The sequence below is a fragment of the Flagellimonas amoyensis genome, assembly GCF_003058265.1.
GTDB classification, from domain to species: domain Bacteria; phylum Bacteroidota; class Bacteroidia; order Flavobacteriales; family Flavobacteriaceae; genus Flagellimonas; species Flagellimonas amoyensis.
The window spans coordinates 518,675-576,345 of record NZ_QBUK01000001.1 but is presented as its reverse complement, the minus strand read 5'-3'; the positions used below and the strand labels follow the sequence as shown (position 1 = coordinate 576,345).

Here is a 57,671-nt window from a genome sequence, read left to right as displayed (position 1 = left end):
AAGACCGCAGAGGAGGAAAAACCCATTCTGAACAGTTGGATCTTGGACCATGCCGGTGATCCCATGTACCGATTTGGCCACCAACAAGTGGGCGACATCCACGATCCCAGTTCACAGACCGAGGACCTTGGCGACGACGCCATCAAGGCAAGTATGTATGGTATTGCCAACCTGAAGCGCATTGTACCCAACCTTATGGAATGGACCACCGAAGCTGGTGAGAACTATGATAACCTGGGCATTCTATACGGTCAGGTCGTTTCACAGTTCCAAAGGTACATGGGCCATGTGTCCAATAATATAGGTGGTGTTTACGAATACCACAAAACGGCCGATCAGGAAGGTGCTGTTTATACCCACGTGAGCAAGGCTCACCAGAAGAACAGCATGAAATTCATGCAGGAGCAGCTTTTTACCACGCCTGAATGGTTGATCGACCAGAACATTTTCAACAAGATCCAATATTCAGGATCGTTGGAGCGCATCCGTTCTGTGCAAGAAACCTATCTCAACACCATGTTACAAATGGGCAAATTGGCCAGGGTCATCGAAAACGAGACCATCAACGGAAAAGATGCCTATGGAATCCTTGAAATGATGCAGGACCTCCGCAATGGAATTTGGTCCGAGACCCGAAGCGGAAAAGCGATAGACACTTACAGAAGGAACCTTCAAAAAGCGCACATTGATCGCTTGGGCTACCTTATGACCGCCGAGAGCCAGGAAAAACAGGAAGATTTTGGTGGGTACCGTAAGTCTACGGCCATCAATGCGAGCCAATCGGACATCCGTTCCGTGGCCAGAGGAGAGCTGAACAATCTGAAAAGGGACATCCGAAATGGACTTTCCCGTACCTCGGATGCCATGAGCCGATACCATCTTCAAGATGCCTTGGAACGCATTGATCAAATCTTAGATCCAAAATAGATTTCCCTGTAGGAAATTATCCCATAAAGGTGTAGTTGGTTTAAAACCCGGCTACACCTTCTTTTTTTCCATTTTCACATATAAAATAAGTGGTTTCGCAACATAGCAGTCTGATTGTGAAATGGTTTTATTACCTTAGTATTCCCAAATCATCACATCATGACCTACAAAACTAAAAGCCTCATTTATTTTTCCTGTTTTGTGATTGCCTCCATCATCTACTACGAAGTGGAGCAGCAAGACCGATTCCAAGACGATTTCAATTCCAAAACCTACGTAGAGGCTGAGTTCCACGATGCTGAAGATTTGGAAAATCCACAAGACCTTAAGGAGGAAAGCAAATAGTTTTTCCCAACCACCATTGTTAAAAGTGTCCCAATTCATGCTTTTGTGATTAAACCGATGGACCATATCTCCGTCCAAGGAACAAATCATTAAAATGAAGCATATGAAACGATTAGCAGTAATGGTGTTGTTGCTCACCAGTCTTGGTGTGGTAGCCCAAAGAAATGATGGCCCTAAATCTCGAAAAAGTCCAAAAATGGACCTGACCGCAGAACAGATGGCCACGTTACAGACCAAAAAAATGACCTTGGCCCTGGACCTTACCAAGGCCCAACAGGAAAAAATAATGAAGCTCCAGTTGGACGAGGCCAAGTCGCGCAAGGAGAAATGGGAAGGAATGAAAGCGAAAAGGGAAAGTGGTGAATGGCAAAAACCCACTTCCGAAGAAAGGTTCCAAATGGAAAATGCCCGGTTGGACCACCAAATTGCCCTCCAGGGCAAAATGAAGGAAATATTGGATGCCGATCAGTACCAGACCTGGAGAAAGATGAAAAAACAAAAAGCCATGCATGGCAAAAAGAGAATGCAGCCGAGAGGGAGCAGAGGATAATGTTTTTTGTTGATTTTTGAGGAGCCGCGCCGAGCCATGGTCGCGGCTTCTTTTTTTTAGGTCTGTTTCAATCCAAGGTCGCCGATGTACGTTCGTCCCAGATTTCTTTCACATATATTTGATTATCTGCAAATAAACAGATATATTTGATTATCTGTAAATAAACAGATATTTTAAATTATCTGTATTTTGACGGATATTTTATAAGAATCCAATGATAGCAGTACTCACAGGTGACATCAAAAATTCCACGGAACACAAGACCTCCGAATGGCTGCCCGTCTTGAAGCAGGCCCTAGATCGCTATGGCAACGAACCTTCTGATTGGGAAATCTATAGAGGCGATAGTTTTCAATTGCAGACCGAGCCGGAAAAGGCACTGGAAGCCGCCCTGTATATAAAGGCCTGCCTGAAACAGGTACGTCAAATGGATGTCAGGATAGCCATAGGCCTGGGCGAAAAGACATACGACGCAGAAAAGATCACAGAATCCAATGGGGAAGCTTTTGTATATTCGGGCAAGTGCTTCGAAAACCTAAAAAAACAGAACCTGGCCCTAAAAACGTCCCATACCGACTTTGATGGGCACATCAATCTCCTTTTGGAACTGGCCTTGTTGACCATGGACAACTGGACGCCCGCTATCTCAAAAACGGTGAAAAGTGCCATCGAAAATCCGGACATGAACCAAAGGGAGCTGGCATCGTTGCTCGGCAAATCGCAGGGAAACATCAGCGAGGAACTGAAAAAGGCAGGTTTTGACGAAGTGCAAAAAATGATCGATTTTTACAAAACCCAACTCGTCCACTTATGACACTACTCGTCCTAAAACTCCTTTTGGCCCATTTTATAGGGGATTTTGTACTGCAACCTGCCCGTTGGGTAGCCGACAAACTTCAAAAGAAAGGAAGATCCAAATATCTATATTTTCACATCGGGGTTCATTTATTGGCGCTGTTGCTCATCCTCCAGTTCCGGTATTTGGGTGCCGTGGCCTGTATTGTGGTGACACACCTTCTCATCGATCTGGGAAAGATTTACCTCACCAACCCAAAAAACTATCGGTGGTTGTTCGTCGTGGACCAGGCATTGCACCTTTTGGTCATTGCGGCCATCGTGTACTGGATTGAACCATTCCCATTGGATCTTTCAGGTCTTTGGGGAGAGAAAAGCCTTTTGCTGGCCACATTTCTGGTGTTTGTCACCTTTGTGTCCGGCATCATCATGCGGATGCTGCTTGCACCCTATATTGATGAAATTGCGAAGGAAGATGAATCGGGTGAGGGCGGCTCGTTGAAAAATGCCGGCACCTATATCGGTATGCTGGAGCGACTCTTTGTCTTTGGATTCATCTTGATACAACAATGGGCGGCCATCGGGTTGCTCATCGCGGCCAAGTCCGTGTTCCGTTTTGGTGACCTGAACAAGGGCAAAAATCGAAAACTGACGGAATATGTCCTCATCGGTACCCTTTTGAGCTTTGGATTGGCCATACTATCCGGTATGTTGTTCATCCATCTCTCGGAAAGTATGTAAAAAAAAAGCCGCCCCAATATGGAACGGCCTTTCCGAATTAAATGAACCTACTTGGTCAAAACACTTTATTTTCCTGCAACACCTGCATACTTTCCAAGATATTGCTCACCGCCAAGGTCATGGATTTTGCGGAGATCGTTGCCCCGGAAATCCCATCAATGTCCTCGCCATAAGCCAAGCTTTCGCCTGATTTTCTGCCGATGAACTGTTTCAGCCATCGCTGACTGCCCACTTGGCGGCCATGATCTTCACGGTATATCAATATTTTTGATTTTTTGATGCTCAGATCCGGATTGAAAAGGACCACATAATCAAAAATGTTCTTCATGCTCGGGGCCTCGCCCAAATAGGCATAGCCTAGGATGGAACCATTGCCAATCACCTTGAAAAGATTGTCCCCTCCCAATTCCGATGGCGTTTTTTGGTTCAGTTTGGGGTCCACGGCCATCAATTCCAAAGTAAAGCCCTCTACCTCAAATGTGGTCAGCACCGCATTGTCCAACTTCTCCTTCAGCTTTGGGGAAATCTTTTCCGCCTTGAAGCCCAGAAAGAAAAAGACCGTACAAAGTGCCATCAAACCGGGAAGCCTCAACTTATTTACCTGCATTTTCCCCTTTTTTCTCCGAAACAAAGCTGTTGATCACATTTAAGATCTGCCCTTTGTCCGCATTTTTCTCTTCCAAGCTATAGAACTGCACAAACAACGGCTGCCCATCCACTTGCTTCAGAAGCGTTAGGTCACCTTCCCTTTCATAGACCTCGTCCCAAGCGGCACGTGCCTTGGCCCAAAAATCTTTGTGGGCTGCCCACCAGTCCGTAGCCACCTTACAATCTGCATCGGCTACCTTTTTGTAGATATTGAACCCTTTCTCTTGCGCCAACAATACATCTTCCGCACCTTCTTCGCGAATGATCTTATCGTTGTCCTGCTCGTGCAACCATCCATAGGAAGTGATTTCCTGTCGGTTGCCCCTAGCCATCACATTGTAATCGCTCCGCTTGGAATACTCCCTTCGGGGCAGTGGGGAATCGCTCGTGTTCTCCCAAAAATGCTTTCCATCATAGTGCACCCATGTGGAAGAACCGGAATACCTTGGGCTATCATCCACTTGGTATACCTTTTGGGTCCATTGCCCCTTCACGGCATCGGCAGGCAACTGGGTAAAGTTCCAGCTATTTCCACCATTGTAGTGGAATACCTTCTGGTTCTCGAACAACCAATCCTGTCTCCAGTGCTTGATCACCGTACTGTCATTGATCACCAACAAATGTTGCAGGGATATTTTGTTCTCCTCATCTATGATGGGCAAGGCAAGCTCCAAAGCCTTGGAAGTGTAGTCCAGCTTTTTCTCATAGTCGATTTCCGGGGCAAAAGTCTCGGTATATTTAAACGTGACCTCGTAACAACCGCACATGTCCATGATGGACTTTCGGTCGAGTTCCTTCTTTTCCTGTGAATGTGTCATTGAGGCCCCTCCTACCAAGAGCATCAAGAAAATAATCGATTTTTTCATACGGGTATCTGTTAGTTGTTTTCAGAATGTTAAAGTACAAAAATACTAAACTTATTTAGATTGAATTAAAATAAAATATATATTTGCCCCAACAATTATATAGAATGAGTCTAAATAAATATAAGGGTTTCCTTATTACTTCCCTCTTTATCTGCGCGATAGGTCACGCCCAAGAAAAAAACACCATGGAAAAAGACTCCATGTCCATGCAAAACCTTAATGAAGTGGTGGTCACCGGGGAAAGCCAGGTGATGTCGCTCAGCAAAAAACTTTTTGCCGTGGGTGTCCTGGATCAAAGGGATATTGCCAAAGTGGCCGGGAACAACCTTGCGGATATCCTTAACTACAACCTCAACATCACGGTCACCCCCGACCCATCCACAGGAAGGTCCACCATCAGCATGTTCGGTCTGGATGGACAATATGTAAAAGTGCTCATCGACGGCATTCCCATGGCCAGCGACAATGGCATGGGCAACAATATAGACATCACACAGATCAACCTGGAAGATGTGGAACGGATTGAGATCGTGGAAGGTTCCATGGGCGTGCTCTATGGGGACAATGCCGTGGCCGGGGTCATCAACATCGTTACCAAACGGGGACTGGACCATACCAAATGGCAACTTCAATTGTCCGTCCAAGAAGAAACGGTGGGCGATGAATATGAATGGTTCGATAAGGGCCGTCATATCCAAAATGCAAAGTTGAGCCATCAACTCAGCGAAAAGACCAGTATTTCCATAGGCGGTTCCAGAAATGATTTTGCGGGTTTCCATAATGGCTATCAAGGCAGAAATTATGTGAACATACAGGACAACACCGTGGTCAATGATGGACTTCGGGGCATGGAATGGAACCCCAAAGAACAGTTCACCGCCTTCGGAAACCTCAACACTGCTCTTGGCAAGCACAACATTTTCTACAAGTTCCAATACTATGATGAGGCCGTACCCGTGTATAACCGCAATGTCACCGGAAGGCTGAACAGCGACACCGGCATGGTGGAGCCCACAGCCCTTGATGAAACTTTCGACACCCAAAGGGTGATGAACAACCTCAACATTTCCGGATCGCTCAAAGGCCAGACCATCTATAACCTCTCCTTTTCGCAACAGACCCAAAAGCGATACTACCAGCAATACGTTTATAACATCCTGCAACGGGGCATTGAATCCTACACAGCGGACAACCTTAGCCAATCCTCGGAAATTTGGTACTCCAAGGGCTTTGTGGGCAACATGGTCCCCAAATCGGATTTTTTTAACCTGCAATTGGGGTACGAGTTCACCCATCAGACCGGTTTTGATGCCATAGCCACGGGTGAGTACTCCAACGATGTGGTGGAAAACACCTTGGAGAACTATGATTTTTTCGGGGTGGCCGATTTCAATTTCTCGGATAGGTTATCCCTCTTCCCGGGAGCACGATACACGAACAATTCCCAGTTCGGCAACAAACTCATCTGGTCCCTTTCCTCCACGTACGACATCACGGACACCTTCAAGGTAAAGGCCATATTGGGCTCAGCGTTCAGGGCCCCCAATTTTGAGGAGCTTTTCTTCTACTTTGTGGATTCCAACCACAATGTGCAGGGCAATCCCGATCTAAACCCCGAAGATGGCATTTCCATTTTCCTGAACCTGGAGGACAAGTTTCGGCTCGGCGAAAGCAGCATGCTGAAAACCGCTTTCAAGTCCTATTATTTTGACATCAAGGACAAAATAGCCTCGGTGATCACCACAGATGAGGAGGACAGGAACCTATTCACCTTCGCCAATGTGGACTATTCAAAGATCCTGGGCTTTTCGTTGGAAAATTCCCTGATCATGGACCGTTGGCAGCTTTCCCTGGGTGCCACCTATCTGGGGGAGTCCACGACCATTGACGCATCCCTGGCGAGCAACAGCAATTATTTGTGGAGTTTCAACCTGCAGTCCTCCGTGGGCTATACCATCCCTTCCATCAACACCACTTTGTCCGCCCAATTGAAATACAACGGAAGGACGCAAGTGGTCCTGAACGATACGGACGGTCCCGTGATCGGGCAGACCGATGATTTCACGTGGATGGATGCCTCGGTGAGGACCAACATCACCAAGAATTTCAACATTACCCTTGGGGCCAGGAACATCTTCGACATCGTCCGGGTGGATGCCTCGGACGTGCCTTCAGGTGCCCATGGCTCTTCCGTATCCTCCAGCCGTTTGTTCGGCAATGGGAGATCTTATTTTCTAAAACTTTTATACAATCTAAATTTTAATTAAAACCAATGAAAAAAACGATCCTTTTAAAAGCAATTGCATTGATGCTCATCCTCAGTTCTTGTAGTGATGATGACGGCGAAAACCTAATCGATTTCACGGCCACTTTTGCCAGCGCCACAGTGAGCACCACCGAAGAGGAAACTTCCAAGGAGATTGTCCTGAATTTTTCCCGAGCGGCTTCGGAAAATGGCACCATTACCGTTTCCTATTCCGGGGACAATGCCGAATACGGAACAGATTTTACCACATCGCCCGATGGAAGTTCCGGCACCATTTCAGTGCCCGTGGCATCAGGCAATACAAATGCCAGCTTCACCTTCAACAAGCTTACCAATGCCATAGAGGGGACCACCAAGTCCGTCACCTTTACCATAGATGGTTTTAGCGATGCGGATTGGTCCACAGGGTCTACCTCCTCTGCCTTGGTGAGCTATACCCCCATTGCGGCCACCAGTGGCATCATCGATACGGAAAACGGGGGGTCCAACCAGCCCAATCAGGTCTATTTTGATTTCAGCACTGGGATACAGACCGCTGTGCGACGTGACCTATGGGAAATTGGACTCTATAACGGCACAGAAAACCGTGTGTTCCTCAACAGTTCCCTATCCGTATCTGCCGTGGAACTTACGGGGGTGACCGATTTGCTTTCGGTCACTGAAGCCAGTGACTTGCCCGAACCTATGGAATTGAATGCCTTGGACGCCATGTTCCAACCCTCTACGGTCAATGTAAGCACGGTAGCCGAATTGTTGGTGGGATTGCCCGTGGGCTATAACCAATATGGAGACCTTGAAGCAGGCATCTCGTTCACCGATAGCCCCGAAGGCACCTTGGAAGGGACCGCCTTTGCCGAAATATCCACCACCGCGGAAGAAAACTATGTTTATTTGGTAAGCCTAGGAAAAGAAATCCCCACCCAACCAGCAGAAACTGGAAGCATCAATACCACGGGTGACCTTCGGGACATTATCAAAGTAAGGATATTGAGTGATGGCAACAGCTATACCATCCAATATGCCGATTTGAACGAGACCACCGCCTTTTCCGAGGTGAACGTTCCCAAAGATGCGGCCCATAACATTACTGCCTTTAGTTTGACCAATGGCGAAACCGTAAGCGTGGAACCTGCCACCGAAGAATGGGACATCAATCTCACGGGAGTATTCACTTATTATGGATCCCAAGGCCCTCTAGTGGCAGGGTTGACCTACTCCGATTATGTGGTGCACAACACCTTGGGCGGTGTAGGGCTGTACCAAGTGACCATTGAAGGAGATGTACCCACCTATGCCAATTTCACCATGGCCGATGTGGACGAATCCGCTTTGGTGTATGACAACAGGGCCGTTGTGGGTAGCGGTTGGAGAGATACTTTTGGAGGTGTCGTCAACACGGACCGATACTATGTGCTGAAGGATGCCGATGGCAATTACTATAAACTCAACTTTACGGCCTATACCAGCACCGAAGGGGAAAGGGGACATTTCCAGTTCACCTACGAACGTCTGTAAGCGTCTAACGTATTGTTCCGTCCATTATAACTAATGGATGGACTCATCGGACTGCTCAAAGTTACCGGATTGTTTGTTATCATTATCGCCTTTTTGACGTGTAGTTTGAGTTAGTTTGTGTGAATGGCGGGGCAAGAGATTGCCCCGCTTTCTGTTTTACGACATCAAATAAATGGATTGCGTCAACGAGTCCCCCTAAAAATCCCCAACTTGGCATAAACCATAATTCACAACATCATGGGGGTAATTGCGACAAACGACCGGGAAATCAAATTTTATTATAGCTCCGTCACCTCTATTGGCAAACAGGCTTTGGCCTATGTGCAGGCTTCGGACAAAAAGATCATGGAAGTGGATATTGCCAAGACCAAGGTCACGGGCACGCAATGGGCAGAACTGGCAGATCATCTCGACCTGCCCCTTCACCAATTGATCGATACCCAACACCCCGATTTCATAGCGGCCTATGGCAAGGATCCCGATATCGAGGACCCACACGATTGGCTCAAATTGTTGGCCAATTGCCCACAGGCCTTCCAACATCCTATTTTGGTGAACGGCCATACCGCGATCCAGATCATCTCCCCCTCCGATGTGGCCGCATTTCTGGACACGGAAAGCTAAACCACAGATCTATGTCGTAGATTAGACCATCAGTTCAACCAAAAAAACACATCATGCCCAAAAACAACAATACATCCAACCGAAGGAGGATCCTACTAGGGTCCATCGTGCTTTTGCTGGGCATATGGGGAACGGCGCAACTGCTTTTCACCAAAAAGGTAAAGCAGGCCCTAAAGACCGAGATTCCCCAAGAAATCACGTTGCACTACGACAAGTTGAGCACCAATGTGCTTTTGGGCAAGATCCAACTCCAAGGTGTCAGCGCCAAGGACAGCAGCAGTACTCTGGAACTGGCCGCAAAGGAAGTTACCCTCTCCGGCCTTGGATATTTGGCCCTGCTCACCAAAAACAAAGTGGCCATTTCGGAACTGCATCTGGAAGAACCTGTTTTCAACTATCAGAAAAAGGAGAAAAGCCCTGATTCCCAAAAAAAGAGGACTGATCCGTCCACTCCCTTGGAAATCGACAAATTCACCATCACCAAAGGTGAGCTGAAACAGTTCCGCAAAGGGTCGGACAGCATCCAACTGCACATCGAGGGCATCGACTTTTCCTTGGAAGACATTTTGATGGACGGAACCGCAACCCAAGAACTCCCCTTCACCCATGGTGCATATGAACTGAAGACAGAGCAGCTCTATTGCGACCTGGGGCCTTTCGAGTTTCTCCGCCTGCAACAGATTCAGCTCAATGCCGATGAGGGACAAATCCACCAATTGGAGCTGAAAAGCAAATACAGCCAAGCGGAACTGTCCAAAAAACTGCTGGTGGAGCACGACCACTACGACCTCACCATCGACACCCTTCGTTTGAAACAGTTCAGTTTTGGCCACAGCGACGGACTCCCCAAATTCCGGTTGGCCCAACTGCAACTGGAGCAACCCATTTTCCGGGTGTACCGGGACAAACTGGTGCCGGACGACACCACTCATAAAAAACTGTACAATCAGGCCCTTCGTGACCTCAATATGGACCTTCAGGTGGATTCCATCGGTATTTCGGACGGGACTATCACCTACGAGGAACGCTTGGAAGAAAAAGTGGACCCCGAAAGCCTGAGGTTCACCCAGATCCAGGCCACCATTTCCAACCTGCACAGTCGGGGCAGTGGCATGGTCACCGTGTCCACCACATCCCGGTTGATGGGTGATGGCTTCCTCACCCTCGACTGGTCCTTCGACCCGCAGAGCAAGAGCAACGATTTCTTGGCAACGGGCAATCTGGTGCAATTCAATTCACAAAAGATCAACCCCTTCCTCAAGACCAATCTGGGTGCCGAGGTGAAGGGCTCCATAGACGAAATGTACTTCACCTTCAGCGGCAACGAAGTGGAATCCAAGGGCGACATGAAAATGGCCTACGACCAATTTGAGTTCGTGGTGCTGAAAAAAGACCGCTTGGGCGTGAACAAACTGCTCACCACCATTGTGAACATCTTTGCCAAAAAGACCTCCAAGGAAGATGGTGACGGCTACCGACATGGGGAATTCAAAGTAAAGCGACGAACGGACAAATCCTTCTTCAACTACCTATGGCTGAACGTTAGGAACGGTTTGGTGGACACCATGACGGGCAAGGACAAAAAACAAAAGGAAAAGAAATGACAAAACAGCGCAAAAAAATATACAAACGGAAACGGTACCTATTGCCCGCGATCTTGATCGTGCTGCTCATTGCGTTCCGCATTGTGCTGCCCTATATCGTAAAGAATTACGTGAACAAGGTGCTGGCCGATATTCCGGGGTATTATGGCCAGGTGGAAGATATTGACCTGTCGTTGATCACCGGGGCCTATACCATCCATCACCTCTACCTCAACAAGGTGAATGCCGGTTCCCAAATCCCCTTTCTGGATTTTGAAAAAACGAACATTTCCATCGAGTGGAGTTCCTTGCTGAAGGGCAAGGTGGTGAGCGAGATCAACATGACCCGCCCCAAGGTGATCTATGTGTTCGAGGACCAACAAAAGGAAAACGAGGGCGATGCCGATATCGACGATTGGAGCAAGGCGTTGACGGATTTGGTGCCCATCGACATCAACAAACTGGAGATCCACGCCGGGAAAATGGCCTTTGTGCAGCTCACTGCCGACCCCAACATCGACCTCCATCTTGACCAAATAGAGCTCTACGCCACCAACCTTCGCAATGTGGTGCGCACCGAGGCCCGCCTGCCCAGCAACCTTTCTGCCGACGCCATCAGCATTGGTGGGGGCAACCTACATTTGGAGGGCCAGATGGACCTCGTAAAGCAGATCCCCGATATGGACCTCGCCCTTTCCCTCGAAAATGCGAACGCCACGGCCCTCAACGATTTTACGGACCACTACGCCGGCATCGATTTTGACAAGGGCACCTTTAACCTCTACAGCGAACTCGCCATTGCCGATGGCTACTTGAAAGGTTACCTCAAACCCATTTTGAAGGACACCAAGCTCATTGGTAAGGGCGACGCCTTTTTGGATGTGCTTTGGGAAGGATTCGTGGGCTTTTTCAAGTTTATTTTGAAGAACCACAAGCAGAACACCCTCGCCACCAAAGTGCCCATCGAGGGCGACCTGAACGATGTGAAAACGAAGACCTGGCCCACGGTGACCAATATCTTTAAAAATGCCTGGATCAAGGCGTTCAAAGGGATTGTGGACAACGACATCGAGTTTGAGAACGTGCAGGAAACGGCCAATCAAAAGAACAAGAAAGACAAAGACTAGCTTCTTGGATGTAAGATGATAGACCTAAGACGTAAGATGGGTGAGCCCTGCATACTGCCCCCTGGCTACTGATTTACTGCAAACTGCAACTGCCTACTGAACCCCGACTTCTGACTTCCGACTTCTGACTTCTGACTTCTGACTTCTAAAGTATTGTTCATTGCTAATTGATTATTGTACATTATGGAAAATCCCCAGTTTTTTTGTGGTTTTTCCATAATGTCAATTGACTGGGAATTAGTATTTTGGCATACTTTTCCCCCACCCTCAAGTCTTAGCGGAACATTTATTTAACTGATTGTATCGGTTATACACCAATTTGGGAGTAAATGAGCCTGGTTTATGCTTATGTAAACAAGTTGTGCTTAATTATGACCAAACAAAATGGCATTAATAGAAAAATCAAATAGATTAGAATTTCATTATTACTTCAAAGATGACAGTCATTCTATTGATTCTGTTATACGCAACGAATGTGAAAAGGAAATTCTTCATATCTACAAAGAAATTGCGCACACACTAGGTCTTCAATTGACATTAGAGACTCTTCCGGCGGAAGAAGGTGGATTTAAGGAAGTTTGGAAATTTATTGGAAAAAATTCAGTTCAAATAACTTTAATTGTCAGTGTGGCCGCTATGGTTATTTCTCGTTTTCCAGTTGAGAATAAAGAATTAACACAATTGCAGATTGAAAATCTAAAACTCGACAATGAAATTAAGCGAAAGGAACTGGAAAAACTGAATTTGGACTTTATTCAGGATGATTCTGAACTGGACCAACAAAAGGTTATTGATTCAGTTGAGCTAGTAAATAAGAATTATAAGATTTCGTGGCGAAAATCAAATCTCTATAAAAAATTAAATAACTATCAAAAAGTCGACTCTGTCGAAGTTAGGCGATATGAAGAACAAGAACCAGTTGGTAATCCAAGAATAATTACTCGAAGAGAATTTTCAAAATTTATATTGCGTTCAGATGAACTGCCTAAACTTGAACTAGAGAAAGCGACCATTGACGTCATATCACCAGCCATAAAACGAGGTAAATTTAGATGGAAAGGCTTTTATAATAACGAAATAATCAACTTCTTGATGGACGATTCTGAATTTAAGAGTTACGTTCTACGTGGTGACATTCACTTTTCAAATAGATTTTCTATTGAAGTTGAAATGATTCAAGACCGAAAAATAAATCAAGATGGAAATGTTGTAGTTACAAACTCTACTGTTAAAAAAGTAATGGCATCAATTGACCAAGGTGAAAGAATAGAATACTAAAACAACTGCACAATAATGGACTTAAATAATTGCTTGCTTTCACATACCTCTGAAGATCCTCGTGCATTTTCAGTTTGGTGTGTACTTGCAAAGTTAGGCGCTAAACCATGCAACTACTCATAACCCGGAACGTTGGCGATAATTAAAACGAGCCTATGAAAGAAATATGGAATTGGTTAGTTAAGAATTTCTCGAATCTCTTTACAATTATTGGGATTGTTCTGACTATTTACTTTTCAATCTTCTATGTTCCAGATTACATCAGGGAGAACGAAGACGAAAAAATAAAAAATATAAATCAAGATTTAATTGAAAGCGTACAAGAGATAATTTACAACAAATACAAAATCAACCACAATCAAATTGAAGCCTTGATAAAGGGTAAAGAAATTAAACATAGGGTAGTATATCCATATAGTCCTGATGAATTATTAATTCAGACTCAAGAGATTTTTATGGCTAATAAATTTATTCCACTAATAGAGAGAGTAACAGTAGTGAATAGAATAGATAGTTTAAGAACAACCTTTAAACCAGTAAAGACTGATACAAATAAGGCCAAATCTGAAAAAAACTTTAGTCTTGACAAGATTGAATTTATCACTGTTTTACTATCAATTTTAATGGGTGTAACAACCGCCCTGCTGGGTAGCTTTAGCTTCTTGACTAAGTTGAGAAAAGAGAGAAGGGAATCTATAAAAGATAAAGTCGAATCTGAAAAAGAAGATATCGAAAACAGGATTATTAAGGGTATTAACTTTGAAAAATCTATAGAAGAAATCTTGAGAAAAAACAATCTTAGTTATCGGTCAACTGATGGTCCTAGAGATTTAGGTTTTGATTTTTTGATTCTTCTGAATGAGAGTTCTAGGGTCGCGATTTCAGTTAAATATATAAACAACCGAAATGCCCTAAATATGTCTTCGATAGACAAACTATTTTATCCTTTTCGCAAGGTTAATTATCCTGGGATAATCATTATTAATCAAGCGGACAATAGGTTAATACACTATTTGAATAGGTTTTCAGAAAAACTAGAAGGACGTCTTAAACTTATTGTCTCTTCTGAATTAGAAGAAATTGAATCACTACTATTAAAACATATAAATGATTACCGTCAACAACACTTATAGCTTATAGCGGGTATACGGTTACCAGCAAGGTTCTCGCCCCATAGCTAACTTTGGTTTCGTGCTGAAAGGAAAGTGCTTCGAAGCCGCCACAAGCCATATGCAAACCGTTAGGCTAAAGTTTAATAATCATCTATGAAATTTGAAAATGAAAAAATTTATGGGTCAACTGCTAACATAAATGCAAATCTGCGTAAAATAATTTTGGCGTTGAATGAGGATGTTTCAAAACTGCTACTAAAACAAGGCGAAGATTATCAACTATTTGCGTTGAGAGCCCTTACTATTTATGCAGGTAAGGTTTTTGACCGCTTAATTTCATATCAAGATTTTCCAATTGAATACAATGCTATTGCGGCTAGAAATCTTTTCGAATGTTATTTGATAATCACATATATTATTAGTAATCCTTCTAAGACAAAAGAATTTCTGAGTCAAAAAGCCTATGATGAATTACAAATCAATGAAGGTTTCTTATCAATAACAACTGCTAACACATCAGAAACAACCATAAAATCTATACAAGATAGAATGGAGTACATCAAAGAGCTTATGGAAAAGAATAAACTCACACCATCAAAAAGTTGGAACGTTAGTGATCTCGCAAAAAAAACAAATAATGAAACTGAGTATAAAGCTTTTTTCAAACTGTATTCAAAATATGTTCACCCTTCTTCCTGGATTGTGAATAGTCGTGACAATGAATACAACAACCCTGTGTTTAAAAATATATTCATTTTACAAGGGCAACACTATGCAAGTTGCATAACAAAACTCGTATCGAAATATCTAGATGAACGAAACATTGCCTAAAAAGGTTTTAGGCTTTTCTAAGCGTTTCTAAAACACCCTCCCCACCGCTTCAATCGTCCTATCCAAATCCGCATAGCTGAGGGCATCGTTGAGAAAATAGCTCTCAAAGGCCGAGGGCGGTAAGTACACCCCGTTGTCCAACATTCCGTGGAAGTATTTTTTAAAGGTATCGTTGTTGCCCTTAGCGGCACTTGCAAAATCCACTACGGGTTCGTCCGTAAAATGCACGGAAATCATACTGCCATAGCGGTTGATCTGGTGTTCCACCCCTTTTTCGGTCAAGGTGGCGGTAATCCCTTGGTGCAGGTATTCCGTTTTTTCGGCCAAACTGGCAAACACTTGGGGACGGTTGTTCAGTTCGGTGAGCATGGCGAGTCCGGCACTCATGGCCAACGGGTTTCCGCTCAAGGTCCCGGCTTGGTACACCGGTCCTTCGGGCGCCAAGTGCGACATGATCTCCGCACGGGCCGCAAATGCCCCCACGGGCAGTCCGCCCCCGATCACCTTTCCGAACATCACGATATCGGCATCAATGCCCAAAGCTTCCTGTGCCCCCCCTTTTCCCAATCGAAAGCCCGTCATCACCTCATCAAAGAGCAACAAAATGCCCTCTTGGGTGCAGAGTTCGCGCAAGCCTTTCATAAAACCGGTCTCGGGGATAATGCAGCCCATATTGCCCGGCACGGGCTCCAAAATAATGGCCGCAATCTCGCCTTGGTTCGCTGCCACGAGGGCCTTTACCCCTTCCAGATCGTTAAAATTCGCCAACAAGGTGTCCTTGGCCGTGCCCTGCGTCACCCCAGGGCTGTTGGGACTGCCAAAGGTAACCGCCCCGCTCCCCGCCTGTATCAAAAACGAGTCGGAGTGGCCGTGGTAGCAACCCGAAAACTTGATGATCTTGTCCTTGCCCGTGTACCCGCGCGCGAGGCGCACGGCACTCATACAGGCTTCGGTGCCACTGTTCACAAAACGGATCTGTTCAATGTTCGGCACCATGGAAACGGCCAGTTGGGCCAGTTCGGTCTCAATTTCGGTGGGCATCCCAAAGGACGTCCCCTTTTTGGCCTTTTCGATCACGGCGTTGATCACGGGTTCGTAGGCATGGCCCAAGATCAGTGGCCCCCATGAGGCAATGTAGTCGATGAGTTGGTTGCCGTCCACATCGTAGAGATAGGCACCCTTGGCCTCCTTTACGAAAATGGGGTCGCCCCCTACCGCTTTAAACGCTCGAACGGGTGAGTTAACGCCTCCTGGAATGTATTTTTTGGCCGCTGCAAAGAGGGCACTGCTTCGTTGGTAGATCATATTTCCCATTCCTGCGAAGGCAGGAATCTATTTTTAGGTTAATGGATTCCGCACTATGCTTCGACTTCGCTCAGCAGCCGTGCGGAATGACAAATCGATAGCAAAGGTACACATCCTTCCACTTTCAAGGAAACCGTTTTTGTCACTTCGAGTGATTCGCCCTGCGAATTGTATCGAGAAGGGAATGGGATGGAAGCGGTTCTCGATACAGCTTGACCTAAAGGTCAACCCACTCGAACGGACAGGGTTTGAGGACAGATCAGTAAAAAGACGTCATGCCGAACTCGTTTCGGCATCCATGTTCGGATAAAATTTACCGTAAAATCCTTCGCTCTCCCCTGCGACTCCGCTCAGGGCACAATTCCCACATCATTTATGGGAACCTGAAACAAGTTCAGGTTGACGTGCCCAATATCAGTTCGAGAGCCCGCCTGCCAGACGGACAGTATCTTCGTCATGCCGAACTCGTTTCGGCATCCCATCATCAATAAAACTTACCGTGAAATTCTTCGTTCGCCCCTGCGACTTCGCTCAGGGCACAATATTTATAAGAACCTGAAACAAGTTCAGGTTGACGTGCCCAATGTCAGTTCGAGCGCCCGCCTGCTGGACAGAATGGCAGTCGAGAACGACATACTACTTTACCCTTCGACTCCGCTCAGGGCCCGAGTTCAGGCAGAAGTGACAGACAAACCATCACTGCGCACGGACATAGAGTACCTGCCCAATGGAGATGGTGTTGTCGTTCAATCGGTTCATCCGTTTCAGTTCGTCCACGGAGACCTCATATTTTCTGGAAATCGCGTACAGGGTGTCCCCCTTTACCACGGTATGGGTAACGCTTACTTCCGGTTCGGGCGCATCATCGGTCACGGGTTGCCGAACGGGTTCGTCACTGGTTTCCACAACGGCCTCGTCATATTTGTGCAGCTCGTAGCGTTCGATCAGTGCGATCAATTTCTGCGGATATTGACGGTCCGTGGCATAGCCCGCCTGTTTGAGGCCGTGGGCCCATTTTTTATAATCGTCCCTTCGGTAATTGAACAAAAAGGCATAGCGCGATCGGGTCGTCAGGAACAGACTGTGGTCGCGAAAGGAAAACATGGGGTGGTTGTACTTGCGGAAACACTCCCCCTTGGCATCGTCATCATGAAAATCGAACTCGCCTTCCCAGCCCGTATGGCACTTGATCCCAAAGTGGTTGTTCGTCTTCAGGGTAAGCTCCCCGCGCCCGGAACCACTTTCGAGGATGCCCTGCGCCAAGGTGATGCTGGCAGGAATGCCAAAGGCACGCATTTCGTACTGGGCAATCTCGGCAAAGGTCTTGATGTATTCCTGGGTATCCGAAATGGGAAACTTCTCGAACCTTCCCGGGTCTTCGGGCATGGGATAGAGGTTGGACCCCTCGGTCCGCTCTTCCGCGGTCACCTTGGTGTTTTCCTTGGTCTCCGTCCTGCTGATGACAGGAGCTCCCTTTCGGTGGGTGGTCCTTCTTTTCTTGGCACCACAACCTGTGAGCAGGAGGGCCACCAAGACTACATATCCAATTCGCTTGATCATAGGTCCAATAACGGTAAATTTTTTTTTTCCAACACAAGGTTCATGCCCAAAATGCCCTGCAATCCGCCCGTGTGGATGGCCAAAATTCGGGTGTCTTTGGGGAAAACATCCTGTTTTACAAGGTCAAAAATACCAAAAAGCATCTTTCCCGTGTAGATGGGGTCCAAAGGAATCCCGGTTTCATCCCTAAAGCGGTTGATGAATGTCACCAGCTCCCGATCCACCTTGGCATAGCCCCCAAAATGATAATCGGTCACCAATCGCCACCGATCATTGCGGGCAAATGTACGAATATCATTGTTCAAAAAATCGCCCTTCAACGCAGGAAACCCGAGAACGTTCTGCCCCTCTTTTGCCGAATTGATGATTCCGGCCAAAGTGCCCCCAGTGCCCACCGCACAACAAATATGGTGGAAACCGGCATCCGCTTCCGTCAAGATCTCTTCGCAGCCCTGCACCGCCAATGCATTGGTCCCACCCTCGGGGAGCAGGTAGCACTCCCCAAAACGTTCGCTCAACATTTGGCGAAACGGTGCCTCATTTTTGTTCCGATAATCGCCCCGCGAAACAAAATGGAACCGCATCCCCTGCCGATGGGCCAAAGCCAAAGTGGGATTGTCCTGCCAACTCTGGGCCAGCTCCTCCCCCCGTATCACACCAATGGTCCCAAAACCCTGTTCCTTTCCGGCGCAGGCCACCGCCGCAATGTGGTTGGAAAAGGCACCACCAAAGGTGAGCAGCGTGGAATGGCCCTGTTTTTTGGCTTCCTCCAGATTGTATTTGAGTTTGCGGTACTTGTTTCCGGAAATGAGCGGATGGATGGTATCCTCCCGTTTGATGTAGAGGGAAACGCCCTTTTCACGGAGAAGGGGCAGGTCGATATGCTGATGGGGGATGTTCAAAATACTTTTCGTATTGAATATCTTATTATATTTGTATTAATTTTACAGACAAATATATATCAAAATGTTAGATGTAGTCCTGAATTATAAAACTCTCCTTGAAAACCTCCACATATATATAGAGGAAAGCAAATTCAAAAAAGAACACATTATCAATGAATTGGGTGTTTCTCGGGCCACGTTCTACAACAAACTCAAAAAGCGTAGTTTCAGTATTCCCGAAATGGTCAAATTGAGTACGCTTCTTTTCCCTGAGGACACCAAAGCTTTTGAAATCAAACAAGCCCTGGAGCGCAGCCGCAAAGACAGTGCGGCAGGTCGTGTTTTGAAACACGAATCCGTGATGTCCGATGCCAGAAAAAGAATTTCCCGGTGAAGGTTGTCTGGACCTTTGAGGCCGAGAAATCCTTTAATGCCATATTGGACTACCTTATGGAAGTCTGGAGCCAAAAAGAGGCCCTTGCTTTCATCGACCTAGTGGAAGAGACCATTGAAAACATAAGAACCTATCCTGAAATGTTCAAAGTCTCTCCATATAACAGGGTAAGCCGTGAGGCATTCATCACCAAGCACACCACCATGTTTTATAGGATTTTGGATGAATTGATCGAAGTGGAATATTTTTGGGGCAATTTCCAGGATCCCGATAACATTGAAAAGCTTCTCAGCTAAACCTGTCCATCGCTCACCAAACATTTGGCAATAAACATTAACGCATCAGGTAGTTCAAAAAACCAAAGATTTTCCGCTTGGAAAGATACTGCATATCCGCTTCATTGGCATAGGCCTCCCGCTCAAAACTGATGTTCTGATAGGCGCGGTAACTGTCCATATAGAGGATGGTCCGCAACAACCATTCGGATACATAGAGCAGGTAAAAGGGCAGTATCAAGAGCTCCCTTTGTTGTTTTAGGTGGATGCGCTCATGGTTGATGAGCACAGCGTCGTCCTTCAGGGAATCCTCTTTCAGGATGATGAAAGGCCAAAGCGAGAGGCCCACATAATTTTTATAAAAGAAATGTCTAAAGACTACTATCACCTGAAAACGTTCATCGGTTCCCAACAAATATAACAGCAAATCGTACAGAAAATTGGGCATGGCCGACAATACCATTAACAATTTCGGTGAATAACCCCTTTGCTTCCAAAATTTTAAAACGTTAGGGGCTTTCATCAGGATCCCTTAACTTTATAAGACGAATTGATGTTGTGCATGAAAGAACGCATTCCCTTGGAAGAGGGCGATTACTACCTTTCGGAGGAAGGATATCGGGTCTTTACCGAGCAATACCTCCTCAAACGGGGATATTGTTGTGAAAGTGGTTGTCGCCATTGTCCGTATGGCTACAATGCAAAGATCAATAAGAGAAACTAAGATCGGGTTCGGCACAGTATTTGTGTCTTATTTATCACAATCTCAAAGAAATAAAAAAAGTGTCATGAAAAATTTCAAACTCATTCCGCTGGTCGCATTGACCCTTGTTCTATTGGCCTCTTGCAGTTCTGTACGGGTCGTTTCCGATTACGATCAAAAAGCTGATTTCAACACCTACAAAAGCTATGCTTTTTACAAAACAGGTATTGACAAGGCCGAAATATCCGATCTGGATAAAAAACGCATCCTCCGTGCCATCGAGGCCGAGCTAGGTTCCCGTGGTTTTGTAAAATCCGACACTCCCGATGTGCTCATCAGCATCTTTACCAAGGAGCGTGAGCGTGTGGACGTGTACAACAACAACTTTGGTTGGGGTTATGGCGGTTTCTACAACCCTTGGGTCTGGGGTCCCGGTTGGGGCTGGGGTTGGGGCAACAATGTCAGCACCAGCACCGAAGGCTCGCTTTACATTGATGTGATCGATGCCAACAAAAAAGAATTGGTATGGCAAGGTAGAGGCGTGGGAACGCTGAACAATACCAAGAACATCGAGAAGAAGGAACAGCGCATCAAGGAATTTGTTTCGCAGATCCTCGAGGAATATCCGCCCAACATGTCCGTGGCTTCCAATTAACATACAGACCGCCCTTTGGGCGGTTTTTTATTGCACTTCGTTTTCCTTGGTGAAGGGAACCATTTCCTATTTCGTATCTTTAAGTCGCATAAAAATGTCTCCATGAGCTACGAATCCAATCCCATACTGGACAAACTGCCCAAACACTTAAAACAGTTTATCAAACCACAGGAGTATGAGGCATACACGGCCATTGATCAAGCTGTGTGGCGCTATGTGATGCGCAAAAATGTGGATTACCTGAGCCGTGTGGCACACAGTTCCTATGTGGATGGATTGAAGAAAACGGGCATCTCCATAGACCACATCCCCAACATGTACGGCATGAACCGCATCTTGAAGGAAATCGGCTGGGCTGCGGTCGCAGTGGACGGATTCATTCCGCCATCGGCCTTTATGGAATTCCAGGCATACAATGTGCTGGTCATTGCTTCGGACATCCGTCAATTGGAAAATATTGAATACACCCCTGCTCCCGATATCATACACGAAGGGGCCGGCCATGCACCTATCATTGCCAATCCGGAATATGCGGAATATCTCAGACGCTTCGGGGAAATTGGTTGCAAAGCGATATCGAGTGCCAAGGACTATGAGTTATACAACGCCGTGCGCCATCTTTCCATCATCAAAGAGGCCCATGGAACGCCTGAGGCAGAAATCGAGAAAGCCGAAAAGCATATTGAACACCTTCAGGAAAACATGGGGATCCCTAGCGAAATGGCCCTTATCCGCAACCTGCATTGGTGGACGGTGGAGTATGGCCTCATCGGCACCGTGGACAACCCAAAAATTTATGGGGCGGGCCTCTTATCGTCCATCGGGGAAAGTGCTTGGTGCATGACCGACAAAGTGAAGAAATTACCGTATTCCATGGAGGCGGTCCACACCGAATTTGACATTACCAAACCCCAGCCACAACTGTTCGTTACCCCTGACTTTGCCTTTTTGAGCCAAGTTTTGGAAGATTTTGCCAATTCCATGGCCCTGCGCACGGGTGGCCTTTCCGGCATCCAAAAATTGATTGCATCCAAAGCATTGGGCACGGTGGAACTGAGCACGGGCCTACAGATTTCTGGAGAGTTCCACAACGCGATCGAGCATGAGGGCAAGCCCATCTACATCCAAACGAAGGGCGCAACCGCACTATCCTACCGTGAAAAGGAACTGGTGGGACACAGCACTGCCCACCATCCGGATGGTTTCGGTTCCCCCATCGGAAAACTGAAAGGCATCAACATTGCCATCGAGGACATGGGCCCACGTGACCTCAAGGCCTATAAAATCTATGAAGGCGAACAGATTGCCTTAGAATTTGAAGGAGGCATCACGGTGGAGGGCACCATCGTCACCGGTACGCGCAACCTGATGGGCAAGATCATCTTGATTACCTTTGAGGACTGTACCGTGACCTACAAGGGGGAAACGCTATTCCAACCGGAATGGGGATTGTACCACATGGCCGTGGGCCAAAAAGTGGTCTCGGCCTACAACGGGCCCGCTGATCTGCACAGTTTTGACCTCATCACCCATCAGATCACCGAAAGCACCATCAAACCGAAAAAGAGTCCAAAAAGGATCCAACTGGAGCAGTATTACCAGCAAGTCCGTGATTTCAGGGAAGGGAAGAACACCACTATTTCCCGCAACAAAGTGTTCCAAGCCCTCAAAAGCGAACACCCACAGGACTGGTTATTGCCCACGGAACTGTACGAATTGGCCAAACAGGGCAATGATCTTGGGTTTCAACAGGAAATCTTGGAGCATTTGGAAAACATCAAGCGGGAGAACCCCAAAGTGGGCCATTTGATCGATGACGGGATTCAACTGGTGGAATCCAGCTTGGTAAGCTAAAACCCCAGTTTTTCCATATTGCCAACGGTAACTTCCATTTGTGGGACCTTTGCCTTTTTCACCGGATAGAAAGAAAAATGGAGCTGTTCCCCATTTCTCTTGACGCCGAGCTCTACCTCTTTTTCTATATTGCCCTGCCAAATGCTTCGGGAAAACACCGCATCACCCTCTCGGATGCCAGCTTCCCATGCCTTGCTTCCTTCTATCACACTTTTAATTCCTTTTCTGTCCTCCGTAAACTCAAATCCCAACTCATAAATATCGCTTTCGGTGCTATACGCCAAGTCCAATTCAATAAATAGGTCCTCCAAATCCAGTTTTTGCCCTTCTTCAATGTGCTTTTGGAAGAATGTGCCAAAACCGCCATTCCAATAGGACTCCATCAGGTCAACAAAATAATCGTGGGTCAGTTTTTGGTCCTTGGTGGTCGCATCCCTATAAATGTGGTGCATCACATCATCCAAACTTTGTTGCCCTTTACTGATCTGCTTTATCTTTTGGTCCAGATAAAAAGCGAAAATAGTGCCCCTCCAATACGGAAGCTTGGAATATTCATAGTTGTTCCAAAAATGATCGTAATTGATCTCGCTGTTCGGGACATCACCTACCGACGAGGCATAAAGGTCCCGAATGGTCCTGTTCATCTCATCTATAAAAAACCTTCCGTCCAGACCATTGATATGGTTTGCCGCAATATTCTTAAAAGTATAGTATTCCGTAAACCCTTCGCTGAACCAATATTGCTCCTCTTCATTGCCATTGGTGATGGTATGCCCGATCCAGTTGTGCATCAGTTCGTGGTTGAAGAGGTATACCATCTGCCCAATATCCGTCAAATCGTTGTTGGAAACCGATGTGGCAAAAGAGTTGGTCAAGCCCGTACCTTGAAAACTGCTTCCGTTCTCTTGCGGAAAGGGCTGCATGGTCACCGTGAAATATTCTTGCGAGTGGTCGTTCCAAAAATTACGCTGACAGGTCAAAGTCCGTTCCAGCACTTGGAACACATCCTCATCCTGAAAAGGTACCCACTCCCCGCGAGTGGCCAGACTGATTCGGTTGCCTTGGATGTCTCCAGAAAGCACCCTAAAGTCCCCTCCCACAAAAATGGCATTTCCAAAAAGGTCCATGTCCATGTCCTTCAACTCTTGCACCCTTTCCTGGCTTCCAAAACTGTTGTGAACGGTATAATCCTTCGGAAAGGACGACCAGTCCAAAATGATGTTCTGATGGCCCGCTGCCTGTTCCGGCACCATGAACATATTGTGGGAAAATGCATGGAAATACGTGCTGTTTATGATGGGCCGGTAAATTCTAATCGTTGAAAGTCCGTCATCAAAATCCTGTTTGAGAACATACTCAAACTCCAGCTTTTTGACGCCCTTCGGATGTATGAGTACGATCTGACCATTTTCGGCATCCTTTTCCACTGCGCCCTCCACGTTCAGCAGTTGCATCTTCCCCAAGGTCCCGAACAGTTTTTCCTGCCCCCATGCCTCATTGGGAAAGGACAAAACGGTGGTACCCTCCGGATTTGCCGGAAAGGTCATTTTGATCTGGAGTTGTGGTATGCTATCAACCACCACCGGAGCAATCACGTAACGAATGTCCGGCTCGGCTTTTTGGTGACAGGAAAATAGAATTATGGCTAAAAGGGCGGTTGGTAGTACTCTTTTAAACATGGATTGATTTGATTGATATACCCTATAGACGCACAAAAACGCCAAATGTGACAGTTTTAATCCAAAATTTGTTCCAATTGACCCACATTTTCCACGGGCGTGTTTTCGTGGACCAAAGTCCACCCCATGGTATTGGTGAGCACCAAGATCCGGGAAAGTTCGCTCACCAAACGGTTTTCGGCATTGGAACGCAGGGATGATGCCTCTATTTTCTTCATCAGCGAAGCGTTCACATTTCGTTTGATGGCATTATAATCCGACGCATTGAACTGGTTTAGATAATCGGCCGTAACATCGTAGTACTCAAAATCGGGACTGATCTTGATCTCTGGCTCCGGAATCTGGACAATCTTCAACACCCTGTTTTCCTCGTCCACCTCATATTGGATTTGGGCCATGTCGTAGGCAATGGTCACATCGGCATTCACCACCACCAAAGCCTTTTTATGGGCCGTAATGAGCGGACCGAACAATTCTTTGGAATCCTTGTAGTTGTAGACCTCGGCAAAATGCCCTTCGGTGACGATCAACTTGGAAACGTTTTTTAGTTCTTGCTGTATGAGCATGGAATTTTCCTCCAAAATGGTCTTTTGCTCCCGGTCATCGGCGCATGATCTGTAGATTAAAACCGAGGCCAGCGCAATGACAGCTCCTATAAGTACTTTCTTCATCTATTCGAATTTCATGAAAGGAAACCTCTCTTGAAGATACGTAATTTTTGCTTGGAGCGATGTCCTGAACTTTTGGTGGCTATCGGAATCCGGGTTGAAAGGCCTGTGTGCCAACCCTTTTCGGACGCTGCCCACTTCCTCCATGATGGGCAGACTATCGGGAGAGATCCAAACCGACCTGAACTTGTCCCAAATATAGTCCACGGCCAGTTCGTTAGGATGCAGCATGTCCTTCCCATAAAAACGATAGTCACGAAGCTCGTCCATCATGATCTCGTAAGCTGGAAAGTAGGACAGCTCTCTCGACTGCCTGTCCGTCCGGCAGGCGGGCGCTCGAGAAGACAAAACGGAATGAACCGCCGAGATAAGATGTGCCTTGCCCCTCTGGTTTTCCACAAAACCGTCCTTGAGGTGCCGTACTGGTGAAACGGTAAAAATAAACTGGGCTTTCGGGTTCACTTTTTTTACCATTGCCAGGCAGTTTTCCAAACTGGTCTGTATTTCTTCTGGGGCCAACAATTCTTTTTGGAACTCCCGCTGAGGCACTTTATGGCAGTTGGCCACTATCTTTTTTGAAACGACATTTCGGTACACCCATGCTGTGCCCAATGTGATGATGATGTGGGAAGCGGTTTCGAGACTTCTTTTGGTTTCCATCAACCTTTGGTTGAGGAGTTGCAGCAAAGTGTCCCTGTCGTTGGAACGCAATTCGGAATGGGCATCGAAACAATGCCAAATACCGTCTTGCACAAAAATTTCATCTGCTGAATAGGTTGATTCGTCCACAGCACGCTGCACCAAATTCTCGATGGCCAACGGATGAAAGAAAATACCAAAAGGATTCAAGCTGTTCCGGAATTGGAAGTAAGCCAACTTTGCCCCCATATTTTCCACAAAACACGAACCCAACAACAGCACTTTGCTCTGATAATCGATGGGATTCCCATCTGGCTGTATGGGTACTTTGGTCTGTAGATCCATTAGCTAAGATATGCCTTCGCCTTGTCAAGTGCCTCGGAAATGCCGTCCGGGTTTTTGCCCCCAGCGGTCGCAAAGAAGGGTTGTCCCCCGCCACCACCTTGGATGTATTTGCCCAGTTCCCTGACTATAGTACCTGCATTCAGGCTCTTGGCCGTGGCCAAATCTTTGGAAATGTAGCAGGAAAGCAACGCTTTCCCATCGTTCTCGGCGGCAAGCAAAAGGAAAAGGTTGTCCACCTGACCCCCGATCTCAAACGACAGGTCCTTGATGCCCGCAGCATCCAGATCTACCTTTTTGGCCAAAAACTGGATGTCTCCCACTGTTTCCAATTCGGAAATCAGCTCGCTTTTCAATCCTTTGGCCTTGTCCTTCAGCAATTGCTCCACTTGTTTTTTGAGAGCGGTATTTTCCTCCTGTAGCCCTGCAACGGCCTTCACAGGATCTTGGGCATTGTGCAAGAGGTCCTTGATCTCGAACAGCATACGATTGTTCGTAAAGTAAAATTCTTTGACAGCATCGGAAGTAATGGCTTCGACCCTTCGGATTCCGGCTGCTACGGCCCCTTCGGACACGATCTTGAAGTGCCAAATATCCGCCGTGTTCTTTACGTGTGTCCCACCACAAAGTTCCATGGACTGTCCAAAGCGGATGGTACGGACGGTATCGCCATATTTTTCACCAAAAAGGGCCATCGCCCCTTCTTCCATCGCTTTTTGTATGGGAACGTTCCTGTTTTCCTCCAACGGCAAATGACCATCGATGCGGGCATTGACAAAGTTTTCCACTTTTCGCAGTTCCTCTACGGAAAGCTTGGCAAAATGGGAAAAATCGAAACGCAGGTATTTCGAATGTACCGCAGAACCTTTTTGCTCCACATGGGTGCCCAAAATATCGCGCAGTGCTTGGTGCAACAAATGGGTTGCCGTGTGGTTGCAGGCTGTTCTCCAACGCTGCTTATGGTCCACCACTGCCTTAAAGGTCTCGTTTACATTATCGGGCAACGACTCCGCAAAATGCACGATCTCGTTGTTTTCCCGTTTGGTGTCCACAATATAGGTGACATTGCCATTGAAAGCCTCCAGATAGCCTTTGTCCCCGACCTGACCACCACCTTCAGCGTAAAAAGGGGTCAGATTGAACACCAACTGGTACTGGTCACCCTCTTTTTTGCTGGTGATCTTGCGGTATTTCACCAATTTCACTTGGGCCTCCAAACTGTCGTACCCTATAAATTCTTGCTCGGAATCCTGTTTTAGAACGGTCCAATCGCCTTTTGACACTTCGGATGCTGCCCTGGAACGGTCCTTTTGTTCCTGCAATGCTTTGTTGAAGCCTGTCACATCCAATTGATACCCCTTTTCCTCCAAGATCAACGAAGTAAGGTCGATCGGAAAACCGAAGGTATCGTAAAGTTCAAAGGCTTTTTCGCCACTGATAATCTTGTCCCTGGAAGACTTGATTACGGAGTCCAACAGCACCAAGCCCTGCTCCAAAGTGCTCAGGAACGAACTCTCTTCTTCCTTGATCACATTCTCGATCAACTGGTATTGTTCCTTCAACTCAGGGAACGCCTTGCCCATTTGCTCGGCCAACACTTTGACCAACCTATAGATGAACGGTTTGTTGATATCCAAAAAGGTGAACCCATATCGGATGGCACGGCGCAAGATCCTTCGGATGACATACCCTGCCCCAGTGTTGCTGGGCAATTGTCCATCAGCAATGGAAAAAGCAACGGCCCTTACATGGTCCGCGATCACCCGAATGGCAATATCGGTCTTTTCGTCCTTTCCGTATTTTTTCCCCGTGATGATTCCTATTTCCCGAATAAGGGGCGTAAATACATCGGTATCATAATTGGATTGGACGCCCTGCAGCACCATGCACAGACGCTCAAAGCCCATTCCTGTATCAATATGTTTTGCGGGAAGGCTCTCCAAGCTTCCATCTGCCTTTCTGTTGAATTGCATAAAGACCAGATTCCAGATTTCCACTACTTGTGGATGGTCCTGGTTCACCAAGGAGGCACCCGGCACTTTCTTTTTCTCTTCTGCGGAACGGATGTCCACATGGATCTCGGAACAGGGGCCACAGGGTCCCTGATCGCCCATTTCCCAGAAATTGTCCTTCTTGTTGCCCATGATGATGCGCTCTTCGGGCACAATGGCCTTCCAAAGGTCGTAGGCCTCTTGGTCCATGGCCAACCCATCATCATCACTACCCTCAAAAACAGACACATAAAGACTGCTCTTGTCTATTTTATAGACTTCGGTGAGCAGTTCCCAGGCCCACTGTATGGCTTCTTTTTTGAAGTAATCCCCAAAACTCCAGTTGCCCAACATCTCGAACATGGTATGATGGTAGGTATCCTTGCCCACTTCTTCCAGATCGTTGTGCTTGCCACTTACCCTAAGGCATTTTTGGGTATCGGCCACCCTTGTGTGTTTGGGTTTGGAATTCCCCAAGAAAAACTCCTTGAACTGGTTCATGCCGGCATTGGTGAACATGAGGGTGGGGTCGTCCTTCATTACCATGGGTGCCGAGGGCACTATATTGTGGCCCTTTTCTTTGAAAAAGTTTAAAAATTGGGTTCTAACTTCTTGGGATGTCATTGAATTCCTAGGGTTTTCTTAAATTTAACACTCATAGCAAAACAATTTTTATATTTGCTTGTTTTGATAAAAAGAGTGAGCAAAAATAGGATAAAATCCATTCATGTCTAAAGTTAAGTACTATTACGACCCGGATACCCTTTCCTATCGAAAGATCGAGCCGAGAAAATCCAAGAAGTACAGAAACATCTTTCTGTTCGTCCTAGGTTCCGCGCTATTTGGTTTTTTGGGCCTCGTTATCCTACTGAACACCAAATGGGTGAACACGCCCAAGGAACTTTCCCTGGAACGCGAGGTCAGGAACTATGAGCTTCAGTTTGAGATCCTGGACAAGAAGATGGAGCAAATGGAGCAGGTGCTGGCCAATATCGAGGACCGCGACAACAACATATACCGCTTATATTTTGAGGCCAATCCCATTCCCGAAGAGCAGCGAAAGGCTGGTTTCGGGGGAATCAACAGGTACAAATCCCTGGATGGCTTCAACAATTCCGATATCATCATCAATGCCACCAAGCGTTTGGACATCATCCAAAAACAGATGGTGATCCAATCCAAATCCTTGGATGAGATTGCCAAGTTGGCCGAGGAAAAAGAGAAGCTTTTGGCCTCCATCCCCGCCATCCAACCGGTGAGCAATGAGGATTTGACCCGTATGGCCTCTGGCTACGGCTGGCGGTCCGACCCCTTTACCAAGGCCCGGAAAATGCACTGGGGGATGGACTTTACCGCTCCACGCGGCTCTCCCATCTATGCTACGGGAGACGGGAAAGTGACCCGTGCCGACAACCAATCCTCAGGCTATGGCAAACACATCCGAATAGATCACGGATACGGTTATATTTCACTTTATGGACACATGAGCAAATACAACGTGACCGTGGGCCAAAAGGTAAAACGCGGTGACCTTATCGGTTTTGTAGGCAGTACAGGACGTTCAGAAGCTCCGCACTTGCACTATGAGATATTTAAGGACGGGGAGCGCATCAACCCTATCAACTTCTACTACGGAAGTTTGACGGCAGAAGAGTTTGAGAACATGCTCAAATATGCCAATCAAGAGAACCAATCCTTGGATTAATGCACATAGACCTTCCCGAGAAACGATATTATGGTATTGGCGAAGTGGCCAAGGCCTTTGGGGTGAACACTTCCCTTATCCGCTTTTGGGAAAAGGAGTTTGATGTGCTGCAACCCAAAAAAAATGCCAAGGGCAATCGAAAATTCACACCGGAAGACATCAAAAACCTGCAACTGATCTATCACTTGGTGAAGGAACGGGGGTTCACCTTGGAAGGTGCCAAGATCCATCTGAACGAGGAAAAGGAAAAAACACTGTCCAACTTTGATGTCATCCAAAAACTGCAAAAGGTAAAAGCTGAATTGCTAAAGATCAAAGAACAACTATAAACACCAAAACCTAACGAAAATGAAAAAAGGTCTCATAGCCATCATCGTACTGATCGTACTTGCCGTAGTGCTGGTAGGTTGGTACGTGAGCACGAACAATAAACTTGTGGACATGAAGGGACAGGCCACCAAGCAATGGGCCAATGTGGAAAGCTCCTATCAACGAAGAAGCGACCTCATCGGCAACTTGGTGAAAACGGTCCAGGGTGCAGCCGATTTTGAGCGCGAGACCCTATCGGATGTGATTGAGGCAAGGGCCAAGGCCACCTCCACCACTATTGATGCGAACAACATCACCCCGGAACAACTTGCAGAATTCCAACAGGCCCAGACCGGTTTGTCATCTGCACTTTCCAGGCTCTTGGTCACCGTGGAACGCTATCCCGACCTGAAGGCCAACCAAAACTTTTTGGAACTACAGTCCCAATTGGAGGGCACCGAGAACAGGATCAATGTGGAACGGAACCGTTTCAACGAACTGGCCGGGGAATACAACATCAAGATCCAACAGATTCCTACCAACATCATCGCGGGCATTGCCAATTTCGACCCTATGGCACTCTTCAGTTCCAATCCAGGATCTGAGAATGCGCCGGACGTGAATTTTGAATTCGATTAAGCATGTCGCACGTAGAGGAATTTTTGACTGCCGAGGAGGAACAGGAGATTATTGACGCCATTGTTGAGTCAGAAAAAAATACTTCCGGCGAAATCCGTGTCCACATTGAGGCCACAGCAAAAATGGACCACTTTAGCCGAGCACAACAGGTATTCCACTTTCTGAAGATGGACAATACCAAAGAGGACAACGGAGTACTGATCTATGTGGCCGTAGATGATCATAAATTTGTGATCTATGGCGGCTCCGGCATTGACCGCGCTGTGCCCAACGGGTTTTGGGACACCACCAAGGATGTCATCGCCTCACATTTCAAGAAAGGGAATTTCAAACAAGGTATTGTAGAAGGCATTTTGATGGCGGGCAAAGAACTGGAGGCCCATTTTCCATGGAACCACAACGACACCAACGAACTGAGCGATGCCATATCCAAAGGGTAACCTCTTACTGGCTTTTTTGTGCGTTTCCCTAGCCTGGGGACAATTCACCATACCCAAAAAACCACAAGAGCAGACGAGTGTCTATGATTATGTGAATCTTCTGTCCAATGCCCAGAACAGGGCCTTGGAGCAAAAACTCATCCACTATTCCGACAGTACCTCCACACAGATCGTTGTGGCCATCATCGCCACCACCGAAGGGGAGGACATTACCTATTTGGGTGCCCAATGGGGGCATCAATGGGGTATTGGCCAAGCGGACAAGGACAATGGCATATTGATTCTTTTGGCCCGGGACGACAGAAGAATTGCCATCAACACCGGATATGGTGTAGAGGGCGCACTCACCGACCTCATGTCCAAACGCATTATCGAGTCTGTCATCATCCCCGAATTCAAAAAAGGGGATTATTACAGCGGTCTTGACAAGGGTTCCGATGCCATCTTCAAAGTGCTTACGGGCGAGTTCACCGAGGACAGGACCTTTGGCAACAACCGCTTTCCCATCGAAGCTCTTTTCCCCTTCATCATCTTTATCGTGATCATGATCATTCTATGGAGCCGAAAGAACAAGGGCGGCGGTGGAAATGGCGGCCGTAGGGGCAGCGGTCTCGATATCTGGGACATGATCATCCTGAGCAATATGGGCCGTAGCTCTGGTTCCTCGGGCGGATTTGGAAGCGGTGGCGGTTTTAGTGGCGGTGGATTCGGTGGAGGCTTCGGCGGCGGTGGATTTGGCGGAGGCGGTGCCTCAGGTGGATGGTAAATCCCTCTTACGCCAAAACTCCAAGCAACCTTTTCTCACATTCCATCCATCAAAATCAAAGCCTCATAATGCGACGACCTCCCCTACCTTGTTCGGGAGCCCCACTACCTCCAAAAGAATCAAACTTGATGGTAAGACTGCCCATGAAATAACGTTTGAGCACCGTTCCCTGGAAATCTTGGATAAAATCCTGTCCCGTGGTCCTCCTCGTGTTGATGTTCTGGTTGAGCAGGTCATAGGCCAACACTTTGAGTGTTGCCTTCTTTTTGAACATTTGGAGTCCCAAGCTCATGTTCCAAAAAATGGCATCCTTATCGAAACCAGCCCCCAAATTGCCATTATAGCTATAGGTGATGTCATTGCCCCAGACCAAGTTTTGGGGCCAATAGGTGGTCAATCTAAATGTCATGTTATGGGTGGTAAAGTCGATATCGTCCACATTGTCCAGATTGTACCGTGTGGAATTGATCCCATAGGTATATTCAGGTTCCACTTCGATCATTTCCTTATAATTGAACATAAGCCCCACCCTGGGGTTGATGCCCACGTTCATAGCTTCCAGCTTACTGCCATTCGTGAATCCAACCTGTCTATTGATGTTGGTATAGGGATTGACCGTAAATTTCAAAGTGTACAGACTGTCCCTCTTGATCTGTTTGGAATAGTTGACCCCGGCCCACATGCTGTAATTGCCCCCCACATTTTCATAGGTGGTCGTTCGGATAAAGTCCTCATCAGTGGTGGTTATGGAAACCACTTTGTCCTCCTCAAAGTTCATCCCGGAATAGACGAAGAGTCCCGTTCTATCTTTCCAATTGTAGTCGTTGTAATTAAGGTAAAGGCTATGGGTGATCTCTGGGCCCAAATTGGGGTTACCCACAATAATGTTCAGCGGGTTGCTCACATTGGGCACAGGCTGCAGTTGGTTCACCGAGGGCACATTCAGCCTTGTATTGTAGTTGATGCTCGCCCTTTTGCTGGCCCCAATATTATAATTGAAATGGGAACCGAAAAGCAGGTTGTTATAATTCTTGGAAAAGGATGTAGCTTGTATGAAATCCTCATTGTCCAGCGCTATCTGCTCCATTCTGGCCCTTACATTGAACCTGAATTTCTTCCCGTTGGATCCTATCCCTATCTCGGGAACATGCTTCCTTGCATTGAAATCAAAATCTGAACTGAGGGTCGAGTTGTAAACGTATTCTCCCGTTGTTTCATCAAAATCGGAAACGGAACGCTCGTTCTGCTGTTCGTTGTTGTTGTAGCTGTAGCGAAAATCCAGATAAAGGTCCTTGTTCAGCGGTTGACGGAAGGAAGCCCCAAGTTCGTAGGAATCGTTGGCATTGTCGATCGTGGTCCTTTGGTCCAAGATCTGCTGACTGGGATCGTCGCCATAAATGTTCCGTTCAGAATTCAAGAAAGACTCCGAGTCGTTCACCCGGTTGTTGTTTTCAAAATATACCCGTACATATTTTCCCAACGAATCCAATTTCTTCATCACCTCCAACCTGTTGCTGAAATTACGCTGGAACCCATCCGAGGTCTGAAGAGACATATTGTCGTTGATGACATTTCCCTCCCCGTCCCTGGAAACGGTATTTTCCGCATTGGTCGAATTGGTGTTGTTGACACTGAAACTGGGCTGTATGGTCACCCTTGTGGTCTTGTCCACATCAAACTCCAAGTTGGCCGTTGCCTGGTTGGAAATGGTGGTCCCGACAAAATTCGATTCGGTATCTGTAAAGTAACTCCCGTCGGGCAAAATGTTTTCCCGTGCCGTTTTTTCATCGTTATAGGAATCACTGAAGGCGTAGAAATAATTGCCGTCCATTCGGTATTTGTCCTTTTTTTGGTCCGCATAACTGGTCCCGATCGTGGACGAAGTCGTGATTCCCTCACCAAAACCAAAGGACATGTTTCCTATGGAAAAGCCGCCATTTCGGTTGAATCCTACGCCACCGCCCCTGGCGTTTCCGACCATTTCATAGATTTCATCAAAGGAAAAACCGGGATTGTTGATGTTGTTGCTGCTCCCCAAAACACTTATGCGTTGGGTATCGTTGAAATAGTTGACCAGTCCATTGGCCTGATAGCGATCGTCCGTACCATATCCGCCGGAAAGTCGCCCCATATATCCCTTTTTCTTGTCTTCCTTGAGCAAGAGGTTGATGGTCTTGTTCTCCCCATCGCCCTCCTCTCCGATAAATTCCTGCTCCTTGGTCTTGCTATTGGTGATCTGGATCTTGCTGATCAAATCCTTGGAAAGGCTCTTCGTGGCCACTTTGGGGTCGGTACTGAAAAATACCTGCCCGTTCACCAAAACTTTGTTCACTTCTTTTCCATTGACCGTAATGGTACCATCACTGGCCACTTCCACTCCGGGGAGTTTTTTCAGTACATCCTCGACCGTGGCATCGGGTCGGGTCTTGAAAGAATCGGAATTGAATTCCAAGGTGTCCTTTCGTATGGTGATCGGCACGCGCTCCCCTACGAGGTCCACACCTTCCAATTCTTGGGCCTGTTCCTCCAAAACAATGTTCTCCAATTCCAAACTTGGCTTCAGGTCCACTTCCAATGATTTTGACTTGTACCCATTATAGGAAATACCCAATCTGGCCTTCTTGTAGGACGTTCGCCCTTCCAATGTAAAATTTCCATCCGAATTGGTGATGGTGTAACTGATCAGGACGCTGTCCTTGACGGTCTCCGCATAAATTGTTGCTGCTTCAAGGGGATTTCCATTGGTGGCATCGACAATTTTTCCCTTGATCAAGAAGTCTTGACCATAAGTTGATGTAAAAGAAAAAAGGAGGGAAACAAAAGCGAGATAGGTGTAAATTCTTCTCAATGGGCTGTTTGTTTTTTGGTTCATATTGGTTTGGACTCCAAAATATCAGTTTGGTAAATTAGGCCGGACCTATTTAACGAAACTTTGAGAAAAATTTGTGGATAAATGCCTTAAATCTTAATTTTTTTGCCATAAATACAAGTTCTTTGGTCCATACGTCAATTCAAAACAACCATCCGTAAACTTACTGGGGCATCTTGTCCAATTTTAGCTATCTTGGTTGGGCAAAATCATGTGTAACCAATTCCAAGCTTTGACATGTCCCATTTTTTTAGAATCTTTTCTGTTTTCTTGCTGATTTTGGTCGTCTCCTGCAAAAAGAAAGGAGATTCCAGCGAAACCGACAACCTATTCAAATTCAAGGACTACATCAGTTACCACACCCAGGGCAACCAAAGTATTTCCTCTCCCATCCAGATTGCCCTGGCACGACCGTTGGAGCAGTTTGAACTGACCCAAGAACTTCCAAAGGAATACCTCAAGATCTCCCCGAACGTGGAGGGTAAACTGGTCATCGAAAATGGTAGGGAAATCACTTTCCAGCCCTCCGAATACCTCCGGCCCAACACCGAGTATGTGGTGACACTGGCCCTGAACCAACTTTTTGAGGATATTGCGAGTGAGTTCAAAAAATACACTTTTAGCTTTAAGACCATCGCTCCCAATTTCAAGATCAATCTGGTGAACCTACAATCCTACAGCAAGGACTGGCAATATTTGACCGGAACTTTGGATGCATCCGATATTTTGGAAGGGGCCAAAATAGGCAAGATCCTTTCCGTGAAACAAGGCGACAAATCCGTTGCCGTGAAATGGGACAATGCCTCTGAAAATGCACAATTTTTCAGTTTCAAGATTGACAGCATCTCCAGAAAAACAGAAGATAGTGAACTGACGATCAGTTGGACCGGCAAGGAATTGGGCATCGAAAACGAAGGGTCCGAAAACTATACCATCCCCGGCCTGAACAAATTTGTGGTAGTGGATGCCAAAACCACCTCATCCCCGAACGCCGTGCTTACCCTAAATTTCTCCGAGCCGCTCAAACAGAACCAAAACCTGAACGGTCTGGTGACCATCGAAAATGCCGAGAGCCTTCGCTACGAGATCGATGGCAATGTGTTACGGGTCTATCCTTCCAACCGAATTTTGGGCGAGGTGCGCGTGAATGTCTTTGAGGGCATCAAAAGTGAATATGGGTTCACCCTCAAGAACACTTTTTCCGAACTGGTCTCCTTTGAACAGTTGAAACCGGCCGTGCGCCTTATTTCCAAAGGAACCATTTTGCCCAATGCCGCGTCCACACCCATTTATTTTGAAACGGTGAACCTATCTGCCGTTGAAGTGCGCGTCATCCAGGTCTTTGAGGACAACATGCTCCAATACCTCCAAAATTATGAGCTCACCCAAGACTATGACCCTGATTTTAGGCCAGTGGGACGAAGAGTGGCCTACAAAGTGATTCCATTGACTGAAAATGGCACGGAAAATTCCAGCTATTGGAAAGCCCATGCCTTGGATCTATCCAATTTGATCAAAGTCCACCCCGGATCGCTATACCGTGTTGAGTTCAGTTTCAAAAAAGAACATACCACTTATGCCTGTGACAGACCTGAAACCACAGAGGAAGCCGATACCGATTATGCCTCCCAAGACATGGACGATGAGTCCTTGGAAGAGCGGTATTGGGACAACGAGGTCTATTACTGGAGAAACTACGATTACAATTGGGAGGAACGTGACAATCCCTGTCACAGGGCCTATTACAATTATGAGCGGATTGCGGCCACCAACCTTTTGGGGAGTGACCTCGGACTTATCGTAAAAAAAGGAAAAAACCAATCCTACCATTTTGCGGCCACCAACCTATTGACCACCAAACCGGAGGCCAATACCAAGATCAAACTGTATAATTTCCAACAGCAATTATTGGGCGAAGTCACCACGGACGAATCCGGACTCAGCATTTATGACGGGGAAAAGAACGTATCCTTTGCCGTTGCCGAAAAGAACAACAATTTTGCCTATGCCAAACTAGCCGACGGTAATGCACTTTCCCTCAGTACATTTGATGTTTCCGGGGAAGAATTGCAACGCGGTCTGCAAGGGTTTGTCTATACCGAAAGAGGGGTCCACCGCCCAGGCGATGTGATTCACCTCACCTTTGCATTGGACGACAAGGCCAATCCCCTGCCCAAAGGGCATCCGGTAACTTTAGAGGTGAGTGATGCACGTGGAAAACTGGTCCAACGCAATGTGTTGACTGAGGGAACCATCCCGGTTTCCGAAGGATTGTTCGCCAAAAAAGAGGAAAACTTCTATTACTTCCCCATCCCCACCCAAGCCGATGCACCAACGGGCAACTGGTTCGCAAAGATCATTGTGGGCGGTGCGCAGTTCAGCAAGTCCCTCAAAGTGGCCACCGTGAAGCCCAACCGCTTGAAGGTGAATTTTTCCTTTGACAATGAGGTGCTGAAAGCCAACACCAACAATAGTGGCAAGGCCATCGTGCAATGGTTGCACGGAGCGCCGGCCCGTAACCTGAAAATCGACATCAATGCCACCCTGAACCAGGCATACAACCCGTTCCCGAAATTCAAAGAATATGTATTCCAAGACCCTACACGCAATTTTAATGAAACCGAGCTCCAATGGGTCTCTTCCAAGCTGGATGCAAACGGGGAATTGGCCATCAACGAAAAAATCAATGTGAATGGTAATGCGCCCGGTATGTTGCAGGCCACTTTCACCACCAAAGTGTTTGAAGGCGGAGGGGATTTTTCCATCGACGTCTTCAACAAAAATGTGGCCCCTTACTCCCATTTTGTGGGATTGCGTTCACCGGAAGCCAAACAATATGGTTCTTTTCTGACCGATGAGAACAACACCTTTGGTGTGGTCTCCGTGGACGACCAAGGCAGGCCATCCGGAAACCGGAAACTAAAGGTCCAAGTATTCAAAATTGAATGGCGCTGGTGGTGGAACCGGGGGTACGACAATCTTTCCCGATACGAGAATGCCACCGTACACAGTCCGTTCAAGGAAATGACGGTGACCACTGGAGCGGATGGCAAGGGCAGCTTCAACCTTAACGTTCCCGATGATGATGGCGGACGCTTCCTTATTCGGGTAATCGATGATGCTGGACATGCCACAGGACGCACGGCCTACTTCTACCGCAATTGGTGGAGAAGACCTTCCGGCGATTCCGAAAGTTCCAAGATCTTGGTATTCTCCGCGGATAAAGAAAATTACAAATTGGGTGAACAGGCCATGATCACCTTCCCTTCGGACAGGGGTGGAAGGGCCTTGATCAGTATCGAAAATGGCACCGAAGTATTGTCCCAACAATGGGTGGAAACTTCGGCCAAGGAAACCAAGGCCAGTATTCCCATCACCGCGGAAATGGCCCCGAACGCCTACATCAACATTTCGTTATTGCAACCACATGGACAAGTGGCAAACGATATGCCCATCCGCTTGTATGGCGTAGTACCCCTGTTGGTGGAGAATCCTGCCACCTTGCTGGAGCCACAAATTTCGATGCCCGAAGTGCTGAAACCCGAGACATCGTACAAAGTGACCGTTTCAGAAGCCAATAAAAAACCCATGACCTATTCTTTGGCCGTGGTGGATGATGGTCTTTTGGACCTTACCCGTTTTAAAACCCCTGACATCCACGCTTCTTTTTACGCAAGACAGGCTTTGGGCGTAAAGACCTTCGATATTTTTGATGATGTGATGGGCGCCTACTCCGTGAGTGTGGACAACATCTACGCCATCGGTGGTGGTGGCATTGGGGAAGGAGCGAAAAACCGTAAGGCACAACGCTTCAAACCTGTGGTCACCTATTTGGGTCCATTCACCTTGAAAGCTGGCGAAAAGGCATCGCACACCATCGAAATGCCCAATTATGTGGGCTCAGTGCGCACTATGGTCGTAGCTGGAAATAAAAACAGTGCTTACGGCAATGCCGAGAAAACCACGCCCGTTCGTAAACCTTTAATGGTATTGACCTCCATCCCTAGGAAATTGTCCCCTGGAGAAACCGTGACCATTCCCGTTACCGTCTTCGCCATGGAAGCCAAAGTGAAAAATGTAAAGGTCTCCATCGATGCCGGAAAGGCTTTGGAACCCATCGGGGAAACCACCAAGAACATTTCGTTCAATGCGGTTGGAGAACAGATCGTGAACTTTGATTTCAAAGTAAAACCTGCTTCCGCCTTCCAGACCATCACCGTATCGGCCAGTGGCGCCGGGGAAAGTGCGAGCAGCAAAACGGAGATCGATGTGGAAAATCCCAATCCCATCACCACCAAAAGCGAACTCTACACCATCGATGCCAATGGCAGTATGGCGATTCCATTTGAAACCTTTGGCACCTCGGGCACCAATGAGGCCTTTATCGAGTTTTCGACCTTGCCCCCGATGGATTTCAGCAAGCGGATGGATTACCTGTTGAGATACCCCCACGGTTGTGTGGAACAGACCACTTCGGCAGCTTTCCCTCAATTGTTCTTGGCGGATGTGCTCGACATCACTTTTGAACGAAAAAAGGACATCGAGAAAAATGTAAAGGCGGCCATCAAAAAACTGGGGGATTTCCAAACCCCCGAAGGTGGACTCAGCTATTGGCCCGGTTACGGAAATGCCGATGATTGGGGAACTTCGTATGCAGGACATTTTATGCTGGAAGCCAAACAACAGGGCTATCAATTGCCTCTGACTTTCTTGTCCAACTGGTTGAAATACCAAAAAATGGCTGCCCGTCAATGGAGCAACCAAAGTTCGGGTTACAATGACGATGTTTCCCAGGCCTATCGCCTCTACACTTTGGCCTTGGCACAGCAGCCCGAGTTGGCCGCCATGAACCGTCTTCGTGAAGCCAAAAATTTGAGCAATGAGGCCAAATGGCGTTTGGCAGCTGCCTATGCGCTGGCCGGAAAGAAAGAAGTGGCCCAAGAGATTGCACAAAAAGCGAACATCAACTTTACGCCCAACAATTACAACTATAGAACCTATGGTTCCGTTTTCCGAAACAGGGCCATGGCGTTGGAAACCATGGTGATTTTGGGGGATTCCAAGCAACGGGATTTGTCCATTTCCCTTGCCAAAGACTTATCTTCCCAAAGTTGGTACAGCACCCAGGAAACCGCATTTGCACTTCTTTCCCTTTCTAAAATGGTGATGAAAAATGGCGGCAAATCCATCGACATTGCCTACACCAACAACGGAAAGGAGATTTCTGTAAAAACCGATAGGGCCATTGCGCAACGCGGACTTGTCATTACCTCTTTCAAAAATGAAATACAGGTAACCAACAGACAAGGAAACACCGTTTACGCCACTTTGACCCAGACCGGAAAATTGCCCGTGGGAGAAGAGTTGGCCCAACAGCAGAACCTGAACATCAACGTGGCCTACAAGGACGCGGTGGGCAATGCATTGGATGTTTCCGAGCTACGACAAGGAACAGAATTCCAAGCGGTGGTCACGGTCTTCAACAATTCCAACGACTATGTCGAGAACGTGGCATTGACCCATATTGTGCCCAGTGGATGGGAAATCGTGGACACTTCCTATGCGGGTGGTGCCGATGCCAATGCTACCAAAGCGGATTATGTGGATACCCGTGACGACCGTACCCATTTGTATTTTGATTTGGGGGCAAAGAAATCGACCACCTTTACCATCAAACTGAATGCTTCTTTCCTAGGTGAGTATTACTTGCCCGGGGCACAAGTGGAGGCCATGTACGATAACAACTACCTAGCAAGGAACAAAGGCAATTGGATCAAAGTGGTGCAGTGATGCGTATGGGATGAACGAGTTTTGGGAACGATCAAAAGAGTTTGTATACCGACATAAGATCAAGTTGGCCATTTTCATGGCCTTCTTGGTTTTGTGGCTGTTCTGTTTGCCCAAGAATCTTTTTGAAGACCCCACCTCTACCGTGGTGAACAGTTCCAATGGCACCTTGATCGGTGCACGGATTGCCGATGACGGCCAATGGCGGTTCCCAGAAATGGACTCGGTTCCCAAACGTTTTGAGGAATGTGTGCTGATGTTCGAAGATGAATATTTTTACCAGCATCCCGGGTTCAATCCCGTCTCCATTATAAAGGCCATTGGACACAACCTCACCAAAAAGTCCCGAAGGGGTGGCAGCACCATCACCCAACAGGTCATCCGATTGAGCCGAAAGAACAAGTCCCGGACCTATGCAGAAAAGATGGTGGAAATTTTTATGGCCACCCGATTGGAATTGAGATCCTCCAAAAAAGAAATTTTACGGTTGTATGCCTCCCACACCCCTTATGGTGGGAATGTAGTGGGATTGGAAACTGCTGCTTGGCGGTATTTTGGCATTCCTGCGCATGAGCTGAGTTGGGGCCAAGCTGCCGCCCTTGCCGTACTGCCCAATGCGCCGGCTCTCATTTTCCCGGGAAGGAACGAGCAAATACTCTTGGGTAAACGAAATGATTTGTTGAAAAAGCTGAAAGACAAAGGCAACATCGACGCCACCACCTATGACCTGGCCATTGCAGAACCCTTGCCCCAAAAACCGGTTCCTTTGCCCGATGTGGCACCCCATCTTACCGAACGTATCCGAAACGAACATACAGGGCAACGCATCACTACTTCCATTGACAGATCTTTACAGCAACGGTTGAATCTTTTGGCCGAAAGGCACTATCGCCAATTAAAGAGCAACGAAATCCACAATCTGGCCATTTTGGTGCTCGATGTGGAAACCCGCAACGTATTGGGTTATGTGGGCAATTCCCCATCGGGAGAAGAGCACGCCAACTACGTGGACATCATCTCCAAAAACCGAAGTACAGGTAGCACCTTAAAACCTTTTTTGTTCGCTGCCCTGCTGGATGAAGGCCAGTTGTTGCCCCATAGCTTGGTGGAAGATGTCCCCACCGTGATCAACGGCTACCATCCCCAAAATTTTGACAAGAAACATGCAGGTGCAGTGCCTGCGAGCAGGGCACTGTCCCGCTCTTTGAATGTGCCCGCAGTACGATTGTTGCGGGAATATGGCCTTCAAAAATTTTACAACAAGCTCCACAAAATGAATATGAAATCATTGAACAGGCCTTCTTCCCATTATGGCCTTTCCTTGATATTGGGTGGGGCCGAAAGTTCCCTTTGGGAAATCACGGAATCCTATGCCTCGCTGGCATCGGGCCTAAACCACTATGTCAGCCATTCCAGTACTTATCGTGCCAACGAATTTGCGAAAGCCAGTTATTTGGTCGAAGAAGAAATCGATTTTGGAAAACAGCAGTTCGACCCTCCTATTTTTGGTGCAGGGGCCATTTATGCCACCTTCCAATCCATGTATGAGGTGAACCGCCCCGAAGGGGATGAAAACTGGCATTTTTTTGATTCCTCCCAGCCCATTGCCTGGAAAACGGGTACCAGTTTTGGGTTCAAGGATGCATGGGCCGTTGGGGTAACACCCAAATATGCCATTGGGGTATGGGCCGGCAATGCTGATGGTGAGGGAAGGCCTGGCCTTACCGGAATCACAGCAGCCGCTCCTTTGCTGTTCGATGTGTTGGATGCTCTCCCGCAAAGTGGGTGGTTCCAAGAACCTTTTGACGATTTGGTGGAAGTGGAAATCTGTTCGCAAAGTGGGTACCGGGCCTCTGTTTTTTGTGACGATGTCAAAAAAGAATATGTGCCCACCCATGGCACCCGAAGTGGACCCTGCCCTTTCCACCAGCAATTGTTCTTGGATGCTTCGGAAACCTATCGGGTCAACTCGGAATGCTATCCGTTGGAAAACATGGTGGCCCAAAACTGGTTTGTGCTTCCTCCTACCCTAGAGTACTATTATGCTCTTTCTAACCCTAATTACAAACAGTTGCCGGCCTTCATGGCCAATTGTTCCGAAATGGACAACCAACTGATGGAATTCATCTATCCGAAACCCAATGAAGCTGTATTACTGCCCAAAGACCTCGGCACCAAATCCCAGGACATCGTTCTTAAATTGGCCCATCAACAGAACAATGCCATTGTCTACTGGTATATGGATGATGCCTATGTGGGCAAAACGGAAAACTTCCATGAACTGATCTTGGGCATTGAACCCGGGGAGTATGTCCTGACCTCGGTGGACAATTTGGGCAACCGCATACAACAAGAAGTCCAAGTCCGAAGGGCTTCGGAAGATTGAATGTTTACTGGACCTTATTTTTTCCCATCCAGGAATCCAAGATTGCTTTTTGGGAAGCGTTGGGATTGTTGACAGGAACAAGCGAATACACGTCCATCACTTTTTCGGTCGATTCGCCATCCCTCCCCCTGATTGTTTGGGTTTCCTGTTTTTTCTCCAGTTCAAGGCCAGCATAACCCAAATATGTATCATAATCCAAGGGTTTTGGGGTATATACATATTGAAACAATTCTGTCAAGGGCGTTCCCGCAATAAATGTACAGGCATTTCGGAACTCGGCATCTGTAAAGCCCCTTCCCTTTTTGAGGTAGTATTCATGGTACATATGGCGCATGACGTCATCCAGGGATTTTGCATTGTTAGTGGCCTGTCGGATTCCAAAGTCCATTAAAAGACCGACGATGGGCCCTTTGACATAGTATGAAATACTCTTGTTCGGATCTTTGCCGCTCGTCCCAAAAGGACCTTCATGCCAAGTTTCAAAACTAGATTCGATCAGTGATTGAAAATCTTTTCCAGGGTTGTTCTCAAATTGGGTTATCCCTGCCGCAATCTCTTGAAGAAAGTCCGCTTCAGAGTAGATTCCGGCCCTACGCACCATTATCCCGGCATAGTAAGAAGTAAGACCCTCACTGATCCACAATTGGGTGGTCTTGCTTCCATTCTGGTAATCAAATGGCCCAAGTTCAAAAGGCCTGATCCGTTTTACATTGTAATGGTGAAAATATTCATGGGACAAAAAGTTGACCATTCGTTGGTAGGCCTGTGGCGAACCCATCTGTCCCCCATCAAAGCTAACAGTGGAACTGTTCAAGTGTTCTATCCCGCCCCTGCCCGGACCTATTCCGATGAAGGTATATTCCTCATAAGGTATATGGCCGATAATGCCAGAAGCCACCTCAATCACGGACTTCAGATTATCCATCAACTTCTTTTCATCAAACTCCCCCGGGTTGTATCCCCAAAACCGATGGTTGGTGCCGCCCACTTGAAAATCTGGCAGTTTCTTCAGATTGCCCATCAAAAGCGGTGAATCCAAAAAATCATCAAAATGATTCGACCTAAAAACAGCCTTTTGGGCATTTTCTTCCACAAGTTCGAGACCTGTGACCACATCGGTCCATCCATTCGACTTTTCGACCGTAACGGTTATGGGCATCTTCAAATGACCCTCTGCATATAAAAACGAGTTGACCGGTATGATGTAGGCCCTATCTTCATCCACATAACTGTTTGCCACAAAAGTCCGGTCCGTGTACATATCATATTCCAACTGGACCGCTTTTCCTTTGACCCCTGTCAAAACCCATGTCGCCGGCCGCGAATCGTCAAAGGACTGTCCTGAAAGCACTTTGAAATTTTTCAACCCCTTGTAATAATCCATCATCTGATAGTAGCCGGGCATCCAGTTGGGCAGGTGCAACGTGATCGTATCCGTTGGCCAATTCAGTATTCTGGTGGCCACATGATAGGTGTGGGATCCTGGATCTGGCACCGAAACGGTATACTCAAATCTCGGAGCTTCGTTTTTCTGGGCCGAAAGCGATAACGACACAAAAAAAGAAAAAAGGACCAGGAATTTCTTCAGATTGAGGTTTTTCATAAAGTGGTTATTTGGTTTGGTTTGATTCATGTGTTCCCGACCTATTTTTTCCGCATAAAAATGGTAATCGGAACCCCGGTAAAATCAAAGTGTTCACGCAACTTGTTCTCCAAGAACCGCTTATACGGGTCGCGCACGTACTGCGGTAAATTACAGAAGAACGCAAACTGCGGATAAGGCGTTGGCAGTTGGGTACAGAACTTGATCTTCACATATTTGCCCTTGTAGGCCGGTGGCGGGGTGTTCTCGATAATGGGCAACATGATATCGTTCAATTTTCGGGTCACGACCTTCTTTGAACGGTTTTTGTACACATCCACAGCCGTTTCAATGGCCTTGTAGATACGTTGTTTGGTCATCACCGATATGAAAAGGATGGGGACATCCTCAAATGGGGAGATGGCCTCTTTGATCATGGCCGTGTATTCCTTCACGGAGTTGGTATCCTTTTCCACCAAGTCCCATTTGTTCACCAAGACCACAATGCCCTTATTGTTGCGCTGGGCCAACCAAAAGATGTTCTCCACCTGACCGTCAAAACCTCTGGTGGCATCCAACATCAAGATACAAACATCGCAATGCTCAATGGCTCGGATGGAGCGCATCACGGAGTAAAACTCCAAATCTTCCTTCACCTTGGACTTTCTGCGGATTCCGGCAGTGTCCACTAGGTTGAACTCAAAACCGAACTGGTTGTACCGCGTGTCGATACTGTCCCTGGTGGTCCCGGCAATATCGGTAACAATGTATCTGTCCTCCCCGATCAACGCATTGATAAAGGATGATTTCCCTGCATTCGGGCGACCCACCACTGCAAAACGGGGCAGTTCGCTTTCTTCTTCCTTCACATCGGGAAGCACTTCCACCAAAGCATCCAACAATTCCCCTGTTCCACTACCATTGATGCTGGAGAGGTTGTAATATTCGCCCAATCCCAAGGCATAGAATTCCACGGCATCGGCCATACGCTGGGCGTTGTCCACTTTGTTCACGGCGAGAAAAACAGGCTTGTTGACTTTTCGCAACAGTTTGGCCACATCTTCATCCATGCCCGTGACGCCGGATTCCACATCCACCATAAAAATGATGGCATCGGCCTCACCAATGGCCAGCTCCACTTGTTTGTCGATTTCCTTTTCAAAAATATCGTCACTGCCCAATACGTACCCTCCCGTATCAATCAACGAAAATTCCTTGCCGTTCCAATCACTTTTTCCATAATGACGGTCACGGGTAACGCCGCTCACGGCATCCACGATCGCCTCACGACGACGGATCAATCGGTTAAAAAAAGTGGACTTGCCCACATTGGGCCTCCCTACGATAGCTACGATAGCTCCCATCTGCATTAAATTTTGGCAAAAGTACCATTTATTATGAAGAAAAAATGATACCTTTTTTTATCATTTTCAAACTGTTATGAGTGACCTGACCAATGAGATCGTTTTAAGGCCCCGATTCCATGTTGCCTTACGGACCGATATGGAAACGTTGAAGCACACCTACGACACCCACAAAAAGGATGGTTTTTTGATCAGCAGGCTCGATGAACACATCTTTATCAAATTCCGGAAGGCGGATACCAACTTCTGGACTCCCCAATTGCACCTCGAACTTTCTTCCTACGAAGAGGGCGTGAGCAACATCCGCGGGGTATTTGGTCCCAACCCGACACTTTGGACGTTTTTCATGTTTCTCCATTTTGGGGTGGGCACGCTATTTATCATCTTGGGCATTTTTGCCTACTCCAACCATTCCTTGGGAAAGGACATTACTTTTTTGATGGTGGGCATGTTCTTTTTGGTTGTGACCTGGTTTGCCCTTTATGCTTTTGGGCGAATGGGAAAAGCAAAGGGAGAAGGACAAATGGACCAGTTGAAATCCATGTTCAGGGAAACCATAGCCGGTTTTCAAAAAGTCTGAAGCATATTATCCGTTATAGCCGAACCGTCGTAGCTGCTGGGCATTGCTGCGCCAATTCTTATTGACCTTCACATACAGTTCGATATGCACTTGTTTGTCAAAGAATTTCTCAAGGTCTTTCCGGGCCTCGACCCCGACCCTTTTTAGGGCACTCCCCTTATGGCCGATAATGATTCCTTTTTGCGTATCGCGCTCCACCATGATCACGGAGCGTATGCGGATAATGTCCTCATCTTCCAGAAATTCCTCGGTCTCCACTTCCACGGAATAGGGGATTTCCTTCTTATAGTGCAACAAGATCTTTTCGCGGATGGTCTCGTTCACAAAAAATCGTTCGGGCTTGTCCGTCAATTGGTCCTTGGGATAATAGGGAGGTGCTTCGGGCAAAAGTTCCAAAATACGATCGAACACTTCCTTGACATTAAAATTTTCCAAAGCGGATATGGGATGGATCTCAGCATTGGGCAGAAGGTCCTTCCAATGTTGCACCTGCTCTTCCAACACGTGTTGGTCCGAGGTGTCAATTTTGTTGAGAAGCAACAGTACCGGGATCTGACTGTGTTCTATTTTTTTGAAAAAAGTTTCGTCCTTGAGGGCCTTCTCCCCGATTTCGACCATGTAGAGGAGCACATCGGCATCCTCAAAAGCGGATTTCACAAAATCCATCATGGAGGTTTGGAGCTCGTAGGCCGGCTTTATGATCCCCGGGGTGTCGGAAAGGATCATTTGGAAGTCGTCCCCATTGACGATTCCCAAGATCCGGTGGCGGGTGGTCTGTGCCTTGGAAGTGATAATGGACAGTTTTTCGCCCACAAAAGCGTTCATCAACGTGGATTTCCCCACATTGGGGTTGCCTATAATATTTACAAAACCTGCCTTATGTGCCACTTTCCTTCTTTTTTATAAAATACTGCTTGGATGCCGCATTCACTTTGGGTGCAAGGTACAACACTGCGATCATATTGGGTATCACCATAAGCGCATAAGATAGATCGATAAGGTTTTTTACCAAATCCAAAGAAGCCACCGTGGCAAAAACGACCATCACCACAAAGAATACATTGTACCACTTTCCAATTTTTGGGGTGGTGAGAAACGAAAGGCATTTTACTCCATAATAGGAATAGGTGAACAGGGTGGAAAGTGCAAATGCCGTGACAATGACCATCAAAAGGATGTCCCCAAAACCGTAGAGGGTCTTTTCAAAAGCGGACATGGTCATGGTGATGCCACTACCATCCTCCAGATAGGCCCCACTCAAAATGATGACCACCGCAGTGAACGTACAGACCATGATGGTATCGATGAAAGGGCCCAGCATGGCCACCAATCCTTCCTTTGTGGGCTCATCGTTTCGCGACTGCCCGTGGTACATGGGCGCACTACCCAGACCCGCTTCATTGGAAAACATGGCACGGCGCACACCAACAATCACCAGACCCCAAAAGCCCCCGGTGACGATAGTATCGAAATTCCAGGCTTCCACAAAGATCATTTTGAGGGCAGGAAGCACTTGTACTGCATTGTTGGCCATCACAAAGATTACTGCTATGAGGTATACCCCTACCATAAAAGGAACAATGGCCGAAGCCACTTTTGCAATTTTGGAAAGCCCTCCGAAGATGACAATGGAAGTGATAATCGCCAAAAGAAAACCGATTCCCAGTTTCCAGTTGAACTCACTGGCCATAAAAAGGGTTTCCTGTGGTTTCACCACGCCCATAAAGGCCTCCGTAAACTGATTGGCGGTAAATACCCCCAAAAATCCGAAGAGTCCACAAATACTGAAAAAAACGGCCATGGGACGCGCCCATTTGCCCATGCCCCTGGTAATGTAGAACATGGGGCCACCCTGTAATTTTCCATCGCTATCGGTATCCCGGAACATGATGGCCAAGCTCCCCGAATAAAATTTGATGCCCATGCCCAAAAGGGCTGTCATCCAGATCCAAAAAACGACCCCTGGCCCTCCATCATGGATGGCTATGGCCACACCCGATATGTTCCCCAGACCCACCGTGGCCGCCACAGCTGCCGACAATGCCTGGAACGAGCTTACATCGCCTTTGGCGTTTTTGTCATCGTATTTGCCAGAGACCACGGCTATGGCATGGCCAAAATAGCGGTAGGGCACAAACTTGGAATAAAAAACCAAGAAGAGTCCCCCGCCAATGAGCAGGATGAACATGGGCCATTCTGTGTAGGGCAAAACCCAGGACAGAAAATCGTTGATTGCTTTCATAAGGTCAAAAAAACCGAATTTATGGATTTTAGTCTGGAAAGACCCATTTGAACAAGGAATATTGACTTTGATTTGGAAATGATCTAAAAAGGGTTGTATATTTGCCGTCCATATCGCGGGATAGAGCAGTAGGTAGCTCGTCGGGCTCATAACCCGAAGGTCACTGGTTCGAGTCCAGTTCCCGCTACTAAATCAAAAGCCATTCAAATGAATGGCTTTTTTATTTCCAACACCTTTTTGTGTGATCCTATTTGATGACCAAGACTGCATAATAGATGGCCATCAACAAAAAGAGGAGGAGGCTTATGGCCAAAAACCGCAAAGACCTGTTCACGTACCTGAATTTTTGGTCGGCTATTTTTGAAATGATAAAGATCTGCTGCCCCAACTGATCGAACAGTTCCTCTTCCTTCAGACTCAAGCGATAGAAACTTTTTGAAAAATCGTTGATTGTCCCAAACTTTGAAATCACGTCGCCAAAAAAGAACATGTTCTTCTCATACTTTCCTTCAATGCGCGGCATAAAACAGCGGATACTGAAGTAAATGGACACGATTGTGGCCAAAAACCAAAATGCCATAAAAATATAAAGCACTATTTGATGTGCACCTTGGGAAAACAGTAGATCTATCTTTTGAAAGATAAAATTGAGCAGGATTCCATAAAAGGAGAGCAACAGGCCCGCTTTTATTTCCGATGCCCTGATCAACCCCAGAACATAGTTGATGCTGCCCCAATAATGGTCCACCAGCTCCTCCGCATGCCCCCTTGACTCCAATTGTTTCAGGAATTCACGTTGAAATATTGGCATTTGCTCATTTTGTTCCTTGTCCATATCCAGCTTTGGCTTTCCGTTTGAAATAATCCATTGTCCGCAGGTCCATACCGAACCATCCATTTACTTATGGGGCTGTATGTTCTGATTGACCCTAAAGAAGTTGTTGGGATCGTATTTCCCTTTGATCTGGGTAAGGCGATCATAGTTTACCTTATAACTGGCCTTTATGCGCTCCTGTCCTTCGTCCATGATAAAATTGAGATAAGCACCCCCCATGGAATACGGATGCAGGGCCTCCCAATACTGCTTGCACCAATCGGTTATTTTTTGGGCATTGGCCGGATCTGGATCCACACCTACAATAACGCCTGCATATTTGGCATCCCTATTGGCCCAAGGAGTGTCCTGCTTCCCTACCCTGCTGGCCGCTCCACTGATCGGGTACAGGTGCATTTGGGAAAGAGGTGTCGGAATTTTGGAGCCGAACTCCAAGTGCTTTGCCCGTACTTCGGGGCCCAGTTCATCAAAATAATCGGCCCTCCAATACCATTGCAGCCCGTGGGGAAGCATCCCATCGAACAAGGTCTGAAGGGAAGGATAGGGCATTTCGCCAATGTGTTGGAATATGGGCTCCATGTCCATCACTGGTCTGAACACTTCTTTCTGCTTTTTGGGGTCTCCCAAATAGGACCAGACAATACCACAGAACATTTTATTGTGCAATGCTTCTGGGAACGGTGGGCCGGGAATCACCATGGTCGCAATAAATCCATTGAGTTCATCTGGAGCTTCATTGATAAACGAGTGGTACCATTCCATCACCTCATCTATCTTTTCGATGGGCCATAACGTGGGACCTCCAATGACATTTTTTACTGGATGGGCCTGGAACTTGAAGGAAGTAACGATTCCAAAGTTGCCCCCACCTCCTCGAATGGCCCAAAAGAGATCCGTATGTTGTTTGGCATTGACGGTCACGAAGGAACCATCGGCCAATACCATGTCCGCTTCCAATAAATTATCGATGGTAAGGCCATACTTTCGTGAGAGATAGCCGACGCCCCCGCCAAGGGTAAGGCCACCCACCCCGGTGGTGGAGATGATGCCTGCCGGAACCGCCAAACCGAACGGATGTGTTGCATGATCCACTTCGCCCCACAAATTTCCGCCACCGACCCTTACGGTACTATGCTCCACATCCACGTGGACAAACTTTATACCGGATAGGTCGATCACCATTCCGTCATTGCACAGTCCGAGACCGCCACCATTGTGGCCACCTCCCCTAACTGCGACCAAAAGATCGTGCTCCCGGCCAAAATTTACGGCATAGATCACATCCGCTACATCCACGCACATGACAAACAGGCCTGGACGCTTATCTATCATGGCATTGTAGACCTTTCGGGTCTCGTTGTACTTTTCATCTTTTGGGAAGATCAATTCTCCCCTGATCTGGCTTGCAAATGCATCCAATACACTGGAATCCAATTCATTGATTTTTGTTGACATGGTTATTCATATTAGTGATTACTGATTGATATGTTTTCCTGATCGTTATTCTGCATTGATATCGCCTTTTGCGCTGGACTTCATGGTATCGATCACAAAATCGAGGGCCGTGTTCCAAGCTTCCAAGGTGCGTGGGGTCTTGTTCTGCCCCAAAACCTCGTCAATGGTCGCTATCATGGCTTGTTTCACCACGGGATAATACTCTTCCTTCACACCATAATGCACATGGCTTTGGCCCAACTTGGCCAGTCCTCTTTTGAGGTGCTCGGGCCTGGAAAGGGAATACACAATGCCTCCCAACATATGGGTCAACAACCTTCCCTGGTCGGTCATATTGTTGCGGAACAGGGCCCTGACGAAAGGTGCAATGGCAAAAACTTTATCGTAGAAGGTTTTGGCAAATCCTTCTTCATCGGCCAACATGAAGTTCATGGAGGATTGCAGCTCCAATTGAAGGTCCATATCGTTGAAACCGATAAGTTCGAAGAGGTTCAAAGGGTCGTCCTTTCCTGCCAGTTTGTTCAGGAAGTTTTGTCCGACCACCACGGAATCCTTGTCCACGTTTTCGTATACGGTATCGGATATGAGTATGTTCGTATTGGTGGCCTTGGTCTCATTTTGAATTCTACTGGCCACGTTCACCGGGTCCCCAATCACGGAGAACTGTTTATGGGTGGGATGGCCGAGGTGACCGATGAAGGCATTGCCAAAATTGATGCCGATACCCGATTTTAGTTTTATCTCGATGTCCTTCAGATCGGACCGGTTCAAGGCATCCAGGGCATACTGCATCCCCAAGGCTGCCCGTATGGCATCCTCACAATTTTTCTTGGCCGTACCTCCCGTGGTGCCGAACACACCCACTATTTCATCCCCTACATATTGATAGATCACCCCATTGTTCATCAATATAGGTTCCCCCAAAGCCGTATAGAACTTGTTCAACATATAAGCGATATCAAAATTGAGGTTGTGGGAGGAGAGGTTGGTGAAATTTCTAATGTCGCAAAAAAGGATGGCTATTGGCCTTTCCTCTGCCCGTCCCATCGGCACCAACTCCTTTTGCAGGTTATTCACCTCCCCGCTGGACCAAATCAACCGCTGGACGGTAACATCGCCCTTGGGCCTGGCCTGACATGCCAAGCGAATGGATGGATCCCATTTTCGCGCATGGCAGCTGCTTTTTTCAAATTCTGTCTTTGGGCTCAGATTCTGTACCCCATCCAATATCCTGACCCTACAAGTGGTACAATACCCATTGCCCCCACATTCATGCAGGTGCGGGATTTTGTTCTTGATCGAAATATCCAACAGGGTATCGGTAAGGGAAGTTGATTCTACCTGTCTGTTGATGGCTGCATAGGTGATCGTATGGGTCATTTGTATCAGAATTTAAGGTTGATACTTGGGTATGGATTCGATAGCACCAAAATTAGATTCGCCACCCCTCCTATTTTACACCCTATTCCATGATTTTTAAAAATCCTCCTTTTGTCAGAGCCGGCATCACACAATAGTGTGACATTGACAATCATGGTTTTAGGTGTTGTGCAAGCTTCAGAATTCGATAACTTTATCCTTGTTGAAACCATACGTCAATACACCCTAAAAACATGTTGGCAAAACAACTGTTCTTCTTATTGCTGCTCTTCGGATTCCATTGTGGATTGGGCCAATCAACGGAATTGGACAGTTTGCGCATGGCCGTCAAAACCATGCCCGAAGACTCAATCAAGTGTGAGGCACATTTAAAGATCGCGTATTTGTTATACGATGGCGAAGAGGCCGTTCAAAATGCATCGCTAGGGTTGGCCTTGGCCAAAAAATTGGGGAGTCCCAGACTCATTGGAAAGTCTTTCCATCGACTGGGTTGGTGCCTCGATTATGATCAAATGGATAAAAAAACTGCCTATCTGGACAGTGCTACGGTCTACTTTTCCCGAATAAACGACCTCTATGGATTGGGCAGTGTTTATGATACCCGAGGGGCGATCCTGCTAAACTATGGCTCTTTGGCAGAGTCGCGGAGAGCCTTTCAACAAGCATATGATCTTTTCTCCAAAATACCCAACGAGGAACGAAAGGCAGGTATCTTGAACAATTGGGCCATTGCCGAATATTCCGGGGGGAATTCCGGGGAGGCATTGAAAAAATTCCAAAAAGCATTGGAGTATAGGTTGACCGAGAATCCCATTGCCCATATTGATATTGCCAGGCTCTATCAGGGTATGGGTGAATGCCATCGAATGCACGAGGATTACGAATCGGCGGTATCGGAGTACCTCAAAGGTTATGAACACAGGAAAGAGGCCTCGGACGTTGGCGTAGTTGAGTCCATGATGAGCATAGCCTCGACCATCTATGAGGCAGCCGAAAAGCAACGGGACACCATTGCATTGATCGATTTGATAAAGGCGCATGGTTTTGTCAGTTCCATGGACCTCATCAATAAAGCCGAGCAAACCCCGGGACTTTTTAATAGGGTTGGCCTGCAGAATTACATCATCGACATTAGGCGGCAACATCTTCTCTTGAACAACGATCATAAGGCTGCCTATGAACTGCTCCTTAGGCAAAAAGAAATGGAGGAGGAATACAAACTGAGTGAGAGTAGCCTTGAGGCCTTGGCAAACATGAAAATCAAATTTGAAAAGGACCAATTGAAAATACAACTGTTGGAGGAAGAGGTGTTGAACCAAAAAAAACAAGATCACGTGAACATGCTGTTATATTCGTTGGGAGGACTGCTTTTGGTATCCCTTATTGGCTTTCTATATTATAAAAACAGGATAAAGACCGCTCAATTGGAACTCCATGAATCCCAAAGGGAGCAACAGATCATCTCCATGAGGTCCATGCTGGAAGGCCAGGAAAAAGAACGTTCTCGGATTGCCCGTGACCTCCATGATGGATTGGGGAATTTATTGTCCAGTCTAAAAGTGAACATTGGTAGCCTGCAGATCAATTTTGACGACACTAATTCAAAGAAAATATACGGTTCCGCCAGTCAGATGATCGATGAAGCCTGTACCGAGGTGCGTAAGATTGCCCACGAAATGATGCCCCAATCCCTGAAAAAATTGGGATTGAGAAAAGCAATAGAAGATCTGGTCACAAAAATGGATGCCATCCATGGGTTCCATGCCGAGTTCCATGTGCATGGAAAAGAAAAGGTTTTTGATGACAACACCAATATTATGCTGTTCCGAATTGTACAGGAGGCCCTCAACAATATCGTAAAATATGCCGAGGCAAAAGAAGTTTCCGTGCAGATCACCTATAGCAATCATTGGTTTGACCTTACCATTGAGGACGACGGGGTTGGATTTGACCCCAAAACCTTGAAGGATGACAAAGGAATGGGGCTGAAAAGTATCGCTTTCAGGGCCGAGTTCATTGGAGGCACCTTTGACATCAATAGTCGACCGGGCATGGGAACCTTGGTGACCATAAGCATCCCCTTGGATAAAATGAATCATGCGTAAATAAAAATGACCTATGGAAAAGATCAAGGTACTCTTAGCGGACGACCATCAAATCATGTTGGATGGCCTAAAGGCCATTTTGACCAAGGACAGGTCTTTGAGCATTGTCGGCACGGCCAGTAATGGTCTTGAGGTGTTGGAATTCCTCAAAAAGGAGCCTGTGGACGTCCTTTTACTTGACCTTCAAATGCCGGCCATGGATGGATTGGAAACCACCATGCACGTGAAAAAATCGTTCCCGGAGGTCAAGGTCATCATGCTCACCACCAATGATGAGGGCAGTATCATCACCTCTTTGTTCAAGGTGGGCGCCAATGGATATCTGCTCAAAAACGCCTCCAAGGAATACCTCATCCAAGGGATAAAGGATGCCCATGATGGGAAAAAGGTCCTGAGTTCCCATCTGACGGAAAAAATGATAGAGAGCCTGACCGAGGAACCCAAAAAAATGGATGGGAACATCCCCATGATCACCAAGCGCGAGATCGAGGTCATTAAATTGATCGCCCAAGAGCATACCACCCAAGAAATTGCGGACCTCTTGTTCGTAAGCACTAATACCGTGGCCACCCACAAACGGAACCTTTTTGTAAAAATGGATGTGAAGAACTCCGTTGGCATGATCAAAAAAGCGGTGGATTGGGGACTTATTTAGTACTATTGATCACCATTGAAACAGATGGGATCAGCTGCATATAAAATCCCGAATGTAGATTTTCCATAAAAAAAAGTACGGGGCCAACGCCCCGTACCAAACCAAACCCGTTTTGAGCCAAGCAACACCCGTTCCTTGAATAGGGTTTATATGTTCTTGCTCCTCTGCAAAGCGGTTTTCACGGCCTGCCCACAATCCAATATCCCTCCGGTACTGGAAAGCATGCTCAAGGGTACTTTTTGGTTTCCGCCAGGTTGGTATACTTCATGCCCCACAGTTCTTACACTTCCCAATATGATGTCCTTGAGTTCTTGTGACGATAAATGTGGAAAATGTGATTTCAACAGGGCGGCAAGGCCCGTGACCATGGGAGCGGCCATACTGGTTCCGCTGAAATATGCATAGGAATCATTGGGGGTTGTCGAATAAATCTGTGCACCGGGTGCCACCAAATCCACTTGTTCCTTCCCGTAGTTAGAAAAATTGGCAACAAAACCTTCGTCAAAATGATGGGTGGCGGCCCCCACCTCAATCCAGTTTTTGGCTTCTTTGGACCCAAAAAGATTCCCGCTTTCAAAGTATTTATTGGGAAAATTATTCTTCCCATTGAGTCTTCTTGCCGAATTTCCAGCCGCATGGATGATAAGGACATCCTTTTTGCGGGCATACCTCACCGCTTCATCCACCCATTCCTTTTTCCAGCTATAGTCCTTTCCAAAGCTCAAATTGATGATGTCGGCCCCATTGTCCACCGCATATCTAATAGCATTGTCAATATCCTTGTCCCTTTCATCCCCGTCGGGAACCGCTCTGATGATCATCAATTCCACATGCTCCGCAATACCGTCCATGCCCAGACCATTGCCCCTGATGGCCCCGATAATGCCTGCAACATGTGTCCCATGGGAGGGGTCCGGCCCCTTCACATCATTGTTGCCATAGGACCTTTGCTCCTTATTGGTGATATTGTCCCCAACAATGTGACGGGAATCATAATACGGATTGTAGTAATAGTCCAAAGCCTTGGAATAGAACGCATAGGCTTCCTTGATCTGGGATTCAACATGATCCACATCTTTTCCCTCTTTTTGGGCATTCAATAGTAGTTTCCCTACACTGGACAAACTTCCCATTTGTCCAATGACCTGCTCCAAGCTCTGTGCTGAGGCATCTGCTGTGGATTTGATGGTTTCGATATCCGACAGGTATTTGCCGTAAAGCTCTCTTTTCTCTTCTGCCCCCCTTTTATGGATATGGTATGCCCTTTTTGCTTCTTCGTACATCTCCTTACTTCCTGGATAGTTCTTTCCGGCACTGGCAATCCTGGTCTCAATTAAGGTCTCGTGTTCAACATTGTCCCCATTTGGGAATCCGATAAAGTTCCATCCATGGATATCGTCCACATATCCATTTTTATCGTCATCGATCATGTTGCCGGGGATCTCATCCGTATTTACCCAGATCTTGGTGTGCAGATCCTCATGCAAATAATCCACACCACTATCTATAATGGCAACTATTACCTTTTCCGATTTTCTATCCTGCAACAGTTCGTAGGCCTGTTCCAAATGTATTCCCGTGTCATTGTCCAATTGGTGCCAATTCTTATCGGGAGCTGCGTCTTGGCCAACCGTAAATTGGCCCATTAGAATTCCAAGGACCGGAATCAGTCCGTAACGGTTTCGAATCTTTTTTTCAATCATGCTTTTCATGTTTTTTGATTTTTGATTAATACTAGTGTTGTGGGTGAGGTTCCCTTTGGTTGCTTTAAGATTATTTTAAGAATTCAAAAAATGAAAAAGGCGTCCGGAAGGACGCCTTTTGACAAACCACTGATCAAACCCTAAATCAATTGATATGTGGTGCATCATCTTCCAAAAAACCGGTTCTTCTATGGCCGCCAAATCTGTAGATCGTTCCAGGATCCCAATCAAACTCGGCCTCAAAATAGATACTGTCCACAACGGTTTCTGTCCCGAAGGACCTGCCGCCATAGGTGATGATCTTTCCATTGCTCACGGTCACCGTGCCTTCTGTGTAGAGTTCCTCGGAATTTGCCGCCCCTGAGAAGGTCAGTGCATCAAAATTGGCCTGGACCTTTGTCTTGATCTCAAAGAAAGTCCCGTGGTCATCTATCCAGAAATTTTCATCGTTTGAGGCGGTGTTATAGGTGGAGTACAACACATAATCCCCTCCATAGGCAATACTGCCATCTTCAAAATACCCCACAATGAACCAGTCGCCCGCAAAGTCGACAGTAGTGGTGAATCCTGGATCGGGGTCAGCGACCTCATCACAAGAGGTAAGGCACAAGACAACCACAATGGCCAAAAAGAATTTCAGTTGATATATATTCTTCATGTTTTTGATGTTTTAATTTTGATATTCAAATGTGTACCCAAACCCTTGTGGGTG

General features: G+C 46.9%; 49 protein-coding genes and 1 tRNA gene (2 of these 50 running past the window's edge). 29 read left to right on the top strand and 21 right to left on the bottom strand.

Annotation, left to right across the window (positions count from 1 at the left end):
- The 5 genes from DB398_RS02385 to DB398_RS02365 form a co-directional block, all read left to right on the top strand.
- Positions 1-927, top strand: the end of a protein-coding gene (locus DB398_RS02385; protein WP_108422777.1) for a zinc-dependent metalloprotease. It extends 1,572 nt beyond the left edge of the window; 927 of the gene's 2,499 nt are visible here — the last part of the coding sequence; its start codon lies off the left edge, out of view; the stop codon is at positions 925-927.
- Between the two features lie 159 nt (positions 928-1,086).
- Positions 1,087-1,272: a hypothetical protein gene (locus tag DB398_RS02380; protein ID WP_108422776.1), complete on the top strand. Its 186-nt coding sequence runs from the start codon at positions 1,087-1,089 to the stop codon at positions 1,270-1,272.
- Positions 1,273-1,375: 103 nt separating this feature from the next.
- Positions 1,376-1,822: a hypothetical protein gene (locus DB398_RS02375; protein ID WP_108422839.1), complete on the top strand. Its 447-nt coding sequence runs from the start codon at positions 1,376-1,378 to the stop codon at positions 1,820-1,822.
- Positions 1,823-2,036: 214 nt separating this feature from the next.
- Positions 2,037-2,636, top strand: a complete 600-nt coding sequence (locus DB398_RS02370) for a transcriptional regulator (protein ID WP_108422775.1) — start codon at positions 2,037-2,039, stop codon at positions 2,634-2,636.
- On the top strand, positions 2,633-3,358 hold the full coding sequence (locus tag DB398_RS02365) for a DUF3307 domain-containing protein (protein ID WP_108422774.1): 726 nt from the start codon (positions 2,633-2,635) through the stop codon (positions 3,356-3,358). The genes DB398_RS02370 and DB398_RS02365 overlap by 4 nt, the downstream gene beginning before the upstream one ends.
- A gap of 55 nt (positions 3,359-3,413) precedes the next feature.
- Here DB398_RS02365 and DB398_RS02360 read toward each other — a convergent pair whose 3' ends face one another.
- Positions 3,414-3,965 carry an FMN-binding protein gene (locus DB398_RS02360; RefSeq protein ID WP_108422773.1) on the bottom strand — a complete coding sequence of 184 codons (552 nt, stop codon included), beginning with the start codon at positions 3,963-3,965 and terminating at the stop codon, positions 3,414-3,416.
- Positions 3,952-4,872: a DUF6607 family protein gene (locus tag DB398_RS02355; RefSeq protein ID WP_108422772.1), complete on the bottom strand. Its 921-nt coding sequence runs from the start codon at positions 4,870-4,872 to the stop codon at positions 3,952-3,954. Before DB398_RS02355 ends, DB398_RS02360 begins: the two co-directional genes overlap by 14 nt.
- Positions 4,873-5,057: 185 nt before the next feature.
- On the opposite strand from DB398_RS02355, the gene DB398_RS02350 reads away from it, so the two are divergent.
- From DB398_RS02350 to DB398_RS02315, 8 genes are all read left to right on the top strand, one after another.
- Positions 5,058-7,139, top strand: a complete 2,082-nt coding sequence (locus tag DB398_RS02350) for a TonB-dependent receptor plug domain-containing protein (protein WP_159076285.1) — start codon at positions 5,058-5,060, stop codon at positions 7,137-7,139.
- A gap of 5 nt (positions 7,140-7,144) precedes the next feature.
- Complete coding sequence (locus DB398_RS02345) at positions 7,145-8,653, top strand: HmuY family protein (protein WP_108422770.1); 1,509 nt, start codon at positions 7,145-7,147, stop codon at positions 8,651-8,653.
- Between the two features lie 237 nt (positions 8,654-8,890).
- Positions 8,891-9,277 carry an arsenate reductase family protein gene (locus DB398_RS02340; protein ID WP_108422769.1) on the top strand — a complete coding sequence of 129 codons (387 nt, stop codon included), beginning with the start codon at positions 8,891-8,893 and terminating at the stop codon, positions 9,275-9,277.
- 53 nt (positions 9,278-9,330) lie between these two features.
- Positions 9,331-10,881, top strand: coding sequence for an AsmA family protein (locus tag DB398_RS02335; RefSeq protein WP_108422768.1), 1,551 nt, complete (start codon positions 9,331-9,333; stop codon positions 10,879-10,881).
- Entirely contained in the window at positions 10,878-11,987 is a 1,110-nt protein-coding gene (locus tag DB398_RS02330; RefSeq protein ID WP_108422767.1) for a DUF748 domain-containing protein, read from the top strand. The genes DB398_RS02335 and DB398_RS02330 overlap by 4 nt, the downstream gene beginning before the upstream one ends.
- Before the next feature lie 384 nt (positions 11,988-12,371).
- Positions 12,372-13,265: a hypothetical protein gene (locus DB398_RS02325; RefSeq protein WP_108422766.1), complete on the top strand. Its 894-nt coding sequence runs from the start codon at positions 12,372-12,374 to the stop codon at positions 13,263-13,265.
- A 155-nt stretch (positions 13,266-13,420) separates the two neighbouring features.
- A complete protein-coding gene (locus tag DB398_RS02320) occupies positions 13,421-14,398 on the top strand; it encodes a hypothetical protein (RefSeq protein WP_108422765.1) in 978 nt (325 codons plus the stop codon).
- A gap of 132 nt (positions 14,399-14,530) precedes the next feature.
- Entirely contained in the window at positions 14,531-15,208 is a 678-nt protein-coding gene (locus tag DB398_RS02315; protein WP_108422764.1) for a DUF5677 domain-containing protein, read from the top strand.
- A 27-nt stretch (positions 15,209-15,235) separates the two neighbouring features.
- Here the strand turns inward: DB398_RS02315 and hemL are convergent, their stop codons facing one another.
- The 3 genes from hemL to DB398_RS02295 all read right to left on the bottom strand — a co-directional run bounded on the left by hemL (position 15,236) and on the right by DB398_RS02295 (position 18,975).
- A complete protein-coding gene (gene hemL, locus DB398_RS02310; protein WP_108422838.1) occupies positions 15,236-16,513 on the bottom strand; it encodes a glutamate-1-semialdehyde 2,1-aminomutase in 1,278 nt (425 codons plus the stop codon).
- Positions 16,514-17,209: 696 nt separating this feature from the next.
- Positions 17,210-18,073, bottom strand: coding sequence for a glucosaminidase domain-containing protein (locus tag DB398_RS02300; protein WP_108422762.1), 864 nt, complete (start codon positions 18,071-18,073; stop codon positions 17,210-17,212).
- Positions 18,070-18,975 (bottom strand): 1-aminocyclopropane-1-carboxylate deaminase/D-cysteine desulfhydrase, encoded by a 906-nt coding sequence (locus DB398_RS02295; protein ID WP_108422761.1) that lies wholly within the window; start codon positions 18,973-18,975, stop codon positions 18,070-18,072. The genes DB398_RS02300 and DB398_RS02295 overlap by 4 nt, the downstream gene beginning before the upstream one ends.
- Positions 18,976-19,039: 64 nt before the next feature.
- On the opposite strand from DB398_RS02295, the gene DB398_RS02290 reads away from it, so the two are divergent.
- Positions 19,040-19,351 (top strand): hypothetical protein, encoded by a 312-nt coding sequence (locus DB398_RS02290; protein ID WP_108422760.1) that lies wholly within the window; start codon positions 19,040-19,042, stop codon positions 19,349-19,351.
- On the top strand, positions 19,348-19,647 hold the full coding sequence (locus DB398_RS02285) for a type II toxin-antitoxin system RelE/ParE family toxin (protein WP_159076284.1): 300 nt from the start codon (positions 19,348-19,350) through the stop codon (positions 19,645-19,647). Before DB398_RS02290 ends, DB398_RS02285 begins: the two co-directional genes overlap by 4 nt.
- A 37-nt stretch (positions 19,648-19,684) precedes the next feature.
- Here the strand turns inward: DB398_RS02285 and DB398_RS02280 are convergent, their stop codons facing one another.
- On the bottom strand, positions 19,685-20,014 hold the full coding sequence (locus DB398_RS02280) for a hypothetical protein (protein ID WP_108422837.1): 330 nt from the start codon (positions 20,012-20,014) through the stop codon (positions 19,685-19,687).
- A gap of 174 nt (positions 20,015-20,188) precedes the next feature.
- On the opposite strand from DB398_RS02280, the gene DB398_RS18290 reads away from it, so the two are divergent.
- From DB398_RS18290 to DB398_RS02270, 3 genes are all read left to right on the top strand, one after another.
- Positions 20,189-20,350 (top strand): DUF5522 domain-containing protein, encoded by a 162-nt coding sequence (locus DB398_RS18290; protein ID WP_159076283.1) that lies wholly within the window; start codon positions 20,189-20,191, stop codon positions 20,348-20,350.
- A 64-nt stretch (positions 20,351-20,414) separates the two neighbouring features.
- A complete protein-coding gene (locus DB398_RS02275; protein ID WP_108422758.1) occupies positions 20,415-20,984 on the top strand; it encodes a DUF4136 domain-containing protein in 570 nt (189 codons plus the stop codon).
- A gap of 102 nt (positions 20,985-21,086) precedes the next feature.
- Complete coding sequence (locus tag DB398_RS02270; protein WP_108422757.1) at positions 21,087-22,838, top strand: aromatic amino acid hydroxylase; 1,752 nt, start codon at positions 21,087-21,089, stop codon at positions 22,836-22,838.
- On the opposite strand, the gene DB398_RS02265 is transcribed toward DB398_RS02270, so the two are convergent.
- Genes DB398_RS02265 through alaS form a run of 4 tightly spaced genes read right to left on the bottom strand, consistent with a single transcriptional unit; the run spans position 22,835 to position 28,781 of the window.
- A complete protein-coding gene (locus DB398_RS02265; protein WP_108422756.1) occupies positions 22,835-24,517 on the bottom strand; it encodes a M1 family aminopeptidase in 1,683 nt (560 codons plus the stop codon). The genes DB398_RS02270 and DB398_RS02265 overlap by 4 nt on opposite strands.
- Positions 24,518-24,573: 56 nt before the next feature.
- Positions 24,574-25,188 carry a DUF4230 domain-containing protein gene (locus DB398_RS02260; RefSeq protein ID WP_108422755.1) on the bottom strand — a complete coding sequence of 205 codons (615 nt, stop codon included), beginning with the start codon at positions 25,186-25,188 and terminating at the stop codon, positions 24,574-24,576.
- Entirely contained in the window at positions 25,189-26,169 is a 981-nt protein-coding gene (locus DB398_RS02255) for a GSCFA domain-containing protein (protein WP_108422754.1), read from the bottom strand. It abuts the gene before it with no gap.
- On the bottom strand, positions 26,169-28,781 hold the full coding sequence (gene alaS / locus DB398_RS02250) for an alanine--tRNA ligase (RefSeq protein ID WP_108422753.1): 2,613 nt from the start codon (positions 28,779-28,781) through the stop codon (positions 26,169-26,171). The genes DB398_RS02255 and alaS overlap by 1 nt, the downstream gene beginning before the upstream one ends.
- A 103-nt stretch (positions 28,782-28,884) precedes the next feature.
- On the opposite strand from alaS, the gene DB398_RS02245 reads away from it, so the two are divergent.
- From DB398_RS02245 to DB398_RS02225, 5 genes are read left to right on the top strand one after another with little or no spacing between them, the layout of a single operon-like run.
- A complete protein-coding gene (locus tag DB398_RS02245; RefSeq protein ID WP_108422752.1) occupies positions 28,885-29,862 on the top strand; it encodes a M23 family metallopeptidase in 978 nt (325 codons plus the stop codon).
- The gene (locus tag DB398_RS02240) at positions 29,862-30,191 is read left to right on the top strand and encodes a MerR family transcriptional regulator (protein ID WP_108422751.1); all 330 of its coding nucleotides are present in this window, start codon (positions 29,862-29,864) and stop codon (positions 30,189-30,191) included. The genes DB398_RS02245 and DB398_RS02240 overlap by 1 nt, the downstream gene beginning before the upstream one ends.
- 19 nt (positions 30,192-30,210) lie before the next feature.
- The gene (locus DB398_RS02235; protein ID WP_108422750.1) at positions 30,211-30,810 is read left to right on the top strand and encodes a LemA family protein; all 600 of its coding nucleotides are present in this window, start codon (positions 30,211-30,213) and stop codon (positions 30,808-30,810) included.
- Between the two features lie 2 nt (positions 30,811-30,812).
- Complete coding sequence (locus tag DB398_RS02230; RefSeq protein WP_108422749.1) at positions 30,813-31,250, top strand: TPM domain-containing protein; 438 nt, start codon at positions 30,813-30,815, stop codon at positions 31,248-31,250.
- Positions 31,231-32,016, top strand: a complete 786-nt coding sequence (locus tag DB398_RS02225) for a TPM domain-containing protein (RefSeq protein WP_108422748.1) — start codon at positions 31,231-31,233, stop codon at positions 32,014-32,016. The genes DB398_RS02230 and DB398_RS02225 overlap by 20 nt, the downstream gene beginning before the upstream one ends.
- Positions 32,017-32,071: 55 nt before the next feature.
- Here DB398_RS02225 and DB398_RS02220 read toward each other — a convergent pair whose 3' ends face one another.
- Positions 32,072-34,888, bottom strand: coding sequence for a TonB-dependent receptor (locus DB398_RS02220; protein ID WP_108422747.1), 2,817 nt, complete (start codon positions 34,886-34,888; stop codon positions 32,072-32,074).
- 234 nt (positions 34,889-35,122) lie between these two features.
- Here DB398_RS02220 and DB398_RS02215 point away from each other — a divergent pair, with 234 nt between their 5' ends.
- Both DB398_RS02215 and pbpC read left to right on the top strand, forming a co-directional pair.
- Positions 35,123-40,675: an alpha-2-macroglobulin family protein gene (locus DB398_RS02215; protein ID WP_108422746.1), complete on the top strand. Its 5,553-nt coding sequence runs from the start codon at positions 35,123-35,125 to the stop codon at positions 40,673-40,675.
- A 10-nt stretch (positions 40,676-40,685) separates the two neighbouring features.
- Positions 40,686-43,058, top strand: a complete 2,373-nt coding sequence (pbpC, locus tag DB398_RS02210) for a penicillin-binding protein 1C (protein WP_108422745.1) — start codon at positions 40,686-40,688, stop codon at positions 43,056-43,058.
- A 4-nt stretch (positions 43,059-43,062) separates the two neighbouring features.
- Here the strand turns inward: pbpC and DB398_RS02205 are convergent, their stop codons facing one another.
- Complete coding sequence (locus DB398_RS02205; RefSeq protein WP_159076282.1) at positions 43,063-44,661, bottom strand: M61 family metallopeptidase; 1,599 nt, start codon at positions 44,659-44,661, stop codon at positions 43,063-43,065.
- A gap of 41 nt (positions 44,662-44,702) precedes the next feature.
- Positions 44,703-46,004, bottom strand: a complete 1,302-nt coding sequence (der, locus tag DB398_RS02200) for a ribosome biogenesis GTPase Der (protein WP_108422836.1) — start codon at positions 46,002-46,004, stop codon at positions 44,703-44,705.
- Between the two features lie 76 nt (positions 46,005-46,080).
- Between der and DB398_RS02195 the strand changes: the two genes are divergently transcribed.
- Positions 46,081-46,584, top strand: a complete 504-nt coding sequence (locus DB398_RS02195) for a GTP-binding protein (protein ID WP_108422743.1) — start codon at positions 46,081-46,083, stop codon at positions 46,582-46,584.
- 6 nt (positions 46,585-46,590) lie between these two features.
- Here DB398_RS02195 and era read toward each other — a convergent pair whose 3' ends face one another.
- Positions 46,591-47,472: a GTPase Era gene (gene era / locus DB398_RS02190; RefSeq protein WP_108422742.1), complete on the bottom strand. Its 882-nt coding sequence runs from the start codon at positions 47,470-47,472 to the stop codon at positions 46,591-46,593.
- Entirely contained in the window at positions 47,462-48,826 is a 1,365-nt protein-coding gene (locus DB398_RS02185; RefSeq protein WP_108422741.1) for an alanine/glycine:cation symporter family protein, read from the bottom strand. The genes era and DB398_RS02185 overlap by 11 nt, the downstream gene beginning before the upstream one ends.
- 114 nt (positions 48,827-48,940) lie before the next feature.
- Between DB398_RS02185 and DB398_RS02180 the strand changes: the two genes are divergently transcribed.
- Positions 48,941-49,013, top strand: a tRNA-Met gene (locus tag DB398_RS02180).
- Positions 49,014-49,073: 60 nt separating this feature from the next.
- Here DB398_RS02180 and DB398_RS02175 read toward each other — a convergent pair.
- The 3 genes from DB398_RS02175 to DB398_RS02165 form a co-directional block, all read right to left on the bottom strand.
- A complete protein-coding gene (locus DB398_RS02175) occupies positions 49,074-49,637 on the bottom strand; it encodes a Pycsar system effector family protein (RefSeq protein WP_108422835.1) in 564 nt (187 codons plus the stop codon).
- An 87-nt stretch (positions 49,638-49,724) separates the two neighbouring features.
- Positions 49,725-51,116, bottom strand: coding sequence for an FAD-binding oxidoreductase (locus tag DB398_RS02170; protein WP_108422740.1), 1,392 nt, complete (start codon positions 51,114-51,116; stop codon positions 49,725-49,727).
- Positions 51,117-51,161: 45 nt separating this feature from the next.
- Positions 51,162-52,496, bottom strand: coding sequence for an adenylate/guanylate cyclase domain-containing protein (locus tag DB398_RS02165; protein WP_108422739.1), 1,335 nt, complete (start codon positions 52,494-52,496; stop codon positions 51,162-51,164).
- A gap of 233 nt (positions 52,497-52,729) precedes the next feature.
- Here DB398_RS02165 and DB398_RS02160 point away from each other — a divergent pair, with 233 nt between their 5' ends.
- Positions 52,730-54,601 carry a sensor histidine kinase gene (locus tag DB398_RS02160; RefSeq protein ID WP_108422738.1) on the top strand — a complete coding sequence of 624 codons (1,872 nt, stop codon included), beginning with the start codon at positions 52,730-52,732 and terminating at the stop codon, positions 54,599-54,601.
- A 13-nt stretch (positions 54,602-54,614) separates the two neighbouring features.
- Entirely contained in the window at positions 54,615-55,256 is a 642-nt protein-coding gene (locus tag DB398_RS02155) for a response regulator (RefSeq protein ID WP_108422737.1), read from the top strand.
- Positions 55,257-55,402: 146 nt separating this feature from the next.
- Here DB398_RS02155 and DB398_RS02150 read toward each other — a convergent pair whose 3' ends face one another.
- The 3 genes from DB398_RS02150 to DB398_RS02140 form a co-directional block, all read right to left on the bottom strand.
- On the bottom strand, positions 55,403-56,959 hold the full coding sequence (locus DB398_RS02150) for a S8 family peptidase (protein WP_159076281.1): 1,557 nt from the start codon (positions 56,957-56,959) through the stop codon (positions 55,403-55,405).
- A 145-nt stretch (positions 56,960-57,104) separates the two neighbouring features.
- Positions 57,105-57,617, bottom strand: a complete 513-nt coding sequence (locus tag DB398_RS02145) for a lipid-binding protein (RefSeq protein WP_108422735.1) — start codon at positions 57,615-57,617, stop codon at positions 57,105-57,107.
- Positions 57,618-57,629: 12 nt separating this feature from the next.
- A protein-coding gene (locus DB398_RS02140) for an immunoglobulin-like domain-containing protein (RefSeq protein ID WP_108422734.1) crosses the window boundary here: on the bottom strand, positions 57,630-57,671 show its 3' portion. The gene runs 570 nt beyond the window's last position; only the last 42 of its 612 coding nucleotides appear in the window; its start codon lies off the right edge, out of view; it ends in the stop codon at positions 57,630-57,632.

Bases quoted from the DNA above. Each gene is read 5' to 3' on its own strand.
- DB398_RS02330 (WP_108422767.1), top strand. From the start codon at position 10,878: ATGACAAAACAGCGCAAAAAAATATACAAACGGAAACGGTACCTATTG.
- DB398_RS02240 (WP_108422751.1), top strand. From the start codon at position 29,862: ATGCACATAGACCTTCCCGAGAAACGATATTATGGTATTGGCGAAGTG.
- DB398_RS02355 (WP_108422772.1), bottom strand. From the start codon at position 4,872: ATGAAAAAATCGATTATTTTCTTGATGCTCTTGGTAGGAGGGGCCTCA.
- DB398_RS02220 (WP_108422747.1), bottom strand. From the start codon at position 34,888: ATGAACCAAAAAACAAACAGCCCATTGAGAAGAATTTACACCTATCTC.
- DB398_RS02195 (WP_108422743.1), top strand. From the start codon at position 46,081: ATGAGTGACCTGACCAATGAGATCGTTTTAAGGCCCCGATTCCATGTT.
- alaS (WP_108422753.1), bottom strand. From the start codon at position 28,781: ATGACATCCCAAGAAGTTAGAACCCAATTTTTAAACTTTTTCAAAGAA.
- DB398_RS02145 (WP_108422735.1), bottom strand. From the start codon at position 57,617: ATGAAGAATATATATCAACTGAAATTCTTTTTGGCCATTGTGGTTGTC.
- DB398_RS02170 (WP_108422740.1), bottom strand. From the start codon at position 51,116: ATGTCAACAAAAATCAATGAATTGGATTCCAGTGTATTGGATGCATTT.
- DB398_RS02375 (WP_108422839.1), top strand. From the start codon at position 1,376: ATGAAACGATTAGCAGTAATGGTGTTGTTGCTCACCAGTCTTGGTGTG.
- DB398_RS02335 (WP_108422768.1), top strand. From the start codon at position 9,331: ATGCCCAAAAACAACAATACATCCAACCGAAGGAGGATCCTACTAGGG.
- DB398_RS02370 (WP_108422775.1), top strand. From the start codon at position 2,037: ATGATAGCAGTACTCACAGGTGACATCAAAAATTCCACGGAACACAAG.
- DB398_RS02215 (WP_108422746.1), top strand. From the start codon at position 35,123: ATGTCCCATTTTTTTAGAATCTTTTCTGTTTTCTTGCTGATTTTGGTC.
- DB398_RS18290 (WP_159076283.1), top strand. From the start codon at position 20,189: ATGAAAGAACGCATTCCCTTGGAAGAGGGCGATTACTACCTTTCGGAG.
- DB398_RS02235 (WP_108422750.1), top strand. From the start codon at position 30,211: ATGAAAAAAGGTCTCATAGCCATCATCGTACTGATCGTACTTGCCGTA.
- DB398_RS02290 (WP_108422760.1), top strand. From the start codon at position 19,040: ATGTTAGATGTAGTCCTGAATTATAAAACTCTCCTTGAAAACCTCCAC.
- DB398_RS02365 (WP_108422774.1), top strand. From the start codon at position 2,633: ATGACACTACTCGTCCTAAAACTCCTTTTGGCCCATTTTATAGGGGAT.
- DB398_RS02360 (WP_108422773.1), bottom strand. From the start codon at position 3,965: ATGCAGGTAAATAAGTTGAGGCTTCCCGGTTTGATGGCACTTTGTACG.
- DB398_RS02380 (WP_108422776.1), top strand. From the start codon at position 1,087: ATGACCTACAAAACTAAAAGCCTCATTTATTTTTCCTGTTTTGTGATT.
- DB398_RS02225 (WP_108422748.1), top strand. From the start codon at position 31,231: ATGCCATATCCAAAGGGTAACCTCTTACTGGCTTTTTTGTGCGTTTCC.
- DB398_RS02325 (WP_108422766.1), top strand. From the start codon at position 12,372: ATGGCATTAATAGAAAAATCAAATAGATTAGAATTTCATTATTACTTC.
- DB398_RS02265 (WP_108422756.1), bottom strand. From the start codon at position 24,517: ATGTTTAAAAGAGTACTACCAACCGCCCTTTTAGCCATAATTCTATTT.
- hemL (WP_108422838.1), bottom strand. From the start codon at position 16,513: ATGATCTACCAACGAAGCAGTGCCCTCTTTGCAGCGGCCAAAAAATAC.
- DB398_RS02245 (WP_108422752.1), top strand. From the start codon at position 28,885: ATGTCTAAAGTTAAGTACTATTACGACCCGGATACCCTTTCCTATCGA.
- der (WP_108422836.1), bottom strand. From the start codon at position 46,004: ATGGGAGCTATCGTAGCTATCGTAGGGAGGCCCAATGTGGGCAAGTCC.
- DB398_RS02340 (WP_108422769.1), top strand. From the start codon at position 8,891: ATGGGGGTAATTGCGACAAACGACCGGGAAATCAAATTTTATTATAGC.
- DB398_RS02150 (WP_159076281.1), bottom strand. From the start codon at position 56,959: ATGATTGAAAAAAAGATTCGAAACCGTTACGGACTGATTCCGGTCCTT.
- DB398_RS02165 (WP_108422739.1), bottom strand. From the start codon at position 52,496: ATGACCCATACGATCACCTATGCAGCCATCAACAGACAGGTAGAATCA.
- DB398_RS02350 (WP_159076285.1), top strand. From the start codon at position 5,058: ATGGAAAAAGACTCCATGTCCATGCAAAACCTTAATGAAGTGGTGGTC.
- DB398_RS02270 (WP_108422757.1), top strand. From the start codon at position 21,087: ATGAGCTACGAATCCAATCCCATACTGGACAAACTGCCCAAACACTTA.
- DB398_RS02300 (WP_108422762.1), bottom strand. From the start codon at position 18,073: ATGATCAAGCGAATTGGATATGTAGTCTTGGTGGCCCTCCTGCTCACA.
- DB398_RS02345 (WP_108422770.1), top strand. From the start codon at position 7,145: ATGAAAAAAACGATCCTTTTAAAAGCAATTGCATTGATGCTCATCCTC.
- DB398_RS02160 (WP_108422738.1), top strand. From the start codon at position 52,730: ATGTTGGCAAAACAACTGTTCTTCTTATTGCTGCTCTTCGGATTCCAT.
- DB398_RS02260 (WP_108422755.1), bottom strand. From the start codon at position 25,188: ATGAAGAAAGTACTTATAGGAGCTGTCATTGCGCTGGCCTCGGTTTTA.
- DB398_RS02230 (WP_108422749.1), top strand. From the start codon at position 30,813: ATGTCGCACGTAGAGGAATTTTTGACTGCCGAGGAGGAACAGGAGATT.
- DB398_RS02255 (WP_108422754.1), bottom strand. From the start codon at position 26,169: ATGGATCTACAGACCAAAGTACCCATACAGCCAGATGGGAATCCCATC.
- DB398_RS02320 (WP_108422765.1), top strand. From the start codon at position 13,421: ATGAAAGAAATATGGAATTGGTTAGTTAAGAATTTCTCGAATCTCTTT.
- DB398_RS02175 (WP_108422835.1), bottom strand. From the start codon at position 49,637: ATGCCAATATTTCAACGTGAATTCCTGAAACAATTGGAGTCAAGGGGG.
- DB398_RS02185 (WP_108422741.1), bottom strand. From the start codon at position 48,826: ATGAAAGCAATCAACGATTTTCTGTCCTGGGTTTTGCCCTACACAGAA.
- DB398_RS02275 (WP_108422758.1), top strand. From the start codon at position 20,415: ATGAAAAATTTCAAACTCATTCCGCTGGTCGCATTGACCCTTGTTCTA.
- DB398_RS02315 (WP_108422764.1), top strand. From the start codon at position 14,531: ATGAAATTTGAAAATGAAAAAATTTATGGGTCAACTGCTAACATAAAT.
- pbpC (WP_108422745.1), top strand. From the start codon at position 40,686: ATGAACGAGTTTTGGGAACGATCAAAAGAGTTTGTATACCGACATAAG.
- DB398_RS02205 (WP_159076282.1), bottom strand. From the start codon at position 44,661: ATGAAAAACCTCAATCTGAAGAAATTCCTGGTCCTTTTTTCTTTTTTT.
- DB398_RS02155 (WP_108422737.1), top strand. From the start codon at position 54,615: ATGGAAAAGATCAAGGTACTCTTAGCGGACGACCATCAAATCATGTTG.